The following is a 55795-nucleotide window of genomic DNA, read 5'->3' as shown; positions in this document are numbered from 1 at the left end:
CACGCACCTTCGACCCGAGTTTCAACCTCTCATCGCCCTGCCGAACGGAGTGTCTCCGCGCCATCCTTTGCTCGTCAGGGTCTCCTTGATGCTGCGGGATCGGCTCCATGACTATCTGCACGGACACCCGACCGTTCCAAGTGCTCATGCGCGAACAGCGAGACAGTTTGACAGAGTTTGGCGCGCGAATGAGTGCTTCGACCCGTCCCCAGACGCACGTGCTCAGGGCTGGCAACGCCTGTCGGCTACATGAACGGGCCGGCCAACCATGCTGTCCACCCCGTTAGCGAGCTCTGCGAGTTGCCGGCGGTCTGCACCCGTTGGCTGCGAGCGATGGGGATGTCTCCCTGCGGGTGAGTCCTCGCTTGCGTTTTTCAGGTGGCTCCGCTGTGGTGGGGCGGCCTCGGGCGGATCGGCGTGGCGGGTCGGCCGGAGAGGCCGCACGCCCGCCGCGCCGTCCGCGCGCGGCCGCCCGGCGACCCGCGAAGCGGGGCGCCCTTGAAGACGTAGAGAAAGTTCTCATCCGGCGGGATGCCGGGGCGCGCTGGGCGCCCGGACGTTGAGCAGGGCGCGGATCTTTCTTGCGGGGCGGCGCAGCAGGATGCTGTGTCGTTGTCGAGAGGGCAAGCTAGGCCGCCGACGACGTGCTGAGCAGGTCGTACAGGCGACTGAGTTCCGCACGTATTCCGCACGATCAACCGCAGGCGGTCGGTGACAGCCGGACACAGTCGGACAGGCGAGAATGGCCCCTGACCGCGTACATGCTGGTCAGGAGCCATTTCTTGGTGCTTGTAGAGGTGGGCAGGGGCGGGGTCGAACCGCCGACCTTCCGCTTTTCAGGCGGACGCTCGTACCGACTGAGCTACCTGCCCATGACGTGCTTCGCACGTCTGGCGGTCCTGACGGGATTTGAACCCGCGGCCTCCACCTTGACAGGGTGGCGAGCACTCCTAACTGCTCCACAGGACCTTGCTGATCCGAGCTTAGCGGCTCGGGGGATGTCTCCTGACCGGCTAGGGCCGTTCTTGGCGACGTCCGAGAGCATACGCGATGGCTGAGGTGGGCGCCAACTCGATATCGGTCAGGGGAGGCGGGCGGCTCGGAGGGCGGAGCGGCGGACCTTTCCGGCGTCGTCGCGGAGGGGGTCTTCGGTCCGTTCGAAGGTGCGGGGGAGCTTGTAGGGGGCTAGACGAGCCGTGAGGTGTTTTAGGAGGTCGGCGTCTGGGGTGGGGGTGCTTAGTTGGACGATCGCGTGGGGGACGTTGCCTAGGTCTTCGTGGGGGAGTCCTATTACGGCGGAGCTCGTCACGTTGGGGTGTTCTTCTAGGGCGGCCTCGATCTCGGCGGGGTACACGTTGGAGCCGCCTACGAGGATCATGTCGGTCTCGCGGTCGGTGAGGTAGAGGTAGCCGTCGGCGTCCATGTGGCCCATGTCGCCTAGGGACTCCCAGTTGGTGGTGGGGGTCTTGCCTAGGTAGGTGTACGTGGGGCCTGTCGTGGGGCGCATCCAGACTGTGCCTGTGGTGTTGGGGGGTGCGGGCTCTCCGGTGGGGGTGCGGATCTCTATTTCGCCCTTGATGGGGCGGCCTACGCTGCCTCGGTGTTCCAGCCACTCGGTGCCGCTGATGAGGGTCGCGGCTTGGGACTCGGTGCCGGCGTAGAGCTCCCAGATCTTTTCGGGGCCCAGCCAGTCGATCCAGGCCTGTTTGAGCCAGGGGGCTATGGGAGCCGCCAGGTGGAAGACGGTGCGGAGGGCTGGGAGGGGTGGTCTTTCTTCTAGGCGCCAGATGCGGTGCATCATCGTGGGCACCGCGTACATCCAGTCCACCTGGTGGTCTTGGAGGAGAGCTAGTGCTTTCGCGGCGTCGAAGCGCTCCATGAGGACCACGTGGTTGCCGAAGAGCAGGGCCGAGGCCATGGCCATGAAGGGGCCGTTGTGGGTCAGGGGTGCTGTCAGCAGGGCTGTGCGGTTCTCCTGCATCTGGCCTGCCAGACCGAAGAGGACCGCGTTTTCCAGGGTGCCGCTTTCTGTGGTGGCGATCAGCTTGGGACGGCCTGTGCTGCCTCCGGAAGTGAGGATTTTCCAGGGGCGGGGGACGGCTGGGGGTGGGGGCGTGGGGGGTTTGGCGGGGGTGAGGGGTTCTTCGATGGTCAGGGCGGGGTTTGCCAGGGCGAGGATGGCGGCTCGTTCGGCGGGCGGCATCTTCGGGGCGATGGGGATGGGTGTGCCGCCGGCCTTCCAGATGGCGAGGGTGGTGACTACGAAGTCCGGGCCGTTGGGGAGGATCAGGGCCACGCGGGAGCCGGGTTCGATGCCCTGATCTAGGAGCGCCCAGGCCAGGGAGTTGGATTTCTCGTCCAGCTGGCGCCGGGTGAGCGTTGTTGAGCCGCAGGTGAGGGCCGGGCGGTCCGGGGCTTGGGCTGCGAGGTCGGTGAGCGCCTGACCCATCGGGGTTCCTTCGGACACATCCGCTCCCTTCGCCTTATTCGCAACTTTAATCACAAGCCGTGCATCAGAGACAGCAGGTGATCCTTTATCGAGGAGCGTGATGATGCTACGGAAGCTGGCGGTCGCGGGGGTGGCCGGTGGGGTCGTGGGGCTGGTGCTGGTAGCCCCTGCTCATGCGGACACGACCGGAAGCAGCGCTAAGGCGCCCGCCGCCTGCTCGTTCGGGAAGCCCACCAAGTTCTCCAAGGTGGTCGAGCTGAAGCGGGGGAGCGTCCACGCCGGGACCAAGTGGCACCCGAACGGGTCGGTCACGGGGCGGTACGAGAAGTGGCACAAGAGTCAGGAGGGCGAGGGCTACTACGCGCCGTACGGGAAGGCCAAGACCCGCTACTTCGCGGCCAAGCCGGTCGTGTGCCTCATCGGGCACGACAAGCAGGGGCGGCTGACGCTCCACAAGGCCTCGCGGACGCAACTGCGGGCCACGGTCAACAAGCGCTACACCTGGCGTGACTTCGGCCTGGTCTACAACAAGCAGGGGCGGGTCACGAAGCTCGTGCAGATCTACCACCCGTAGAAGTCTTGGAAGGCCCCCGGTCCGTTTGGGCTGGGGGCCTTCTCGTCTCTATGGCTGGGCTTCCTTATCTATGCAAGCCAGATCTGTTCTAGACAAGGCCGGATCTGTGCCAGGCCAGGGCTCGGCGCTCTACCAAGAGGAAGATGGCGTTCAGGGCGAAGCCCAGGAGGCCCAGCAGGACTATGCCCTCCCAGACGCCCGGAACGTCGGTCGTGCCTTGGGCGAGCATCTGCAGGTAGCCGATTCCGTTCGTGCTCCCCACCAACTCGCTGATGACCATGAGGATGAGCGCGGTCGACAGGCTCAGGCGTAGGCCCGCGAAGATTTTGGGGGCGGAGGCCGGGAGGATGACCTGGAGGACGCGGGTGGTCCGCGAGAGGCGGAACGCGCGGGCGGTCTCCAGCTTGACCTGGTCGACGGAACGAGCGCCGTCCATCGCGTTCAGCAGCACGGGCCAGATGACGCCGAAGACGATCGTGGCGACCTGCATCTGGGTGCCGATCTTGAAGAGCACGATGAAGATCGGGACGAGCGTGGGCGGGGGGATGGCGCGAAAGAAGTGGATCAGCGGCGAGAGGTAGTCGGCCAGTCGTTCGGAACGGCCGGCGGCGATGCCGATGGCGATCCCGAGCAGGCAGGCCAGCGCCCAGCCCAGCAGGAGGCGGCCGAGGCTCGGGAAGATGTTGTCCATCGCCTGCTTGGTGAGGAACGCGTGCGACGCCGGGCCGGAGAACCAGTCCGTGTGCATGCGCTTGGCGATGTCGCTGGGCGGCGGGAAGAACTGGTTGCCCGCCTGCCGTGTCACCAGTTCCCAGACGACGGCGGCCACGGGGAGGATCCACAGGGCTGCCACGGCCTTGACGGGGCGCAGGAGCATGCGGCCGCTGCCCCGCGCTGATCTGGTGACGCCTGTCGAGCTGGTGCCCCCGGCTGATCTGGTGCCCCCGGCCGAGACGGTGCCGTCTGTCGATTTGGCGCCCCCGGCCGAGTCGGCGGCCCCGGCTGATCTGGCGCCTTCTGCCGAGCCGGTGGCCCCGGCTGATCGGGGGCCGTCTGCCGAGCGGGTGTCGTCTGTCGGTTTGGCGCCTGCGCCGCGTTCGGGGTGTTGGGGGGTCATGTCGCGGCCTCCTCTTTGTGCCAGCGGAAGAGGCGGCGTTCGGCGGCGGCCAGCAGGGCGTTGGCGAGGAGGCCGAGCGCGCCGGCCCAGGCGGTCGCGGCGAGCATCTGGTCGGTGCGGTCGGACGCGCCGGCGGTGGTGATGAACGTGCCGATGCCGGTGGCGCCGCCGACGATCAGTTCGGCGCTCACCGCGACGATCAGCGCGATGGCCGCGGACAGCCGGACGCCGGTGAGGATGAACGGGGCGGTGCTCGGCAGTGACACCCGGTAGAGCACTGAGAACGGGCCGAAACCGAAGGACGCGAGGGTCTCCTTGGCCACCGGGTCGACCTCGCGCAGCCCGTACAGCGTGTTGATCAGCATCGGCCAGCACGACGCGTACACGATCACCGACATCTGCATGTCGAGGGTGTCGGGGAACAGCAGCATCGCCAGCGGGATGATCGCGACGCCCGGGATCGGCCGCAGGAACTCGACCAGGGGGCGCAGCGCGGCCTCCAGGCGCGGAACGCTGCCCAGCAGCAGGCCGACCGGGATGGAGATCACCACGGCGAGGGCCAGCCCGAGCAGCCAGGCGGTGACGGTCGACTTCAGGTCGCCGAGGAACTCGCCGTCGGCGGCCAGCCGCGCCGCGTCCGCCAGGGTGGCGGACGGCGGCGGCAGCAGCGAACGGTCGACCAGGCCGGTGCGCGAGGCGAGTTCGGCCAGGGCGAGGAACCCCGCGGCGCCCAGGGCGCCGCGGAGCACTCGCCTGCGTGCGACTGCGGTGGAACGGGGGGTCACTGCTGGTTCGGGACGATCATGTCGGCCACCTGCGGCTTGCTCTTGATGTAGCCGTACTCGGACATGAGCTCGGCGACGCGTTGCAGCCGGGTCTGGCTCAAGGTCGTCGGGTAGCTGCCCAGGGTGATGATCGACGCGGTCTTCGCGGGGATCTGGGTGTAGGACGGGATCGTCTTGGTGACCTCCGAGCGGTCGCCGGCCGCGTCGTTCAGCGCCTTGTCGATGGCGCGCTGGAACGCGGCGACGGTCTTGGGGTTCTTGGCGGCGAACTTGTCGGTGCCGCCCCAGCCGGCGATCGGGAAGTCCTGCGTCGGGCCGGAGACCAGGTCGGCGAGCGGCTTGGCGCCGAGCTCGGCCTGCAGGTTGGTGACGAACGGCTCGACGGCGGCGACGGCGTCGACCGAGCCCTGCTTCAGCGCGGCGGCCATGCTGGGCAGCGGCACCGGAACGGTCTTGATGTCCTTCAGCGGGTCGAGGCCCTGGGCCTTGAGCGTCACCAGCAACAGCAGCTCGGTGATGCTCTTGGGCGCGGGCACGCCGATCGTCTTGCCCTTCAGGTCCGCGACCTTCTGGACCTTGGAGTCCTTGGCGGTGAGAAGGGAGAACGACTTGCTCGTGCCCTGGTAGCTGTCGGTGAACAGCTTGAATTTGATCGAACCGTTGTCCTGCGCGACGAACGTGGACACGTAGTTCAGCAGCGCCATGTCCATCGAGCCGTTGATGAGCTTCGGAGTGGCGTCCGGAGAGGCCTTGATGACCTGGGTCTTGATGGTCAGGCCTTCGGCTTTGAAATAGCCCTTCTTCTGCGCGATGAACAGCGGTGCGGAGTCCGGAACGGGCACCACCCCGATGTTCAGCAGGGGCTTTTCCAGGCCTTTGGGGTTGGGGGCGTTGTCGTCGCCGGAGCCGCCGCAGGCGCTGAGCGCCAGGGCGAGCGAGGCCACGAGACCGACACCGCGCCCGATGCGAGTCAACATCATTGTTGTTTTCCTTCGAGGGGAGCGATCGAAGAGTTTCTTCGAGGGGAGCGATCGAAGACGGCAGCACTGTAGTGACCGCGGGCTGAAAGATCACGCAGTGGCGGGCGACGGGTACGCCGCGGCAGGACCAAATCAGCGGCAGGATGGCCCCGGGGTCACCCAGGGTGATCACCGTTGAGCAGGAACGATGCCCTCTTTTTCGCTTTTGTGGCCGAAGTTCCTAACATGACCGAGATCACCAACGCTCGTGACACCTGAGAAAGGCTTTGACGCTCATGTCTGCACCACCCGACGGCGCCAACGACGGCACCGACGGCATCCAGGGCACCGACGACGGCATCGAGGGGAGCGAGGACACCGGCGACGGCACCGAGAGCACCGACGGCGCCGAGGGCTACCAGCGGGGGCTCGGCACCCGGCAGATCCAGATGCTGGCCATCGGCGGAACGATCGGAACCGGGCTCTTCCTCGGCGCCGGCAAGAACATCGCCAAGGCGGGACCCAGCCTGATCCTGACCTACGCGGTCGCCGGGATCATGCTGTTCTTCGTCATGCGGGCGCTCGGTGAGCTGCTCACCTACCGCCGCGCCGAGGGCGGGTTCGCCGGTTACGCGCGCGAGTTCCTCGGGCCGTTCTGGGGGTACGCGACGACCTGGACGTACTGGATCATCTGGGTGACGACCGGCATGGCCGAGCTGACGGCCGCCGGGCTCTACATCCAGAAGTGGTGGCCGGGCGTCGAGCAGTGGCAGACGGCCCTGGTCGCGCTCGTGGTGCTGTTCGTGGTCAACCTGATCTCGGTGAAGATCTTCGGCGAGCTCGAGTTCTGGTTCGCCATGATCAAGGTCGCCGCGATCGTGATGATGCTGCTGGTCGGCATCGCGGTGCTGGCGTTCGGGTTCGGCGACGCGGGCAAGGACGCCGCGGTCAGCAACCTGTGGTCGCAGGGCGGGTTCTTCCCCGAGGGCGTCAGCCCGATGCTGATGACGCTGCAGATGGTGCTGTTCGCCTACCTCGGCGTGGAGCTGGTCGGCGTCACCGCCAGCGAGGCCCGCGACCCCGAGAAGAACATCCCGCGCGCCATCAACTCGCTGCCGCTCCGCTTCGCGCTCTTCTACCTCGGCTCGCTGCTGGTGATCCTGTCGGTGGTCCCGTGGACCGGCTTCAAGGACGGCGCCAGCCCGTTCGTGCTGGCCTTCGAGAAGATCGGCATCCCCGGCGGCGCGGACATCGTCAACTTCGTCGTGCTGACCGCCGCGCTGTCGTCGTGCAACGCGGGCGGGCTCTACTCGACCTCGCGCATGCTGCGCACCGCGGGCGTGAACGGCGACGGCCCGAAGGCGCTGGCCAGGCTGAACGGGCGGGGCGTCCCCGTCCTCACCGTGATCATCTCGACCGTGGTGATGGGCATCGGCGTCGTGATCAACGCGATCGTCCCGGACAAGGCGTTCGAGTACATCACCTCGGTCTCCACGGGCGGCGCGATCCTGGTCTGGGGCGTCATCGTCGTCGCGCACCTGGCGTACCGCCGCAAGGTCGCCGTGGGCGCGCTGCCGCAGGCGCCCTACAAGATGCCCTGGGCGCCGTACACCAACTGGCTCGTGCTGGCCTTCTTCGCCTTCGTCACAGTGACGATCGCCTGGGAGTCCGACACGCGCATCGCGCTGTACGTCATGGCGGCCTGGATGGTGCTCATCGTGGCCGGCTGGGCCCTGCTGGGCGGCTTCACAGGCAAACGCCAGGCCCAGGTCGCTGCCACGCCGCACGAGGTCCAGCCCGCCGAACGCTGACCCTCGCCGGAACGCTGACCCTCGCCCGACGGCAAAGCCTTACTCGACGGCTGAGCCTTACTCGACGGCTGAGAATGCCGGGTCGCCAGTACGAGTCGTACGGCGGCCCGGCATCTTCATCCCACCCAGGCCAAACCCTTAGGCGGCCAGGTCGACCAGGCGCCCATCGCGGAGTTCGGCGCGCGAGCCGGTGAAACTGCTCTGGAAACGCCGGTCGTGCGACACCACCAAGAGCGACCCCTGGAACGAGCCCAATGCCTCCTCCAGCTCCTCGATCAGAGCCAGCGACAGGTGATTCGTGGGCTCGTCCAGGATCAGCAGGTCCGCCGGGCGGGACACCAGGCGGGCCAGCTCCAGCCGCCGCCGCTGCCCGACCGAAAGCACCGACGCCGGGCGCCGCAGGTCCGCCTCCCGGAACAGCCCCAGCGCCAGCAGCGCCTCGGCATGCTCGTCCGGCGGCCCGGGCAGACCCTCGGCGAACGTCGCGAGCACGCTCCGCCGGGACCGTTCGACCGGCAGCTCCTGCCGCAGGAATCCGATCCGCCGCGGCCGCTTGACCTTGCCGTGGTCCTGCGCCAGATCACCCGCGAGAACGCGAAGCAAGGTCGTCTTGCCAGCGCCGTTCGGCCCGTTCAGCAGCATCCGCTCGCCGGGCGCCAGCCGGAACTCCTCGACGTCCAGCCGCCCCGAGACCCGCACCCCGGCCAGCTCGGCCGTCAGCCCGTCCCCCTTGCCGCCCTCGATCCGCGCGGCGAAGCGCAACGGGTCCGGCGGGCGCGGCACCGGATCGGCGTGCAGCCGTTCCAGGCGTTCGCGAGCGTTGCGGATCAGCGCGGACACGCCGCCTTCGTGGGAACGCCGGTGACGACCGGACATGCGCTCCTCCCGCTTGTTCGGGCCGAGCGAGCCGAGCCGTTGCGCACCCGACTCGGCCAGCTCGGTCTGCCGGGCGACCTCGGCGACCCAGTCGGCGTAGTCCTGCTCCCAGCGGCGGCGGGCGGCGGCCTTGGCGGCGAGGTAGCCGTTCCAGCCGTCGCCGTACCGCGTGACGGTCCTGCGGTCCCGGTCGACCTCCAGGATCGCGGTCGCGAACCCGTCCAGGAACGCCCGGTCGTGCGTGACCGTCACGACCGTTCCGCGGTGCGCGCGCAGCTGCGTCTCCAGCCACGTCACCGCCTGGGCGTCCAGGTGGTTGGTCGGCTCGTCCAGGAGCAGCAGCTCGGGCGCGGCGGCCAGCACGCAGGCCAGCCCGAGCCGCGACTGCTCGCCGCCGGACAGGCTGCCGAGCGCCCGGTCGCGCGTGATGTGCGCCAGCCCGAGGCCGTGCATCGCGGCGTCGACGCGCACGTCGGCCTCGTAGCCGCCGCGCGCCTCGTACGCCTCGAGCAGATCGCCGTACGCCGCGAGCCGCTCGGCCGTGGCCCCGGTCCCGGCCTCGGTTCCGGCCCCGGTCCCGGCCTCGGTTCCGGCCTCGGTCCCGGCCCCCGCCTCGGTCCCGGCCTCGGTCCCCGCCTCGGTCCCGGCCTCGGCCAGTCCGGCTTCGGCCTCGCGCATCCGGCGTTCCAGCTCGCGCAGGTCGGCCAGCGCCAGGTCGACGGCATCGGCCACGGTGAGGCCGGGATCAAGGTCGAGCGTCTGCCCGAGATGGCCGACCCCTCCGGGCGCGACGACGGTGACCTCCCCGCCGTCGGGTTCCTCCTCGCCCGCGATGAGGCGGAGGAGCGTGGATTTGCCGGACCCGTTCTCGCCGATGACGCCGACCTTTTCGCCGGTACGGACGGTGAGACTTACTTGATCGAGCACGGCATGGCCTTCGTACGCCTTGGTGACGTCCTTCAGGCCGAGTTGTGAGACTTCGGTGTGATGATCGCGGTGGCGGGTCATGTGGTTCGACCTCCAGCTGACGTGCGCCCGGCCGTACGGAACGGCCGGGGAATCGGATCTAGGACTGGCTGATCCGCTCACCGGGGTCGCGCATGGTCGTACGAGGTCGCGCAAAACCGCATCCAAACGCGCAGAGCATGCGCGGAACACGTTCACACGCAGCGCGGAAGCACACGCAGCGCGGAACACGCGCACGCGCAGCGCGGAACACGTTCACACGCAGCGCGGAACACGCGCACACGCAGCGCGGAACACGCGCAGCGAACTGAGCCGCCACACGAACATGGACGGCGGCATGCGCACGGAGAACACAAAGGATGCGAGGGAGAGCAGACACCCGGCAGCGACGGGGCGGTGAGCCTTCAACCGGCGAACGCGGCGCTCAGAGGGCCGCGGCGGCGCGGGAGGCTAGAGGTAGAACACCCCGAACTGGAGAGTGCTGCACAGAGTTCCCATGCACGTCAGGATACACAAACGTTCATTCCCCAGCCTGTGACGGTCGTCATACCCTGGTGATGATCGTGGGTCTTGAGCGTCTCGCGTTCTATCGTGAGTTCGGACGAGAACTCGGCCGGACAAGGGCGGCGGCGGGGGTGACGGTGTGGGCAAGGCCTTGGCCCGAAGTCTGAGTGCCCGGCTGGAGGAACTCCCCGGGGTTCCCCGCACGATGCTCGAGGTCCGCGTGCGCTGGGTCCTCCTCGTCGTGGTCGCGGTCGCCAACACCGGCGGTCTGCTGGTCGTGCTGCTCATGGCCACGTTCGTGGTCCCCGACCCGCCGCTGGAGAACGCCGACCAGGCTCACCTCGTGAACGCGCTCGCGCTCTTCGGCTACCCGATCGCCGCCATGCCCCTCGCCCTCTACATCGGCTTCCGGCTCTGGCTTCCGGTCATCCGGCTCGTACGCGAGGGCGGCGTGCCCGACCAGCAGCAACGCCGGGCCGTGCTGCTCGGCCCCCTCCGCGTCGCGCTCGTCCTCGGCGCGGGCTGGATGATCGGCGCGATCGGCTGGTTCGTGATCGACCTGATGCTCTTCACGCCCCGCCTGGCCGTGAAGGTCGGCCTGACCGCGATCCTCGGCGCGATGACCACCTGCACGGTGGTCTACCTGCTGTCCGAACGCCTGCTGCGCCCCGCCGCGGCCCTCGTTCTGGCCACCGAACGGCCCCGCCGCATCAAGCTGCCCGGCGCGATCACCCGGGTGGTCCTGGCCTGGGCGCTCGGCACGGCCGTCCCGATCTTCGGCCTGATGTGCGTCGGGATCGCCGCGCTGGCCGTCCCCGGGATCAAGGCGACGCAGCTGTCGATCACGATCCTCGGCCTGGGCGCGGTGGCCCTGCTGGTCGGCCTCCCGATCATCTACATCGCGATCCGCGCCATCGCCGACCCGATCAAGTCCGTACGGCGCGGCATGGCCCAGGTGGAGAAGGGCGACCTGGACACCGAGGTCGAGGTGTACGACGCCAGCGAGATCGGGCAGCTCCAGGCGGGCTTCAACCACATGGTCGCGGGCCTGCGCGAGAACGCCCGCCTTCGCGACCTGTTCGGACGCCACGTCGGTGAGGACGTCGCCGACCTCGCCTTCGAACGCGACATCGAGCTCGGCGGCGAGACCCGCGAGGTCGCCGTCCTGTTCGTCGACATCGCCGGCTCCACCACGCTCGCCGAGACCCGCGCGCCCGACGAGGTCGTCGTGCTGCTCAACCTGTTCTTCGGCGTCGTCGTCGAGGCCGTCAACGGCCACGGCGGCTGGATCAACAAGTTCGAGGGCGACGCCGCGCTCGCGATCTTCGGCGCCCCGGCCGAGCTGGAGGACCCGGCGGGCGCGGCCCTCGGCGCCGCCCGCGACCTGGCCGTACGCCTGACCGATGAGGTCCCGCAGCTGATCGCCGGGATCGGCGTCTCCGCCGGCCCGGTCGTCGCCGGCTACATCGGCGCCGAGCAGCGCTTCGAGTACACCGTCATCGGCGACCCGGTGAACGAGGCCGCCCGCCTCAGCGACCTGGCCAAGGTCTCGCCCGGCCGCGTCCTCGCCTCGGGCACCGTCCTGGAGCTCGCGCACCTCGCCGAGGCCGACGAGTGGGACGTCGGCAAGCCCGTCACCCTGCGCGGCCGCAGCCGCCAGACCCGCCTCGCCACCCCGCGCCCGCGCGTCATCCCCGAGATCGCCTCCCCCGACGGCGGTGGCCGCCGTCGCCGCCTCCGCCGCCCCCGCGTACGCCGAGGTATCCGCCGCGCCATCCGTGCCCCCCTCAGCTTCCCCCGCACACCCCCCGCAGAGGTCACCCCCCTCGTAGTTCCAGAGCAACCCCCCGCCCCCACCGCCGTTCCACCTCGCCCACCCCAACCCCGCCCCGCCGACCCGCCGCACCCCGCCTGACGCCGGTTCGCGGCGCGGCTGAACGGGTGACGAACGGGGGGCGTCCGGGGGTCTATGGGCAAGGAAATGGCTGCGGAACGTCACTGCGGTTACACGATCCGCTACCATCCCTTTACTTGCGTGTCATGAAGCGGCTCAAGAGTTAGAGGCGGCCCCCTCCGACCCCCATGAGGTGATCATGCTCCGCCGGATCGGTCTGCCCCTCGCCAGCACGGTGGCCGTGTCGGCCATCGCCGTCCCGTCGGCCATCGCCGTCCCGCCCGCGATCGCCGCCGCCCCCTCCGCGACCGTCCCCCTGCCCCTCCCGAAGACCAAGGCCGCCAAGGCCAGGCCCGCGAACGTCGGGCATCGCGGCGCCGCCTCGCTGGCGCCCGAGAACACGATCGTCGGCTTCAAGATGGCACGCTCCAAGCACGCGAACCTCTTCGAGTTCGACGTGCAGGAGACCAAGGACCACAAGCTGGTCCTGATGCACGACGCGACGCTGGCCCGTACGACGAACGTCGAGTCGGTCTATCCCGGCCACTCGTACCGGGTCAAGAGCCTCACGCTCGCCCAGGTCAAGAGGCTCGACGCGGGCTCGTGGTTCGGGTCCAGGTACAAGCGCACTCGTGTGCCGACGCTGGGCGAGGCCCTGCGCGCCATGAAGGGCAGCGGCCTGGGTGCGCTGCTGGAGATCAAGAACCCGTCCCTCTACCCGGGCATCGAGCGCCGCATCGCGACCGAGCTCAAGCACAACAGCGCCTGGCTGCGCCCCGACCCGCGCGAGCGGCGGCTCATCGTCCAGTCGTTCGACTGGACCTCGGCGCGGCGGTTCCACCGGCTGCTGCCGAAGGTGCCGATCGCCCTGCTGGGTACGCCGAGGACCTCGCAGCTGCCCTCGCTCGGCAAGTGGGCCGACCAGATCAACGCGACCTACACCGACATCAGCCCTGCCTACGTCCGCGCCATCCACCGGCAGAAGATGGAGATCTTCACCTGGACGGTGGACGGCACGGGGTCGATGCGCCGCGTGCTCGGCTACGGCGTGGACGGGGTCATCTCCAACAAGCCCGACGTGCTGGCCCGCGTGCTGAACGCCCGTACCAACGCCTAGGCGAACGCCTAGGCGAACGCCTAGGCGAACGCGTCACCAGAGGCCAGGCCTGCGGCGAGCCCCGATCTCCTTCCGCTCCGGGGCTCGCCGTGGGCCGTCTCTGCCGGCCGGTCTGTCGGCCGGTCTTTCGGCCGGTCTGTCGGCCGACCCGGTGATCTTCTTTGCCGTGCCCTGTCCGGTCTTGCTCAACAGATGACCGGATCCCGGGTTGAGACCTGCCTGCCGGGTGGTTTCCTCGCCTACGGGAGGTCGGGTGACCAGACGGCACACATGGTCCATACGGGTCCGCATGACCCTCGTGACCACGACGATCGCGGCGCTGCTCGGCGCCGTCATCGTCATGCTCGTGATCGTCGGGGTGCGCGGCCGGATCGTGGACTACGAGCAGGAGAAGACGACCTCCACCGCGCTGGAGACCGTGCACGTGATCAAGCGGGGCACGCTGCCCCCGATCCTGCCGGGCTCCGACGACGCCAGCGTGCAGGTGCTGAACGCGCAGGCCCGCGTGGTCGCCTCGACCTCCGACCTGACCGGCAAGGCGCGCATCGCCGACTTCAGGCCGTCGGAGAAGAGCGTGTACGCCAGCCGGTCGCTCTGCCCGCCGCACGGGATGGACGGCTGCATGACGGTCGTGTCGTTCCGCGTCTACCAGTCCGACGGCGACTGGATCGTGTACGCCGCCAACCCGCTCACGCCCTGGTACGGCAGCGCCGGCCTGTGCGTCTTCATCATCTGCGGCGCCCTGCTCGTCGTGCTGATGGTCGGGATCATGACCTGGCGTACGGTCGACCGCACGCTCGCCCCGGTGGACGCGATCCGGGCCGAGCTCGCGGAGATCACCGCGACCGAGTCGGGCCGCCGCGTTCCCGTTCCGGCCAACCGGGACGAGCTGCGCGCGCTCGCCGAGTCGGCCAACGCCACCCTGGACCGGCTGGACGCCGCGATCGAGCAGCAGCGCCGCTTCACCTCCGACGCCTCGCACGACCTGCGCAGCCCGATCACCGGCGCGCGCACGCAGGTCGAGGAGGCGCTGATGTATCCGGAGGACGCCGACTGGCCCCGCGTGGGCGAGGCGGTCCTCGGCAGCCTCGACCGGCTGAACGCGATCGTGTCCGACCTGCTGGAGCTCGCCCGGCTGGACGCGAGCGCCGAGCCGCCGCAGGACAGGATCGACCTCGGCGAGCTGGTCTCCACCGAGCTGGCCCGTACGCCGCGCGACAAGGAGTTGCGTCCCCGGCTCGACCGCAACGTCGTCGTGCGCGGCGACCGCCTGCGCCTGGCGCGCCTGCTCACGAACCTGCTGGACAACGCCGAACGCCACGCCACCGAACGCGTTGACGTCACCGTACGGGCGGATGGCGACAGCGCGGTCCTCGAGGTGACCGACGACGGTTCCGGCATCGCTCCGGCCGACCGGGAACGCGTCTTCCAGCGCTTCGCCCGCCTCGACGAAGCCCTCAGCAGGGACGCGAACGGCACCGGTCTCGGCCTGCCGATCGCCCGCGAGGTCGCCCGCGCGCACGGCGGAACGCTCACCATCGAGGACAGCCCGCGCGGTGCCCGCTTCGTCCTCCGCCTGCCTCTAGCCCCTTAGCGGGCGAGCCGTTAGCGACGGCTCAGCTTGTAGACGTCACCGGCCTGCACCAGCAGCCAGCCACCCGCCGCCAGCGCCGGACCGCGTTCATCGGCGTACGAGCCGGTCCGCACGTCATAGACGCGCGCCCGGCCCCCATCGCCGTCCTCGTCGTCCCCGGAGTAGACGACCACGTGGGCACCGACGCTGACCTGGTTCGAGCTGCTCTCGTAAGCGGGCAGGCGTACGGAACGTTCGGCGCCGGTCGCGCGGTCGCGGATCGTGAGGTCATCGCCGACCACCCAGGCGATCGCGTTCGGCCCGGCCGCGATCTCGTCCGGTGAACGCGGCGCGCGAGGCACTGCGGACTTCGCGCCCGAACGGACGTCCACCTGCCAGGTCTTCACGCCATCGCTCACGAAGGCGAGCGGGTAGGAGAAGCCCTTCAGGAGTCCCTTCACCAGGATCGTCCGGGTAGGGCCGTCGCACCCGGAAGCCACCGCCACGCCCCGGCCGCCCACGCGCCCCCACACGACCAGCCCTCGCTCGGTATAGAACCGATCGCGCCCGCTCCAGCCGTCCCCGATCGTCCGCACGACGCCGTTCGGCCCGAGGCACTTCAGCCGCTCGCCCTCAGGCCACACCTGCACGCGATCCCCGACGGCCATCGTCCACAGATAAGGCAGCGACCCGGCGCCGGTGCTCTGCACCCGACGCGGAACGACGACTGACGGTCCGGCCGTCCACACACCCCCACGCGGCTCCGACGCGCCATCGGACCCGACCGAGACGGAAGTGCCGAGCACGGTCCCGTCCGACCCCAACGCCATCGCCTTGAACCGTTGCCCACCGGCCAGACCACGCTGGATCGTCACGGCACTCGGCGGAGCCACGGCCACCGCCGCCGGTGCGGGATCAGAGCCGTTCCGAGCGCCCGCGACCCCGACGACCACAGCCCCGCACACCACGAACGCGCCGGCCGCGGCGACAGCACGGCGACGGCGGCGCCGCGCGGCCGTACGGGTCAGGATGCGTTCGGCAAGCCCGGCAGGCGGGGGATCAGCGACGAGGAGGGTCCGCAGCTGCTCGGCGACGTCGCGTTCCAGGTCATCCACGGGAGTCCTCCTCGGCGGTCGTCGCCGCCGTCCGCAGCTTGGCCAGCGCCCGTGAGGCCTGGCTGCGCACGGTCCCCGGCGAGCAGCCGAGCATCGCGGCGATCTCGTTGTCCTCGAGCTGCTCCACGTACCGCAGCACCAGCACCACCCGCATGCGCGGCGGTAGCCCGCCGAGCGCGGCGGCCAGCCCGGCGTCGGCCGTCACCCGCTCGAATCCGGGGTCGAGCGTGCCCCGGTCAGGCGGGTCGGGTGTCAGCTCCTCGCGCCCCGAACGCCGCCACCGGTTGGACATGATCCGGACCATCGCCGTGCGGACGTAGCCCTCCGGGTCGTCCTTGCGGCGCACCCGCCACCAGCTCGCGCCGGTACGGGTCAGCGCCTCCTGCACCAGGTCCTCCGCGTCGTGCCGGTTGCCGGTCAGCACGCACGCGTAGCGGTAGAGCGCGGGGAGGCGATGCTCGACGAACTCCTCGAACGCCCCGAGCTGCGGATCGGGTGTCGGCACGGCGCACCTCCCTCAGCCAGGGACACACGGCACCGCCGTTTCGCTGCACGCCGCCGCGCACAATCTTTCCCGAGATCAGAGCGACAGCAGCGTTCCGACACCCTCCGCGCGAGCACGTTCGACGATCTGCGCCGCCGCGGCCGTGTCCTGAACGCCCAGGCCAACGCTGTTGTAGAAGACGATGTCGTCAGCGGAACGCCGCGCTTCGGCCACCCCGGCGACCACCGACCCGAGCGAGATCAGATCACCCGCCGCCAGCCCTCCGGCCACGATCGACCCCGCCTGCTCAAGCGAAGTCTCAACGTCATCGACCACGACGACCGAAGCCCGTTCAAGCAGCTCACCGTCGACCTCGGTCCGGTCCGGGGCGAACGATCCGACGCTCACCACCGTGCATCCCGGCGACAGCCACGAGCCGTGCACGACGGGCTTCTCACTGGTCGTGCAGAGCGCCACCATGTCAGCCCCCGAGACCGCCTCCCGAGCGCTCCCGGCCACCCGTCCTCCGCAATCCGCGGCCAAGGCCTCCGCGGCGGCGGCCGTACGCGAGAAAAGCCGTACCTCCGCCACCTCACGCACGGCGCGGATGGCATCGACATGCGCACGCCCCTGAACGCCACACCCGATGACCGCGAGCCGCGAAGCGTCCGGCACGGCCAAACAGTCGATCGCGACGGCACTCGCAGCAGCCGTGCGCAACGTCGTGACCGACGTTCCCTCGATGATGGCCGCGGGCCGACCGTCCTCCGGATCGAGCACGGTCACCATGGCGTGCACGCTCGGCAGCCCGCGTCCCGGATTGCCGGCGTTCACGCTGCCGAACTTGGCGACCGGACCGGTGCCCGGCAGCCGTGACAGGTAGCAGAACGCGACGTCGTCACCGGCGGGCAGCAGCGCGCGCGGCGCGAGCAGCGCCTCGTCGCGCCCGAGTGCGCCGAACGCGGCCCGCTGCGACTCGATGGCGGTGCCGACGTCGAACACCGCGTGGACGTCGGCGGCGGACAGCAGTAGCACGTCGCTCATACACGGCCATCCTGCGTGCCGCCGCCCGCGCTGCCAAGGCCGGGAGGCCAAGCGGTGCTTATCGATCTCTACACGAGTTCGCGCCCTTGCTCATCTCGACGGGTGGCACCGCCGCGTCACAGGGTTGTCCGAACCGCTACGGAACGCCCGAACCCCCGAATCGCTCGAACCGCTACCGGTCCGACAAGTGACGGAGAAGCCCGATGCCGTTCTTCCCTCCGCCGTCGTCCCTGTCCCTGTCCGGGGCCTCGTCCAGGGCCCCGTCCAGGTCCCCACGCGCAGTGGTGACGATCCTGTCCATCGGCCTCCTCACCCTCCCGTTCGCCACCGCCTGCAAGGGCGGCGGCAGCAGCGGCGGGAGCGGCGGGTCAGGCGGCGGCGACATCAAGATCGGTGTGCCCGTGCCGCTCAGCGGCGACTCCGCCTCCGCCGGGCAGGACATCCTGGCCGCCGCCAAGGTCGCCGCCGACGAGGTCAACAAGGCCGGCGGGGTGAACGGCAAGAAGATCCAGATCGTGGAGGCCGACGACGCGTGCAGCGCCCAGCAGGGTGCGCAGGCGGCGCAGAAGCTCCTCAACAGCAAGGTGGTCGCGGTGGCGGGCGGCTACTGCTCGTCGGCCGCGGTGCCCGCCGTGCCGATCTTCGGCCGCCGGAACGTCCCGTTCGTCATCGACGCCGCGACCAACCCGGTGCTGACCGAGACCGGCAAGGGCAAGGTCTTCCGTACCTGCGGCCGCGACGACAAGCAGGGCCTGTTCGCCGCCAAGTTCATGACGGGCGAGCTGAAGGCCAAGCGGATCGCGGTGCTGCACGACAACACGACCTACGCCAAGGGCCTGGCGGACGCGGCGGCCGACTCGGTCAAGCAGGAGGGCGGCGGCGCGCAGGTCGTCTACAACGACGCGCTCCAGCCTGGCCAGTCCGACTACACCCCGGTGCTCACCAAGATCGCCTCGACCAAGCCCGACGTTCTCTACTTCACCGGTTACTTCGCGGAGGCGGGCCTGCTCGCCAAGCAGCGCAAGCAGCTCGGCCTGAAGTTCGCGCTGATGGGCGGGGACGCGACGACCGACAAGACCGTCGTCAAGACCGCGGGCTCGGCCGCCGAGGGCTACATGGCGACCACGGCCCCGCTGGCCAAGGACCTGCCGACCGCGTCCGCCTTCGTCACCGCCTACAAGACCAAGACCGGCGCCGACCCGGGCCCGTTCTCGGTGTACGAGTACGACGCGGTCAAGGTCATCGCCAAGGCCATCGGCGACGCCAAGTCGACCAAGGGCGAGGACATCACCAAGGCGCTGCACGCGATCAAGGGCTACCAGGGCATCACCGGGCCGGTGTCGTTCGACGACAAGGGCGACCGCGACGGCCTGCTCTACATCACGGTCGCGGTGAAGAACGGCGACTTCGCCGGCTACAAGAAGCTCGACGACGCCGGCACCACCTGGGTCGACGTCAAGTCCGCATGAACGACTTCGTCCAGTACCTGGTCAACGGCCTGACCATCGGCTCGTTCCTGGCGCTGATCGCGCTCGGCTACTCGATGGTCTACGGCGTCGTCCGGCTGATCAACTTCGCGCACGGCGACATCTTCATGATCGGCGCGTTCGCCGGGTTCAGCGTGCTGACCACGATCGGCGTCACCGGCGGGATGGCGCTCCCGGCCGTGCTGGCGGCGGTGGTGATCGGCGCGCTGACCACCGGCGTCGTCGGCACGGGCATCGCGCGGGTCGCGTACACGCCGCTGCTCAAGGCGCCGCAGCTGTCGCTGTTCATCGCCGCGATCGGGGTCTCCCTCGCGCTGCAAGAGGGCGTCAAGGTGTGGACCGACGCGCGCTTCAAGTCGTACCCGAACGCGCTGGACGACGGGCAGATCCTCGGCGGCTCCGTGCGCGTCACCTACGGGCAGCTCGTTCTGGTGGTGCTCTCGGTGGTGCTGATGGCGGGCCTGTGGTTCTTCATCACCCGCACGGTCACCGGCACCGCGATGCGGGCGTTGGCCATGGACCGCGATGCCGCACGCCTGCAGGGCATCAACGTCGAGCGCCTCATCCTGATGACGTTCTTCATCGGCTCGGTTCTCGCCGGCGCGGCAGGGGTGATGTACGGGCTCTACTACACGCAGATCAGCTTCGGGATGGGCTTCCTCATCGGGCTGCGCGCGTTCACCGCGGCTGTCCTCGGCGGCATCGGCAACCTGCCCGGAACGATGGCGGCGGGGATCTTCATCGGCCTCGTGCAGTCGTTCTCGGCGGGCTACATCTCCTCCCGCTGGACCGACGTCATCATCTTCGCGCTGCTGATCGGCGTGCTGGCGCTGAGACCGACCGGCCTGTTCGGCGAACGGGTGGTGGAACGCGCATGACCCTTGATTCCACACTGCTGCGCTTCTCCGGCTGGCCGGTCCTGATCCTGCTCACCGCGGTCCTCGGGCAGTTCCTGGACGACTACGCGCTGACCGTCGCCGCGAGCATCATCATCTACGCGATCCTCGGCCTCGGCATCAACATCGTGGTCGGCTACGCGGGCCTGCTGGACCTCGGCTTCGCCGCGTTCTACGCGATCGGCGCCTACGTCTCGGGCCTGCTGATCCTCAAGCAGGGCTGGAACTTCTGGCTGACGCTGCCGGTCGCGATCGCCGCCGCCGCGATCGCCGGACTGATCATCGGCTATCCGACGCTGCGCCTGCGCAGCGACTACCTGGCGATCGTGACGCTCGGCTTCGGCGAGATCATCCGCATCACGGTCGTGAACCTGGAGGTGACCGGCGGCCCGAACGGCCTGACCGGCATCCCGCCGGTGACGATCGCGGGCCGCGAGTTCGTGACGCCGGTCGACTTCTTCTACCTGGTCCTGGTCTTCTTCGTGGTCGTGCTGGCGGTCACTGGCCTGCTGGCGCGGTCGCGGCTGGCGTACGCGTGGCGGGCCGTACGGTCCGACGACCGCGCGGCCGAGGCGGTCGGCGTCCCGACGCGGCGCGTGAAGCTGCTGGCGTACGTGCTGGGCGCGGCGGTCGGCGCGGTCGCGGGCCCGCTGAACGCGGCGCAGCTCGGCACCGTCGACCCGTCGAACTTCACCTTCCTGACCTCGCTGTTCGTCCTGCTCGTCCTCATCATCGGCGGGATGGGCAGCCGTCCGGGCGTGGTGGTCGGCGCGGTCGTGGTCGTGGCGCTGCCCGAGGTGCTGCGGACCGTTCAGGAGTACCGGGGCCTGATCTTCGCGCTGCTGCTGATCGTGATCATCCTCGTCCGCCCGCAGGGCGTGTGGCCCGCGCGCTTCCGGCCGCTGACCCTGCCCGACCTGGCGCCCGAGCCCGAACGCAGGACGGCCGAGGGACGGCTCCTGGAGATCACCGGGCTGTCGCGGCGGTTCGGCGGCGTCACGGCCGTCGAGGACCTCGACCTCACGCTCGACGCGGGCGAGGTCATCAGCGTGATCGGCCCGAACGGCGCGGGCAAGACGACGGCGTTCAACTGCATCACCGGCATGATCGTCCCGTCCACCGGCACGGTCGCGGTGAACGGCCATGACGTCGCGGGCCGCGCCCCGCACCGCGTCGCCGCCGCCGGCCTGGCCCGCACGTTCCAGAACATCCGGCTCTTCGACGACATGACCGTCGCCGAGAACGTCCTCATCGGCCGCTTCGCCCGCGACCGGGGGCTGCTGCGCCGCCTCGGCGCCCGCGACCTGGAGGCGGTGCGCCGCTGCCTGGACTTCGTGGGCCTGTCCGACGCCGCGACCCGTTCCGCGAGCGCCCTCTCCTACGGCGAGCGCCGCCGCCTGGAGATCGCCCGCGCGCTGGCCGCCGACCCGGCCGTGATCCTGCTGGACGAGCCCGCCGCCGGCGCCAACCCGACCGAGAAGCAGGCGCTCATGGGGCTCATCGCGCAGATCCGCGCGCTCGGCATCGCGGTGGTGCTGATCGAGCACGACGTCGCGCTGGTCATGTCGGTGTCCGACCGGGTCACCGTGCTGGAGTACGGCCGGACGATCGCCGCCGGGCCGCCCGCCGACATCCAGGAGGACCAGCGGGTGATCGCCGCCTACCTGGGCGTTCCCGACGACCCCGAGACCGATCTCGTCGCGGAGGTACTGGGATGAGCCTGCTGGAGATCTCCGGCCTGACCAGCCGTTACGGCCAGGTCGAGGCGCTCACCGACATCTCGTTCGAGGTGGGAGAGGGCGAGATCGTCGCGCTCCTCGGCAGCAACGGCGCGGGCAAGACGACCACGCTCCGCACGATCAGCGGCCTGCACCGCGCGCACGCGGGCCGCATCGTCTTCGACGGCGCCGACATCACCAGGCTCAAGGCGCACCAGGTGGTCACCAAGGGGCTCGGTCACGTACCCGAGGGCCGCCGCGTCTTCGCGGCGCTGACCGTCGCCGAGAACCTCCTCCTGGGCGCCTACCAGCGGCGCCGCGACCGCACGTACGTCGCGGCCCGCCGCGAGGAGATCTACGAGATGTTCCCGCGCCTGGGCGAACGCCGTGCTCAGCTCGCGGGCCTGATGTCGGGCGGCGAGCAGCAGATGCTCGCGATCGGCCGCGCGCTCATGCACCGGCCGCGCCTGCTCGCCCTGGACGAGCCGACGATGGGCCTGGCGCCGCAGACCGCGCAGCAGGTGCTCAAGGTCGTGCGCGACATCCGCGACCAGGGCACGACGATCCTCATCGTGGAGCAGAACGCCCACCAGACCCTGCGGCTGGCCGACCGCGCGTACGTCCTGGAGTCCGGCGGCATCGTGCTGGACGGCACGGGCGCCGAGCTGGCCGAGGACCCGCGCGTGAAGGCCGCCTACCTGGGAGGCGACCCCGTCATCGACACCCCCGCATAGCCTTCCGTCCCCGTTTCCGTTTCTGTCCCCGCCCACGTTCGCAGCAGCTGGAGTGCCGCCTCGGCGGCGGTGTCGGCGGCCGGAGTGAAGGTGACCAGGCGCTGGCGCGGGTCGCCCGGCGCGTCGAAGTTCTCGTAGTGCAGGGTCAGGACGCCCAGGGCCGGGTGGCGGAGATCCTTGCCGCCCGAGGTGCGGATGTCGACGTCGCCGGCCGCCCACAACGCCCGGAACTCGGCGCTCTCGCGCGACAGGTCCGCGATCAGCCCGGCCAGCTCCCGGTCGCGAGGATGACGGCCCGACACCAGCCTGAGCTGGGCGGCGGTCGTGGCGGCGATCTCGTCCCAATGAACGTAGAAGTCTCGTGCGGCGGGGTCGAGGTAGAGGTAGCGGGCGAGGTTCCCGTCGCCCGCCAGGGCGTCGGCGAAGAGCCGGGAGGCGAGCGTGTTCGCCGCCAGCACGTCGAAGCGGTCGGTGATCACCATCGCCGGTACGCGGTCCATCAGCGCCAGCAGCCGCTCCAGCTCGGGCCGCACGGCCGCCTCCGCACGGACGGGCGGGTCGTGATCGGGCACGGCGGCGAGAGTCTCCAGATGGGCCCGTTCGACGTCGTCGAGCGACAGGGCCCGCGCCAGCGCGTTCAGTACCTCGGGCGAGGGCCGCTGCGACCGGCCCTGCTCCAGCCGCTGGTAGTACTCCACGCTGATCCCGGCGAGCTGGGCGAGCTCCTCGCGCCGCAGCCCCGGAACGCGCCGTCGCGAGCCGCCGGGCAGCCCGGCGCTCTCGGGTGTCACGCGCGCCCGCCTCGACTTCAGGAACCCCCCGAGACCATCCTCCATACGACGAAAGTACCCGGGATTCCCCACAAAAGGGTCGCCCTGCGAGTACCCGTATAACGCGGGCCTGGCCCGTCCGCACCGCTGCCACCAGGCTTTTCGGCATGTGCCACTCAACTGACAGCCGTCCGCCCGCCTCGCCCGTCGTCACCGGCGGCGTCGCCTCGCACGGCCCGCTGAAGATCACCGCCGCCGACGGCAACCGCTTCTCCGCCTACCGCGCGACGCCCGAGGTGCCGAACGGGAGCAGCGTCGTCCTGCTGCCCGACGTGCGCGGGCTCCACCCGTTCTACCCGGACCTGGCCCAGCGCTTCGCGGAGGCCGGATTCGAGACGATCGCGATCGACTACTACGGCCGTTCGGCGGGAACGGGCCCGCGCGACGACGACTTCGACGGCCTGAAGCACCTGGACCTCCTCGACTTCGCCCACGTGGACTCCGACGTCGCCGCTGCCGCCGCGCTCCTGCCGGGCAGAGTCTTCACGGTCGGGTTCTGCCTGGGCGGCGGCCACTCCTGGCGCCAGGCCGCCACCCAGCCCGGGCTCGCCGGGGCGATCGGCTTCTACGGCTCACCTCGCTTCTTCGGCGACGCGACCCCGGACGTCAAAGCCCCGATCCTGATGCTGCTGGCCGGAGACGACGTGGCGACCCCGCAGGCCGACTTCGACGCGATGGCCGCAGGCCTCGAAGACGCGGGCAAGAGCCACGAGATGCACGTCTACGAGGGCGCCCCGCACTCCTTCTTCGACCGCGCCCACGACGACTGGTCGGCGGCCTGCGAGGACGCCTGGCACCGCATCCTGGCCTTCACCTCATGACCACCCGCTACGAACGCGGCCTCGCCCGCCAGGCCGAGCTGGGCGGCGGCCGCCGGCAGGTCTACGACGCCTTGGCCGAACTCGCCCCCGACCTGCCACGCCTGGCCGTCGAGTTCGCGTACGGCGACATCCACGCCCGCCCGGGCCTGGACGCCGCCCGCCGCGAGCTCGTCATCATCGGCGCGCTGGTCACGCTCGGCGACACCGACCGACAGCTCCGCGCCCACCTCACCTCGGCGCGGAACGCCGGCCTCACCTCCGCCGAGCTGGTGGAGGCGATCATGCAGGCGCTGCCCTACGCGGGCTTCCCGCGCGTGCTGAACGCCATGACCGCCGCCTTGGACGTCCTCACAGCTTGACGGCGGTGCGGTGGTCCTTGTTCAGCGAGTGGCGGGGGCAGGGCTGCCTGGGCTCGCGCGGGCACAGCACCGAAAGCTCGTCCACCGTGGCCCGGTAGAGCCGGTACGGGGCGTCCCCACTGACGTCGGAGACCTCGATCGTCGACGCGCCCCGTTCCGGCGCTCCGGGATAGATCCCCACACCCCGGTCCAGCTCCGTGCCTTCCAAAACCGCCGCGACGCCGCTCATGTAGACGGCCCTGCCGTGGTACGTCGGAACGGTCGAGTCGAAGACGACCATGCTGACCTCCGGCCGCACGGCGAGGTTCACCGAATGCTCCGCGTCCAGCGCCGACACCCAGATGATCTCCCGGTAGTCGGCCGTGGCGAAGTAGACCGGCGAGACCCACGGCCTGCCCTCCCCGTCCGCCGTCCCTAGCGTCACGTAGAGGTTCCTGTCCAGGATCTCCCGTGCCAGCGCCGCCAGCCCTTCGTCACTCACAGCCATCAGCCTCCGGTCCGTTCGTCGATCGTGTCCATATGGACTCGGCCCGGCCGAAAAATCCATCGCCCGGGCCACGCCACGCCGGTCACGTTTCGGGCTGCCGGGCCTGGATGGCCGTCTCCAATCGGTCGAGTTTGGCGATCTGGCGCCTGGTGGCGAAGGGCGAGACAACGGCCAGAGCGGCGAAGAAGACGGTGCCCCCGATGCTGATGAAACCGGGGTCGGCGATGGCACGCATGAGCTGAAGGGCCGCCAGCGCGGCCAGGATCCAGGGGCCGAGCCTGTTCAGCCCGCTGCTCAGAGCAGTGCGGCGGACCGAGATCAGGTGAAGCGCGGCCTCGTCGAGGGCGGGGTCTTCAGGAGGCTTTCCGAGGCGCGCGGACCGGTTGAGGGCGATCAGCTCCGCCCGTGATCTGGGGCCGATCGCTTGCTCTTGCCGGCGGCGGAAACCGGCCACGACGCCGGTCATGACGGCACCGAAGACCAGGCCCGCGACGACGGCTCCGACCACCGCGCCGAGCGGGGAGGAACCAGTGAGCCAGGCTCCGACACCGAGGAAAAGGGCGAACGATCCGCCGACGATGATGGCGTACTTCCAGAGCGGGGCGGTCGTCACCGCGTCGCGCCAGTCCGTCATGCGCGGATTATGCGCGCGCTGGTCGTGGCTGGCCAGGTATCGGCTCGGGCTCGATAGTGGACTCTGGCTCAGGGGCGGGCTTGGGGAGAGGGCGGAGGCCGGGGGCCAGGGCGAGTGTGACGGCGACGGAGACGATGGCCATGATCGTCATTGCCATGCTGGGGGAGGTGACCTGGGCGACCAGGCCTGCGAGGGTGGCGCCGACGGCTTGCATGGTGAGCATGCCTGAGGAGTGCAGGCCGAGCGCGTGGCCGTGCATGTCGGTGGGCGTGAGGGCCATGAGGCGTTCTTGCAGGAGCAGAGTGGCCGCGTAGCCGATGGAGGCCAGCAGGACCAGGGCCGCGCCGACTGCTAGGGGCGGGTGAACGACGAAGACCAGGTACGGGGCCGCCAGGAGCAGGCGCAGCGGCGGGCCCAGGCGTACGCGCCACTCGGGTGAGATGAACCGGCCGGTCATGGTGTCGCCGATGAGCATGCCGACCGCGGCCGACGCGAGGAGGACGCCCGCGTGGTGCGGCGAGTAGGAGACGAACAGTGCCTCGCACCCGACGATCAGGCCGTTCGGCACCCACATGGCCAGGTAGACGTAGCGGCGGGGCGTCGAGGAGAGGAGCTCCACGTTCGTCCGCCAGGTCTGCGACAGGGACGGGCGTCCGGCGGCGCGCGGCGGGCGGCTGGTCAGGCCGAAGAGGGCGACCAGCGCCGTGACGAGGTAGAGGACCGCGCCGGTGACGAGGGTCCCGCGCGGGGTGAACGCGGCGACCATGACGCCGCCGATGCCGAACCCGACGATCTGCATCGTGCCGACGCTCATGTTGAGCACCGAACGCCCGATGAGGTAGCCCTCCGGCGGCAGGATCTCGCTCAGCAGGCCGTAGCGGACACCGCCGAGCACCGAGGCGACCAGGCCGAGCAACAGCAGGATCGGGAACATGGCCGCGACGGGCAGCCCGGGGATCGCCAGCACGCCCGTACCGGCGGCGAAGGCCAGCGCGGAGAACGCGAGCGTGGCCCGCGGCGGCAGCCGGTCGGCGGCCGACAGCAGGGTCAGCGCGCCGATCATCTGGGCGAACGAGGCGCCGAACATGCTCAGCGCCGACAGCAGAGGGGAGTGGGTCTTGTCGTAGACCAGCGTGCCGAGGGCCAGCCCGCTGACCGTCTGCGCGGCCATCTGCACGGTGACGGTCGCGAAGAGGGGGGTGTATTCGGGTGCGCGGAAGAGGTCGCGGTAGGTGCGCATGATCCACAGCCTCGGGGCGGCGGGACCGGAGAGGTAATGTTTCGCGTGGAGGCGAAACATGGGGTTCTGGCTGATCAGTGCGGACACGCTCGCGGGCGGGCGGTTCGTGGTCTCGGCTCTGGCGGAGACGACCGCCTGCCTGAAGCTCCTGGACAAGGCGGAGGCGGCCCATCCGGGGGAACGGGCCTGGCTGGACGCGCATCTCGGCGCCTACCGGCGGCGGCTCGCCGACGACCCCATCACGGCCCAGCTCGTCGACGCGGCCCTGGGACGTACGACCAAATGGAACGCGGACTTCCTCACGCCGCCGCATCCGGGTGTGGGGTCGCCGGGGTTCCATGAGGAGGTCGCCGTCATCCGCCGGACCGAGCCCGAACGGGCGCACGCCGACCTTGAGGTGTCACTCGGCCGCCCGCTGCCCGCCGAACTGCGCCGCCCGGATGTCGCCGAGCGCGTCGCCGGCCTGCTGGAGTGGATCTGGACCGAGGCCGTCGAGCCCACGTGGGAACGGCGGCGCCGCGTCATCGAGGCCGACGCGGTCGCGCGGGTCGGCCAGCTGAGCCAGGGCGGCTGGGCCGCCGCGCTGGACGACATGCGCCCGGGGATGCGCTGGCTCGGCGACGGGCGGCTGCAGGTCAACCTGGCGGACTACCCGCCGCGCGACATCGCCGGGGCGCAACTGCTGTTCATCCCGGTCACGCCGCGTACGGGCCGCTGGGTGGCCTGGCAGGAGCCGGTGAACGACCGGTACGTGATCGTCTACCCGTGCTCGGGCCCGCTGGTCTGGGCGGACGAGACGTCCGTGCCCGAGGGCCTCGAACGGCTGCTCGGCGTGGCCCGCGCCGGTGTGCTGGTGCTGCTCGCGACCCCGCTGAGCACGACCCAGCTGGTGGCGCTCACGGGGCAGCGGCTCGGTTCGGTGGGCCGCCATCTGAAGGTCCTGCACGACGCCCGTCTGATCGACAGGCGCCGCGCAGGACGGTCCGTCCTCTACTACCGGACGGCTACGGGCAATGCCCTGGTGGATGCTCAGACGCGGCCGTGAGGGAGGCGGCCGCGGTCAGGCGTGCGGATCAGCCGCCGGTCCAGGTCCGGTGCTTGCCCTGGAAGGTGCCCATGACGGTCGCCCAAGGACGGTAGACCCGGCTGCCGTAGCTGAACTTGACCCGCGCGTCGGCCTTGACCGTGGCCCAGGTGCGGTCGTGCGTCAGCTTGTGCTTGTACCAGCCGTGGAACCGGTACACGCGCTTGTTGCGGCTGTAGACGCTGTAGTGGCCCTTGGCTGACACGACCTGGTAGCCGGTGTAGCACCAGTTGAGACGGGTCCGGACGTAGAACGCCCAGTGCTTGCTTCCCTTGTACTTGCGGCCACGGGTGACCTGGGCCCACGTGCAGTACGTGGAACGCCGGATGGCCGCGGCCTCCTTGGCGCTGTACGGGGTGCCCTCGCGCTTGGCCTGGGCGATCAGGGCGGTGCCCGAGATCCGGCCCTGGGCCGTGCTCTCGGCCGCTACTGTATTGTCGCTCTGCGTGGTGGACGCACTGGCCGGGGACACCGTCGCGGTGAGCCCCGCCACCAGGGCCCCGGACGTGATCGCCACTGCGGCGAACCTGCGCATGTACCGCTCCTCGCTGGGGGAAACGAATCGGATGCCGTTGACTTGTAGACAACGACGTCCATTTGAGATGCGGCTACCGGTGAGTCGGTTCGCGCCAATGAGGAAAAAGTTCGCAGTGTGACGAGCGTTACACCGAACGTCCCGGCGCCGGCGGGCGATCCGCCGCCAGCGCGTCCAGCCAGCGGTTCAGGCGGGAGCCCTCACGGGTCATGATCTCAGGGTCGCGCAGCGCATTGGCCATCAGCGACATGCCCTGATAGCCGCTGATGAGGGTGAGCGCGAGGTCGGCGGGCTCGGGCTCTGGCCGGCCGAGCTCGCGGAACTGCCGTTCGGCCCAGTTCAGCGCCAGCTTGATGACCTCGCCCGCCTCCAGGTCGATGCCGCCGTCGGCCCGCTTGTCGAGCTCGGCGGCCAGGGTGCCGGTCGGGCAGCCGTAGCGGGCGGCGACGTCGCGCTGGTCGATCCACGTGCCGACCATGGCCTTCAGCCGTTCGAGCGGGTCGGGGAGCTCGTCGAGCTCGGCGGTGAGCGCGGCGAAGTGCTCGGAGTGCGTGGCGAGCGCGGCCTGGACGAGCTCGTCCTTGGTCTTGAAGTAGTAGTAGACGTTCCCGACCGGCACGTCCGCGGCCTCGGCGATGTCGGCGATGGTGGTGCGTTCGACGCCTTGGCGGTGCAGAACGTCGGCGGCCGCGGTCATGAGCCTGCGCCGCTTGTCGTCCCCACGCCGCTTGACGCCTTTTGAGTCAGTCACCCAACTGACTATAGACAACCGTCCGGAGGATGCTGCTAGGGTTCGACTAAGTCAGCCAACTAACTAACTATCAGGAGATCGACATGATCGTCGTCACGGGAGCCACCGGGAACGTCGGCCGCACGCTGGTGCGGCTGCTGAACGAGGCGGGCGAGCAGGTCACCGCCGTCGCCCGCACGATCACCGAGGCGCCGGAGGGCGTGCGGCCGGTGCCCGCCGACCTGAACGAACCCGAGACCCTGCGCCCCGCCCTCGACGGCGCGGATGCGCTGTTCCTCCTCGTCGCGGGCGACGACCCCGAAGCCCTGATCGGCCAGGCCAAGGCGGCCGGGGTCCGCAAGGTCGTCCTGCTGTCCTCGCAAGGCGTCGGCACCCGTCCCGGCGGCGCCTACGAGCACGCCGAACGCTTCGAGGCCGCAGTCTCCGGCTCAGGCCTCGAATGGACCATCCTGCGTTCGGGCGGCATGGACTCCAACGCCTTCGCCTGGGCCGAGCCGATCCGCGCGCACCGCACGGCCGCCGCGCCCTTCGCCGACGTGGGCCTGCCGTTCATCGACCCCGACGACGTCGCCGCGGTCGGCGCCGCAGTGCTCCGCGAGGACGGCCACAACGCCGCGACCTATGTCCTGAACGGCCCGGCGCCGACCAGCCCGCGCCGCCGCGCCGCCGCGATCGCCGACGCCCTCGGCGAGCCGGTCCGCTTCGTCGAGCAGACCCGCGACGAAGCCCACGCGCAGATGTCGCAGTTCATGCCGCTGCCCGTCGTCGAGGGCACCCTGTCCATCCTCGGCGACCCCACCGACGAGGAACTGCGGATCAGCCCGGACGTCGAACGCGTCCTCGGCCGCGCTCCCGGCACGTTCGCCGCCTGGGCCGCGCGCAACGCCGCCGCCTTCCGCTGACCATGAGCTACGGGATGGAGACCGCCATGCAACCCGCCTCGGCGGTGGAATCGACGACCGCGCCGCCGCGATCGGCGCTGGCCACCCCGCGCGGGCGGCTGGTCCTCGTGCTGCTCTGCCTGGTGGCGTTCCTCGACTTCGTGGACGCCTCGATCGTGAACGTCGCCCTCCCGGAGATGCGCGACGACCTCGGCTTCTCCGTGCAGGGCCTGCAGTGGGTGCCGAGCGGCTACCTGCTCACCTACGGCGGGTTCATGCTGCTGGGAGGCCGGACGGCCGATCTGCTCGGCCGCCGCCCGATCCTGCTCGCCGGAACGACCCTGTTCGCGGTGGCCTCACTGATCGGAGGGCTGGCGACCACGGCGGGCGTGCTGGTCGCCGCACGACTCGGGCAGGGCGTCGGCGCGGCGTTCATGCTCCCCGCCGCACTCTCCCTCCTGACGACGACGTTCCACCACGGCACCGACCGGACCAAGGCGCTCGGCGCGTGGGGAGGCATGGCGGGCCTCGGCTCGGCGGCCGGTGTGCTGTTCGGCGGGCTGCTGACCGAGGGGCCCGGCTGGCGCTGGGTCATGCTGGTCAACCTCCCGGCCGCCGCCGTGGTCCTCGTCGGCGCCGTACGGCTGATCGACGATGACCGCCGGACCGCGCGGGCCTCGACGTTCGACCTGCCGGGCGCGCTGCTGTCGACCGGCGGCATGCTGCTGCTGGTCTTCACCCTGGTCAAGGCGCCCGACGTCGGCTGGGGCGCGGCCCGCACCATCGGCGGCGTCGCCGGGGCGCTGGGTCTGCTCGTCGCGTTCATCCTGGTCGAACGTCGCGGCGAGCACCCGCTCCTGCCGTTGTCGCTCCTCCACATCAGGGGCCTGGCCGCCGCGAACGTCACCCAGCTGATCGGCGTCGCCGGGTTCATCGCGATGTTCTTCTTCCTCACGCTCTATATGCAGAACGTCCTCGGATACTCGCCGATCCGCACCGGCCTGGCCTACCTGCCGGTGACGGTCGGCGTCGGGTTCGCGGCGGGCGTCACGCCGCGCCTCGTCGGCCGGATCGGAACCCGGCCGGTGATCGTCGCCGGCGCGCTGGTGGCGGCCGCCGGGGTCGCGTTGCTGGCGCGGGTGCCGGTGAACGGCTCCTACCTCACCGATCTGCTGCCCGGCCTGGTGGTCATGGCGCTCGGCCTGGGCGCGGTGTTCGTCGCGGTCACGACGGCCGCGAACGCGGGCGTGCCGGCGGACAAGGCGGGATCGGCCGCCGCGCTGCTGAACGCGTCGCAGCAACTCGGCGGCGCGCTCGGGCTCGCCATCTTCACCGCCGTGGCGACCTCCCGCACCGAGGACCTGCTCCAGGCCCACAGCGAGCCGCACGCCGCGATGACCGGCGGTTTCCACCGGGCGCTGCTCGCCGCCGCGGCCTTCCTGGTCGCCGCCGCGTTCATCGCCCTGCGCACCGCCAACGCAGGCGCCCATCAGGAGAGCTTGAGCGCCGCGTCCTCGATGTCGGACTCCGACAGCAGCACGTGATACGCGGCGTCGCCGAGCGGGATGACGCTGTCCTCGCTGGTCACCCGGGCCGCCCTGCCCTCGAAGCCGTGGTCGGTCAGGGCGGCCAGCACGGTCTCGGAGACGCCGCCGCTCCGCCTCGTCTCGTCGGCGATCAGCACGCGCCCGGTGGCCCGGGCCTCCCGCAGGAGGTCCTCCACCGGGAGCGGCGCCAGCCACCGCAGGTCCAGTACGCGTGCACCGATCCCCGCCTCCTCCAGGCGGCGGGCGGTGCGCAGGCTCATCGGCACGCCGTTCCCGAACGTGACGATCGTCAGGTCCTCGCCCGTGCCGTACGTACGCCCGCGACCGAGCGGCACCGGGTCACCGGGATAGGTGGCGATCCAGCCTTCGTCGCCCTCGGAGTGCAGGTCACGCGTGTGGTAGAGGGCGATCGGCTCCAGGAAGACGCAGACCCGGCCGTCCACCTTCGCGGCGGCCACGCACGTTCGCAGCATCCCGGCGGCGTCGTCCGGGCGGGACGGGGACGCCACGATGAGCCCCGGGATGTCGCGCAGCGCGGCCACGGCGTTGTCGTTGTGGAAGTGGCCGCCGAACCCCTTCTGGTAGGCGTAGCCCGCGATGCGCACGACCATCGGGTTGCGGTACTGCCCGTTGGAGAAGAACGACAGCGTCGACGCCTCGCCGCGCAGCTGGTCGGCGGCGTTGTGCAGGTAGGCCAGGTACTGGATCTCGGGAACGGGCAGCATCCCCGCGACGCCCGTGCCGAGCGCGAGCCCGAGGATCGCCTGCTCGTCCAGGATCGTGTCGAAGACCTTGGCGCCCCCGGCCGCCTTCTGCAGCCCGCGCGTGACGCCGTAGACGCCGCCCTTGCGCCCGACGTCCTCGCCGAACACCAGCAGCTCGCGATGGTGTTCGAGCAGCTCACCGAGGCACTGGTTGATCGACTGCGCGAGCGTGAGCGGTTGGTCGCCCGCGACGCCGGTCTTCATGGCCTCGCCGGCGACGGCGGTCGGCCGGGACGGTGCGAGCGGCGCCATCACCTCGCGGGCCGAACTGAGGCGCGGCGCGTGCGCGACCTCCTCCGCGATCGCCATGACCTCCGCCTGCTTGGCCTCGTAGAGCCCGTTCGCGTCGATCCCGCGTTCGGCCAGCAGCTTCGCGGTGACCGTCAGCGGATCGGCGGCCTCGGCCGCCGCGATCTCGGCGGGCGTGCGGTAGGCCGACTCGACGTCCGACCCCGCGTGCCCCATCAGCCGTACGGTCCGCAGATGCAGGAACGCGGGCCGTCGATGCTCGCGTACCCACTCCGCCGCCCGCACCGACGTCTCGTACGCGTCGACCAGATCGCACCCGTCCGCCGCGAAGTACTCCAGCCCCGGCCGCGACCCGTAGGCGGACTCGACCCACCCCTGCGGCGTACGGACGCTGATGCCGATCCCGTTGTCCTCGCACACGAACAGCAGCGGCATGGGCAGGCCCTGATAGCCGCAGTTCACCGCCGAGTTGATGGCGCCGGTCGCCGTCGAGTGGTTGGCGGACGCGTCCCCGAAACTGCACACCGCGATCGCGTCGCGCGGCCAAGGGGAGTGGGTGCCGAGCCGTGCGGCCCGTTCGATCGCGAAGGCCACCCCGACCGCGCGCGGCAGATGCGAGGCGATCGTCGAGGTCTGCGGCAGAACGTTCATCGCCCGGCTGCCGAACACCTTGTGGCGCCCGCCCGCGATCGGCTCACTCGCCGCCGCGACCACGCCGAGCAGCACGTCGTGCAGCGGGCGCTGGCCGGGCACCTGCCGGGCCCGTTCCAGGAAGAACGCCCCGGACCGGTAGTGCAGCAGCGCCGGATCGTCGGGCCGCAGCGCCGCCGCCACCGCCGCGTTCCCCTCATGGCCCGCCGAGCCGATCGTGTAGAAGCCGCGGCCCTTGGACTGGAGCCACCGGGCCGCCAGGTCGAGATGGCGGCTGCCGAGCTGCGAGTCGTAGAGCTCCAGGAGCCGTTCGGTGGTGAGGGACGCGTCAGCCATGTTCCCGAGCATCGAATGAGCCGCCCCCAACGGCCAAGACTCGCAAGACCACGATCTCCTTACCCTCTAATTAAGAAGGTCTCGATCTCCCGCCCGGCGGGCGCGGAGGGCGCGGAGCTTGTGGCGGTTGCCGCAGCGTTCCATCGCACACCAGCGCCGGGCGCCGGGGCGGGACGAGTCGACGAACACCAGCGGGCAGTTGTCGCCCGCGCACTGCCGGATGCGCCCGGCCAGCGGGCCCGACAGCAGCTCGATCATCTCCCGCGCGATGCTCGACAGCGCCTGCGCCGCCTGTACGGGCTGCGCCCACGCGGCCGTCGTTCCGTCCGCGTTCAGCTCGGGAGCCAGCGCGGGAGCGGCCGCCGCCCGGTTGATGATCGCCACCGACTCGGGTGTGAGCGGCCGGTCGTCGGCCCGGTCGTGCGCCACGACCCAGATCGCCTGCCGCAGCGCCTTGCCCGCTTTCAGCTCGCTGCCGGTCACCGGAACGGTCGGGGCGGCCGACAGTGGCGGCTCGGCCAGCCATTCGCCCAGGTCGCCGGGGTCGTGGAGGGTCTCGAACACCGCGTACCTGCCCTCGCCTCCGGTGTGGGCGAAGTCCAGGCAGACGGCCCCGGCGTCGAACCGGAACGACCCGCCCTTGGGGTCGTGCAGGACCCTCCCCGTTGTGCTCGCTCGCATGAAACCAGTATAACTAGTGTCGAGAAACCACTTTTACTGGTGTCTGCATCAGAGCCAGAGCCAAGGGGGCGACCATGAGCACACGGCACATCAATCCCGAGGGGCTTCTTCGCAGCCCGGCCTTCAGCCAGGCCGTCGTCGTCGAGCAGCCGGCCAAGACGATCTACATCGGCGGGCAGAACGGGGTGGGCCAGGACGGCAAGCCCGTCGGCCCCTCGGTGGGGGAGCAGTCCGCCCAGATCTTCCGCAATCTCGTGACCATCCTCGAGAGCGAGGGAGCGACGCTGGCGAACATCGTGCACTGGCGGATCGCCGTCGTGGAGGGTCACTCGTTCGACGAAGGCGTGGCCGCCTTCCAGCAGTTCTGGAACCGTGCGGACCCGCCGCCCGCCATCACGGTCCACGTCGTCGCGGGCCTGAACCCCGGCTGCCTCGTCGAGATCGACGCGGTCGCGGTGGTCTGACCCGCCCGAGCCCTTACTGGGTCTCCACGATGGAGGTCGCGACCTGGCCGGAGAACTTCACGTTGACGTCGTGCATCCCGTTCTGCGCCCACTCGTCGAGGCCGTCGATGCCGCACTTGAACGAGTCGGCCGGGGGCGGGGTGCCGTCGGGGCAGTCGCCGCCGGCGATGGTCAGGCGGGTGTCGGTCGAGGTGAAGAAGATGACGTGGCCGACGGCGTACTTGCCCGGCGCGATGTAGTGCAGCGGCCCCCACTTGGCCGGGATCTGCTGGTTGCCGCCACCCTGGCTGGACGGGGTGCTCTGGGTGGGCGAGGGGTTCGTGTCCCCGGAGCCGGACCCGTTCCCCGGCGTCGAGCTCTGCGTCGGCGTGGAGGCGGCGGACTGGCTCGGCGCGGGCGCGGGCGCGGAGCTCGCGGGCGACGAGGGCGCCGCCGCGGTCGGGTTGTCGTTGGCGTTGATGTTGCAGCCGGTCAGGCCCATCGCCAGCGCCGCCACCGCTCCGCCGATCACGATCTTCCGCATGGTCTTCTCGCTTCCCGTCTCGGTGCGCGACCTTCTTGATCACGCTGTACGGGGTGAGATGCGGGTGTGGTGGGGCGGGTTGGCGCGGCGGAACGTGATCAATACGACCCGCTCCGCGCCGAACTCGCGGGCCGGAGCGGGCGTCTGGATGTCATGAGGGCAGAGGGAAGTTCGCGCTGTTCTGGATCTTTCTCAAGCCCGCTTCATCAGCGCGGCGACGCGGGCGCGCGCGTCCAGGTCGTACGCCTGCTCATGGGCCCGGCGCTCCTCGAACTGATGGAAGTAACGTCCGGTCGTCCTCGCTAGTTCCGGGTCGGTGAGCAGCCGCAGCGTCGGCCGCACGCCCTCGTCGGTGCCCGTGACAGGAGTGAGTCCGAACTCCCGCACGCCGGGCGTGTCCATCAGGTGCGCCGGATGAACGGCGTTGACCGTGACCTTCCGGTCGGCCAATTCCTCGGCGAGGTCGAACGTCATCATGATCATGGCGACCTTGCTGCGGCAGTACGCCGGCAGCCCGTCGTACTCGCGTTCCATCATCGGGTCGTCGAGGTCGATCGCCTCCTGGCCCATCGACGCCACGTTCACCACCCGCGCCGCCTCGGACAGCAACGGCGCCAGCTCGCGGATCAGCACGTACGGGGCGAGGGCGTTCACGGCGAAGCGCAACTCGTACCCCTGCGCGCTCACCTCGCGCCGTGTCGGATCCGAGCCGCCGCCGACCGCCGCGTTGTTGACCAGCGCGTCCAGCCGCACTTCTGCGGAACGGATGTCCGCCGCCATCGCCCGCACCTGATCCAGGTCGGCCAGGTCCGCGAGATACGTCCGTACGGGCACACCCGCCGCCCGCACGTCCGCCGCGACCTTGTCCAGCCGCTTCTTGTCGCGTCCGTGCAGCAGCAGCGTCGCTCCCTGGGCGGCGAGTTCGAGCGCGAGGTGCCGTCCCATGCCCTGGGTGGCGCCGGTGACGAGAACGGTTGTGTCAGCAAGCATGTGCCTCACTCAACCCGCAGGTCAGCTGCCGTGGCCAACAGCTTTTGGTCCACCTCGACAACGCGCGGTTGTCACGCCAGGCGGAACCGGTACGATTCGGACGATCTTGTCTGTTTGGGGGAGGGGTCGCGTGCCTGGCTGGGTGGAACTGCAACCCGAGGATCCGCGCGCGATCGGCCCGTTCACGATCGTCGGCAGGATCGGCATCGGCGGCCAGGGCACGGTCTACGCCGCGACCGGCACCGAAGCCGACGACACGACGGTCGCCGTCAAGCTGCTGCACGCGCACCTGTCGTTCGAAGAGAAGGCGCGCACCCGCTTCCTGCGGGAGGTCGAGGCCGCCAAGGCGGTCGAGGGCTCCTGCACGGTCCAGGTCGTCGGCAGCGGCGTGCAGAGCCAGCGCCCCTACATCGTCACCCAGTACGTGGACGGCCCGTCGCTCCAGGAGTCGGTCGCCGCCGACGGCGCGCACACCGGTGAGGCGCTCGAACGCCTGGCGCTCAGCACCGCGACCGCACTCGCCGCGATCCACCGTGCCGACATCGTTCATCGTGACTTCAAGCCCGCCAACGTCCTGCTCGGCCCCGACGGCCCGGTCGTCATCGACTTCGGCATCGCCCGCGCGCTGACCTCCAGCTTTTCGACCACGAGCCAGGTGGTCGGCAGCCCGTCGTACATGGCCCCGGAACAGATCTCCAACGACCCGATCGGGCCGCCCGCCGACCTGTTCGCGTGGGGCCTGACGATGGCCTACGCCGCGAACGGTGCCAAGGCGTTCACCGCCGAGACGATCCCCGGCATCATGCAGGCGATCCTGACCGGTGCCCCAGACCTCGGCGACCTGACCGGCCGCCTGCGCACGATCGTCGAACGCTGCCTGGCCAAGGACCCGGCCGACCGCCCGACCGCCGAGCAGGTCGTCGCCGAGCTCCAGGCCAAGCCGAACGACCTCGGCTCCCTGACGATGCCGAGCGCCCGCAAGGTCCGGCACGTGCGCCGCCCGGTGGTCATCACAGCGGTCGCGGCAGGCGTCGTCCTGGCCCTCTGCGGCGTGCTCGCCACCGACCTCATCACCTCGTCCGGCCACGACGACAAGAACAAGGCCGACGGACCACACCCCGAGAGCGTCACCACGTCCTCGGCCGCAGCCGCCGGGATCGCCCCGGCCTCGCCCTCCGCCAGCCCTAGCAGAAAGACCACCGAGCAGAGCACCCCGTCCACGAGCGGCGGCCCGACGCCCGGCTCGTCCTCATCACCCAAGAGCAGCGACAAGCCATCGCCGGGGAAGTCCAGCTCGCGGCCCAAGTCCTCGCACAAGCCGTCGACTCCCAAGGGCACCACGATCGGCACGATGCCTTACACGGTCGTGGACCCGTACTGCCGCTCGCGTGGCTACGCGAGCGGAACGACGCTCGCCAATGGCCCGTTCTGCGTCACCAAGAGCAACCAGTTCGTGCCGGTCAACATGGACTCGGTCTGCAGGTGGAAGTTCCCGGCCTACCCCAACGCGCGCATCCTGTCCTACAACAGCGTCGGCGGCTGGACCTGCCTCTCCTCCTGAGGTTTCCAAGAAACTGAGGCCGACCCTGGTGCTGGCTACAGGGTCGGGTCGGGTCTCCACGTCATGGTTCCAGTAGGGCTCTGACCTTTAGCTTCAAGGCCATGGACAACGAAGCTATGGTCACGGTCAGCCGGGTCGGCAAGACCTACGGCCGCCGCGACAACAAGGTGGCGGCATTGGACGACGTCTCGGTGAGGTTCCCGGGCGGGCGGTTCACCGCCGTCATGGGGCCCTCGGGATCGGGAAAGTCCACTCTTCTCCAATGCGCGGCCGGAATCGACCGCGTCGACTCGGGAGAAGTGGAGCTGGCCGGAACCTTCCTCAACAAGCTGAGCGAGAGTGCGCTGACCAAACTGCGCCGCGACCGCATCGGCTTCGTTTTCCAGGCGTTCAACCTCGTGCCGTCGCTGACGGCCCGGCAGAACGTCGCGCTGCCGCTCATGCTCGCGGGCAGGCGTCCGAAGCGCCGGGACGTGGACGCCGCGCTCGACCGGCTGGGTTTGGCGGACCGGCGGCGGCACCGGCCCGGTGAGATGTCGGGCGGTCAGCAGCAGCGGGTGGCGATCGCCCGGGCGCTGGTGACGCGGCCTCAGGTGCTGTTCGCCGACGAGCCCACCGGCGCGCTGGACTCTCGTTCCTCCCGGCAGGTCATGGATCTGCTCCGGGAACTGGTGGACCAGCAGCGCCAGACGATCGTGATGGTCACCCACGATCCCGTCGCGGCGTCGTTCGCCGACGAGGTGCTGTTCCTCGCCGACGGCCGGATCGCCGGGAGCCTGGAGGCTCCGACCCCTGAGCTGGTCGCGGCGCGCATCACCAAGCTTGAGGAGCAGCAGTGATCCGGATCGCGCTGGCCACCCTGCGCAGCCGCGCGGCGAGTTACGCCGGGGCGTTCCTGGCGCTGGCCCTGGGCACCTCCATCATCGCGATGATGGCCCTCACCCTGGGCGCGGTGAGCTCCACCGAGTTCCACGGCCCGCAGCGGTACGCGCAGGCCCCGGCGGTGGTGACCGCGCCGGTGACGCTGAAGCTCAAGGACGACGACGGCGACCCGCGCGAGTTTCCGATGGTCGCGCCGAAGCCGCTGCCCGCACGGGTCGTCCAGGCCCTGTCCGGCACCGGCCGGACGGTGCAGGACAGGACGTTCTCCGCACAGCTTCCCGGGGGCCCGGACGAGCAGGTGGGCCACCCTTGGGGCACCGCAGCGTTCACCCCGTATCGGCTGGTGAACGGGCATGCGCCCGCGTCGGCCCGCGAGATCGTCGTCGGTGGCGGCGACCCTTCGCTGGTCGGCCGGACCGTCCGGGTCGCCACCGCCACCGGCTTCGGTGACTACCGGGTCGTGGGGGTCACCGCTCCGGTGTGGTTCGAGAACGCCGTGTTCTTCGCCGACCAGGAGGCGGCGCGGCTGTCGCCCGAGGTCGGCGCCGTCGTCGCCTACGGCACGGTCGAGTCGGTGCGCGCGGCGGTTCAGGGGACCGGCGCGCGGGTGCTCACGGGTGCGGACCGGCTGAAGGCCGAGCACGACCAGAACGGCGGCCGCGACCAGCTCCGCGACGCCGAGGGCATGGCCGGAACGTCGATGATGCTCGTCGTCTTCGTCGTCGTCTTCGTGGTCATCGCGACCTTCGCCTTCGTGGTCGACCAGCGGCGCCGGGAGGTGGCCCTGCTGCGGACGGTGGGCGCGACGCCGGGGCAGGTCCGCCGCATGGTGCTCGCCGAGGCCTTCCTGCTGGCCGTGCTGGCCTCGGCGGTCGGGTGCGCCGCCGGCATCCCGCTGACCGGGGTGCTGCGCGCCTGGATGGTGGACCACGGTGTCGCGCCGTCCTGGCTCGCCGTCGACGCCCGCCCCGCCCCGCTGGTGATCTCGTTCTGCCTGGGGCTGCTGTCGGCGATGATCGGCACGGCCGTGGTGTCCTGGAGGGCCGGCCGCGTCCGCCCGGCGGAAGCGCTGCGCGAGGCCACCGGCAGGCGCCGGGCGGCCACGCCGGTACGGCTGGTGCTCGGTGGGGTGCTGCTCGTGCTGGGTGTTCAGAAGAGCGCCGGCGCCATCAATTCCGACCAGGTCATCGCGCTGAGCATGCAGAACTACCTGTTCGTTCCGGTCCTGCTGGTGGGCGGCTGCGCGCTGCTGACACCGCTGCTGGTCCGTCCCGTCGTGACCGCGCTGACCTGGCCGCTGGGCAGGCTGGGCGCGGGCGCCATGGTGGTCCGCGAGGGCGCGCTGTTCGCCGGACGCCGCACCGCCGCGGTCGCCACTCCGGTGGTGCTGGCCGTCGGCCTCGGCGCGGCGCTGTTCACGGCCCAGGACGCGGCGAACGCGGCGAACGTGGCCGGGCTGCGCGCCGAGAGCAGGGCCGACTACATCCTGTCGGCCCAGGGCGACGGCGAGATCGGCCCGGCCGTCATCGACAGGGTGCGAGCCATCCCAGGCGCCACGGTCGCGGTCTACACCCCCGCCGAGGTCCGGCTGAGCGGGGACGGCGACCGCTATCTGGGCACGCTGTCGGCGTTCGCCGTCGATCCGCGGGCGCTGACCGCGACGCGGCAGCCCTCTGTTGTGGACGGGTCCTTGGAACGGCTCGGCGACGACTTCCTGGTGCTGGACCACGACACCGCCGGCGAGTTCGGAATCCGTACAGGCGACCGGGTAAAGGCCTGGCTACCGGACGGCACGTCCGCGCCGCTGCGCGTGGCCGCCGAGTCCCGCACCACGGTCACCGGCGAGATCGGCTACGTTCCCGCCGCCCGCGCCGGTGGGGCCCGCCCGACCCAGATCGAGGTCAAGGTCGCACCGGGCGGCGACACCTCCGCCGTGGCCGCGGCGCTGCGTTCGGCCGTGCACGACCGGCCTGTGAAGCTGTCCACCAGGTCGTCCCTCCTGGACGCCGAGCAGGCCGACCAGCAGCGCAAGACCAGGCTGGCCACCGGGAACGTGTTCGGGATCGCGCTGGCGTTCGCCCTGATCGCGATCGCCAACACCCTGGTGATGGCGGCTCCGGACCGCCGCCGTGAGCTGTCGGCCCTCACCCTGGCCGGTGCCACCCGGCGTAAGACGCTCGCCTTCGTGGCCGCCGAGACCGTGGTGGCGACGGTCGCCGGTGCCGTCCTCGCGGGCGTGGCGGCGATCAGCGTCGTGGCCGGTCAGCGGGCGGCGTTGACCAAGCTGGTGGGCGGCTTCCAGATGACCGTCCCGTGGACGTCGATCCTCGCGGTCACGGCCGTGTGCGCGGTGACCGCCCTCTGCACCTCGGTGATCGCGACCCGCCTTCTCGTCGGCGGGCCCGCCCCGCGCGGCGAGTGATCCCTCGACTCGGTCAGCCGGCCCGCAGCCGCACGTCACCGCTGTTGCTGCGGGCCTGGAGGGCGGGTGAGGAGGCGGCGCTCCCCGGGACGGTGACCTCTCGCCGGCCGGAGATGGTGTCGGCGCTGGTCCGGTACCGGCCCGGGGGAACGGTCAGCTCGATGTCGCCGGTGTTGGTGGTCACGGCCGCCAGCTCCGGCGGCGCGGCGAACGCCACCATGACGTCGCCGGTGTTGGTCTGCGCCTCCAGGTTGGACGAGCGCAGGGCGGCGGCCGTCACCCCGCCCGAGTTGGTCGTCAGCCGAACGGGCCCGCCGACGTTCCGCAGTTCGAGGTCGCCGCTGCCGGACGTCATGGACACCGCGCCGGTGAGCCCGGCCACGGTGAGGTCGCCCGAGTCGGTGCGCGCCTCGATCTCGGTGGCCGCCGGGACCTGGAGGACGTACCCGGCCTGGCAGCGCGTGACGCGCTTGCCGTTCCCGTCGCGGCAGGCGCCGGTGAGCCGGAGGCGGTCGCCCTCCCAGACCTCCTTCAGGTCGAGGATCTGCCCGTCGCGGGGCCGCCGCTCGAAGTCGACCCGCCCGGTGCCGCCCACCCTGACCTGCACGTAGCCGCTGTTGATCTCCACGATGACCTTGGTCACGGCGTGGATGCGCGAGTAGCGGACGGCCGGCTGGGAGGGCGCGTCCGCGCGGCCCGACCAGATCCGCCCGCCGACGATCCCCGCGCCCAGCAGCGCGACGGTGGCGGCCGCCCCCACCGTGATCCAGAGCAGCCGCAGCACCTTCACCCGCTCAGGCACCGCTGAGGAACTTCAGCACGGCGAGCACCCGGCGATGCTCCTGCGCCGTGCCGGGCAGGTCGAACTTGGCGAAGATCCCCGCGACGTGCTTGGCGACCGCGCTCTCGCTCACCACCAGCTTCTCGGCGATCCCGCCGTTGGACCGTCCCTCCGCCATCAGTTCCAGCACCTCGTACTCGCGCGGTGTCAGCCGGTCGAGCGGGCCGTCGCTGCGGCTCAGCAACTGCGAGACGACCTCCGGGTCGATCGCGGTCCTGCCCTCGGCGACCCGGCGCACGGTGGCCAGGAAGTCCTCCATGTCCGCGACCCGGTCCTTCAGCAGGTATCCGAAGCCCTTGGTGTCGCCTCGCAGCAGCTCGGTGGCGTGCCGTTCCTCGACGTACTGCGACAGCACCAGCACGCTCGGCCGTGGCCCGCCTTTTCGCAGTTTCAGGGCTGCGCGTAGTCCCTCGTCGGTGTGCGTGGGTGGCATCCGCACGTCCACGACCACCAGGTCGGGATCGTGTCGTTCGACCGCCTCCAGCAGCGCGTCGGCGTCGCCCACCGCCGCGTCGACGGTCATGCCGCCGAGCTCCAGCAGCCGGACCAGGCCTTCGCGCAGCAGGAACGAGTCTTCGGCGATCACAATGCGCATGGCAGCTTCACAGTCAGGCGGGTCGGGCCGCCGGTCGGGCTGGACAGGGACAGGGTGCCGTCGACCGAGGCGACCCGGCGGGACAGCCCGGCCAGGCCGCTGCCGCCCGCCGTGCTCGCGCCGCCGCGGCCGTCGTCGACGACCGTCAGCACGATCTGGCCGTTCAGGCGCGTGAGGACCACCTCTGCGTGGGACGCGTCGGCGTGCTTGACCACGTTGGTGAGCGCCTCGGAGACGACGAAGTAGGCCACCGACTCCAGCGCGGCACTGGGCCGTTCCGGTAGGTCGACCCGGACGTCCACGGGAATCGGGGTGCGTGCCGCGAGCCCGGACAGCGCCGCGTCGAGCCCGAGCTCGTCCAGCACGGCGGGGTGCAGGCCGCGCACGAAGTCGCGCAGCTCGGTCATCGCCAGCTTGGCGTCCTCGTGGGAACGGGCGATGACCTCAAGGGCGGGCTCGGGCAGATCCTTCAGCATCGCGCGGGCGATGCCCAGATTCATCGCCAGCGACACCAGCCGCTGCTGGGCGCCGTCGTGCAGGTCGCGTTCGATCCGGCGGCGTTCGGCGTCGGCCGCCTCGACGGTCGCGGCCCGGCTCTCGGCCAGCCTGGACATCCGCCGGGTCAGCCTGGCGCGCTCCTCGCGCCGGGTCGGCCCCAGGAACGTGCGCGCGATCGCCAGGTCCGCGCGCGCCAGGGCGGTGGCCAGCGCGGGGCTGAGCAGGAGGAGCAGCAACCCCGCGACGGTCATCGCGACGATGGCGAGGGGCGCGTGCGGACTCCAGGCGAGCGACCCGAGCCGCCCGTGCGACGGCAGCGTCCACGCGTGGGCGGGCGCGGTGGCGAGCAGCAGCCCGCCGCTCCAGGCCGCGCCGACCAGCGCCGCCATGGCGAGCCCGACCGGCCCGGCCACGAAATGGTAGGCGACCTGACGCCAGGCCCCGGCGGTGAGGGGGTAGCGCCACCAGGCCGGTCCGGGACGGTCCCCGGCGGGATCGACGTCGGTGAGGGCGGTGATCCGGGAGCGCTGCAACGCGGTGCAGACGCGTACCACCGCGAGGATGACGACCAACGCCAGCACCGGGGCGACGACCGACCGCGCGAGCTCGATACCGACCGCGATCGGCATCGCGACGGCGGCCAGGCCGGCGAGCGCCACCGCACCGCCCGCCGCGACCTGCGCGGTGGCCAGCCACGTCGTGGCCCTGACCGGCGCGCTCCACCACGCCCCGATTCCCTCGCGTGCCGGGAACCCGCGCAGCCTCAAGATCACGGCGGTCAGGGTATCCGACGCCTGACGATCGTCAGCAGACGGTCAGCAGTACAGGTTGCCGCCCGGGTCCACACCCAGGATCTGCGTGAACCGCTGGTAGGCGTCCACTCTGCTCTGCACCTGACCGGGGTTGCCGCCGTTGCACTCCAGCGAGCCGTTGATGCTGCGGATGGTCTCGCCGAAGCCGCGGCCGTTGACCATCGCGTTGTGGGCGGTCATGGTGCCGGGACCGTTCTGCGTCATCCAGTACCAGAGGCCGGTCTTCCAGGCGACGGCCGAGTCCCGCTCCACCTGCCACGGGTCGTTCAGCAGGTTGATGCCCAGGGCGTCGCCCGCGGCCTTGTAATTGAAGTTCCAGCTGAGCTGGATGGGACCGCGCCCGTAGTAGGCCGCCTGCCCGGCAGGGCACCCGTAGGGCTGGCTGTAGTCGCAGTAGTGCGGGTAGTTCGAGGTGTTCTGCTCGACGATGTAGACCAGCCCGCCGGTCTCGTGGTTGACGTTGGCGAGGAAGGCGGCCGCCTCCTGCTTCTGGACGGTGTCACTCCCGGTCTTGGCGAACGCGGGGAACGCGCTCATCGCCGAGGTCAGCCCGCTGTAGCTGTAGAACGAATTCCTGCTCGGGAACATCTGGTTGAACTGCGCCTCGCTCACAACGAAGCCGCCGGAGTTAGGAGGCGGGTCCGTCGGCCCACCGCCGCCGCAGGTCCCTTGGTCGGCCCACACGTCGGCGTTGCCGGGCGTCTCGTTCTGCGTCCACCACTTCGCCGACCAGTTGTGCCCGTTGTACGAGGCGACCATGCCGCCGGTGTAGACCGACGAGGAGTTCCAGGCGGCCGCGCACGCCGCCGCGTTCGCCGAGGCAATGTTCAGGACGCCGAGGCCGGCGGCGACGAGGGGGAGCGCCGCCAGCAGGACCACGATCCGTCGCATCGGATCACACCTTCCCTGGATGGGAGCTCTTAGGAAAGCTTCCTAAGAATCTGCGTGATCGTGACACGCCCGAATGGAGGCGACAAGGCCGCGCCGGACCGTAAAGCACCAGCCCTAAAGGCCATTTAAGGTGGTCGATACGCCCGCCAGGAGCGGTTGGTCAGCGTGTCGCGAAGACCTTAAGGTCCGAGCCGGATCCGAGAGCAATCCTCCTGAATTCGTGCCTCCCGCAAGGGGGATGATCGCGTTCAGATCCGCACCTGTCCTAGAGAGCCGGCGTGGGGCCGGTATCAGAGGAGGACGGCAGTGGATCTGTTGGAAAGGGCAAACCGGCCATGGCCGAAGGCGCCGAGGGCGGCGGGTGCGGAAGGTAGCGAGGCCGTAACCGATCGTCCAGTGTCCCCGCGTATGCGTGTCGTGCCACAGTGCGAGCACGGGCGGGCCGGGGGGTGGGCGGGGGCATGAGCGAGAAGCGGTCGCGTGATGAGCAGTGGCGGCTGGACCGGGAACTGATCCTACGGTTTCAGGCGGCCGCGCCTGGACGGGAAAGAGAGCGGGCGTTCGAGCCGCTCGTCGCACGGTATGGGCCGATGGTGCTGCGCCGGTGCGCGATCGGGCTGGCACCCGATGGCGGCGCCGCGGAGGAGGCGGCCGCGGACACGTGGGTGGAGGCCTACACCGCGCTTTACAGGCTCAGGGATCCTCGGGCGGCCGTGAACTACCTGCGGGAGATCGCCCACCGTCAGGTGATCCGGCGCTACAGAGCCGCACCGCGCCGGATGGAACTCCCGTCAGCGGACGCCGTGGAAGATCGTGAGAGGACCCGCGCACGCAGCGACCGTGCCGAATCCGACCACGGATTCGCGATCCGTGAGCAAGAGTTGCTGCGACTGCTCGAGGCGCTGGTGCCGACCCTGCCCGAGGGGGAACAGCGCCTCTACGATCTCGTCGTCCGGCAGGGTATGGAGGTCAGTGAGCTGGCGCAGGCGCTGGGCGTGTCCAGGCAGATCGCATCCCGGCGGCTCTACGACCACCGGCAGTACCTGAAGGAGGCGTTCGGCGCCACCGTCTTGGTCCTGAGCGGGAACGGCTGCGCCGACATCCGCGGCGTCAAAGCTGTCGCGAGCTTCCGCAAGGCCGCTTCCCGTATGAGCGTCATGCCGGCGACGTTGCGGTGGAAAGTGGTCCAACACATCAGCGATTGCGCCAAATGCGGTCATTGGTGCAAGGAGAACGGGTTCTGGTGGATCCTCGCCTTGGTGCCGCCGCTGTTCTTGGCCGGACTCCATCGGAATGTGATGGGTCGGGTCAGGCTGGTGTCCAACACGGAGGCGGTAACGGGCCCGGCGGTGACCGCCCGGTCGCCGGCTCCTCCCACACGGCGGCGCTCCAGCAGGCGCGCGCCCGCGGCTCGGCCGCCGTCCACGCGGCGTTCGCCTTCCGGTCCAGGCCGGAACGGCTGGGAGTGGGGCCCGGTGGCGGCCGTCGTGCTCGTGGGCGGGTTGCTGACGGCCGTACTGGCGGTTGGAGGGGCGTTCCGGCAGACGGGCCTCGGCGTGCTGGCCGCGGAGCCGGCATCGCCCAAGCCGTCCACCGTGAGCAAGGCCCCCGGCCGGGTCAAACCCACCCGCCCAGGAACCGGGGGCAGGCGCCCCGGTCACGCCGACGCGGGCTCAGGGCGCGGCGCCACGGGCGGAGCCGATTCGAGTGAGGGCGACGGCAGCGATCGAAGCGGACCAGCCGGTCGGGGCGACGGCGGAGGCAGGTTGCCCGACGGCACGAACCGCAGCGGCTCTGGCGGCAGGGCCGGGAGTGGGCCGGACGGGTCAGGTGGCGGCGGGTCCGGGAACGGCTCGGACGGGTCTGATGGCGGCGGGTCCGGGAGTGACTCGGACGGGTCTGGCGGTGGCGGGTCCGGGAGTGACTCGGACGGTTCTCCCGGTGGTGGGCCGTACGTGCCGGCCGAGCGGCCCGCTGACCACACCGTCGAGGTCCGCATTGACGGTGCGTCCGACCCGACGGTCGCTTCGTACGGCATCGACGTCACTGTGGCCGGTACGGCCAGGCCGCGGTGTCAAGGTCTGAACGCCCAGTGCCTCTACACCGTCCCTCACGGCGGGACCATCGAGGTGAGGCTGCCGGGCAACAGCAGGGTTCCTTCCTGGGGCGGCCAGGCACCGTGCAAGTCGGGGCAGACCACCTGTGCCTTCACCGTCACGGCCAACATGAGCATGCCCTTGAGGCTGGCGTATGAGCCCGGCTGACCCGCCCCGTAACTTCTCAAAATTCTTCGGGCGAGATGGGGGATATCCCGGCCGCGGACGCCACTTGTTCATTGACCGGTTCATCCAGCCGGTCGTCGTGCATCGAGCAAGACGACAGGAAGGAACGACAGGAACATGAGCAGCAGCCTCGACCGCCACCTCGACTGGGTGCGAAAGACCAACGACGACTACAGCAGCGAACTGCACAAGCGGCAGCGCAGTGCGGACCTGCGGCGCAACTGGGAGGAGGACGGCTACCCCGGCTTCGGCGAGATCGTCGTCGGCCTGATCATCTTCTTCACGCTGGTGGCGATCATGTCCGCGCACCACTGAGGTGCCTCTCCACCACCCGGGCGCGACGGTGTATCGGTTACTGCGTAGTGAAGACCTTCAGGTCCGAGCCGGAACCGAGCCCCCAGAACGCCCGGGTGGTCGGCACCATCGTCAGGCTGCCCACGCTGTAGACGCCCGGCGCCGTCATGGTGTTGCCGGTCGGCTGCCAGCTCGTGCCGTCGTACTTGTGGATGGACACCACGTTCGGAGTGCCGGTCGTGTGCTGCGTTCCCCAGAAGGTGCCCTGCGCGTCCCGATGGAATCCGTCCGGGCCGGGGTTGGTCCTGCTCCAGGCGCTCCCGTTCCAATGCCACAGGAACGGCGTCCCACCACCCGCAGGCTCACTCGTTCCCGCGATCCACGCGTCGTTGGCCGACGGCGCAACGATGTCGGAGACGTAGGCGTTGGCGCTGTCCAACGCTGGAAGCGGAACGCTCTGCCAAGCAGTCCCGTTCCACCGCCGAGCCAACGGCACCCCAGAGGTGTCGCCCTCACCGATCAGCCACACGTCATCGGCCGTACGCGCGTAGTAGACGTCGATGGCCTGCAGCCCGGTCGTCGGGTAGGCCGCCCACGAGTCACCGTTCCGCCGGAACAGGCGCCCGGCGTCCACCCACGCTTCTAGGAAGAGCCCACCCGGCATCGCCTTCACGCGCGGCAGCTGCCGGAACGAGACGACCACACCCTGCGGCGCGGCCACAGCCTCGAAGGCCGTGCCGCTGAAGCGCGCGATGAACGGCTGTGACTCGGTGTCCGACACCCGCCGATACCCGGTGACCCACACCTCGGACGATGAGAGGGCCGCCACTGACAGCATCGGGCCGTTGTTGCTCCAGCCGTTGATCGGGTATTCCTTCCACGCCGAGCCCGTCCAGCGCCGGACCACCGGGTTGCCGCCGACCGTCTTGCCCGTGCCGGGGATCGGTCCCGGAACGGTCAGCTCACCTTGAACGCCCGCGATCCAAACGCTGTCAGCAGCCGTGGCCGCGAGCCCATAGAGGCCCTTGTCCGGCCACAGGAACGGCAGTCCGACCTGCCGCATCGTCGTATCCGCAGCCGAGGCCCGCCCCGCCAGACCGGCCCCGGCCACCAGTGCCCCGGCCCCGCCGACCGCCATCCGCAGAGCGTCCCGCCGCGTGAAGATCGTCGTCATGCGTACCAGTATTCACTGGCGCGATCGCGCCCGCTAGTTGTAGGAGGGTCGAATGGTGCGTCATCGGGTGATCGGGGCGGTGCCGGTCGCGGCGATGGACAGGTCCCACAGCCGCGCGGCCGCGTCGGGGTCGATGGCGTAGGCGCGGACGCCGCCGTCGTCCATGGGCGCTTCGGGGCCGGAGATGGCGGCGACGTCGCAGTCCTCCAGGTAGAGGCCGCCGAGGTCGTTCAGGAGAGGGGAGGTGGCGGCCCACAGGCCGGTGGCGGCGCCCTGGGAGGGGGTCTTGAAGTCGGTGGCGATCACGTTGCCGTGCTCGTCCACCCACCCGCGGTCGATCTGTTCTTCAAGCGCCATTTCCCGCTGCAGCCCGGTGATGATCTTGCCCGGATGAAGTGAGAAGGCGCGGACGCCGTCGCCGTGCCCGAGCGAGTCGAGGTGTACGGCGAAGAGGGCGTTGGCGGTTTTGGCCTGGCCGTAGGCGAGCCACTTGTCGTAGCCGGTACGGAAGTGCGGGTCGTGCCAGCGGATGTCGGTCAGGGTGTGGCCGGCGGAGCTGTTGACCACGACGCGTGCACCGTCGGCGGCGGCCAGGAGCGGGTAGAGCTCGCAGGCGAGGGCGAAGTGCCCGAAGTGGTTGGCGGCGAGCTGGCCCTCCCAGCCGGGTCCCACGCGCCGTTCGGGAGTGGCCATGACTCCGGCGACGGCCATGAGCAGATCGAGCCTGGTCAGGGAGTCGCGGATGTGCGCGGCGGCGGCCCGCACGCTGGCGAGGTCGGTCAGGTCCATGGGGATGACCTCGCAGCCCTTCACGTTCGCGAGTGCGGACCGCGCCATGTCAGGCCGGCGCGCCGGAACGATGACACGGGCTCCGGCGGCCGCGAGGGCACAGGTGGTTTCCAGGCCGAGCCCCGAGTAGCCCCCGGTCACCACGGCGCTCGTGGCGGACAGGTCCAGGCCCGCGGTGACGTCCTGGGCAGTGCTGGTGGCGGAGAAGGGCGAGCCGAGCGGCCGCTGATCAATGCTGGTCACGCCGCCGAAGCTACGATCTAGAGCGCGGTCCAGGTCAAGCTACGGAAATCCGGGGATGCAACAGCTAGTGCGCCTTGATGGCCGCCAGCAACCCTGACCACCCCTGTGGCGAGATCCGAAGAATCGGCCCGTCCGGATCCTTCGAATCTCGCACAGCCACACCTGGGAGGCCCTCAGTAACCTCGACACAGGTACCGCCTTGCTCAGCGCTGCGACTGCTCTTCCGCCACGGTCGCGCGACCTCTACACAAGCCCCGCCGTGCTCGCCGCTATGGCTGCTCGTGCGCCACGCCGGAGCGACTTCGATGCACGCCCCTCCGTGGTCCCCGCTGTAGCTGCTCTTTCGCCAGGAGGCCTTGGAGACATTCCATCTGGTCATGTCTGCGACAGTAACCCTTCGATGAACGTCCGAGTATCGGCCTCACTGTGAGCCTTGGCGTGCATTCCTTTGAAGGCGTTGCTGTACGTCCGCAGTACATCTTCACCTTCGAGATAGGACATCTGTGTCAGCGAGTCCACCGTCACCACGCGCAAGCTGCCAGGTCCACCGATCTCAATGATGATGAACGCCCCGGTCACGCACTGATGGGCGCCACAAGCAAACGGCAGCACCTGCAGCATCACGTTCGGCAGCGACGAGAGATCCAACAGGTGCTGAAGCTGGGCGCGCATGACCCGGCGACCACCTACTAGGCGGTGGAGTGCGGCTTCATCGATGATCGCCCGAAGACGGGGCGGGTTTGGCCGGGTGATGATCTCTTTCCGCTGCATGCGCACGGCGATCAGCCTCTCCACGCTTTCCTCGTCCCCCGAGTAAGGGCCTTGCGCGATCAGTGCGCGTGCGTAGTCCTCGTTCTGAAACAGGCCGGGCACGACCACAAGCTCACAGAAGTCGATCGAGTCGGAGTCGTACTCCAGGCCGATGAGGTCCATGGTCTCGGGGGAGAGGTCCTTGCGGAACTCTTGCCACCAGCCCTTCTTGCGGCCGTTGCGGCTCCAGTCGTAGAGGCGCTCGTGGATGGCGGCGTCGGTCACGCCGTACTTGTTCAGCATGTATTCCACGTCGCGGACGCGGGCGTGGTGCAGGCCCTTCTCGATGCGGGCGATCGAGGTGGGGTGGCGTTTCAGCAGGTCGGCCGCCTCGTACAGGGTGAGACCGGCCGACTCGCGCGCGTTCTTCAGCGCCAGTCCAAGCCTGCGTAGCCGGATCGTCGGTGCGATGTTGCCCACGCGACTCATTGTGATCGGAGCGTATGCGTTCTGCTACGGAAAGCAAAAAGGGGCAGATCTGCGCGGCGCTCACCACCCCCTTTCGCGAACTGTCTTGTAGCGGTCACAGTGCGCGACCAAGCTTGCGGCGTCATCGAGCGAAGGGAGATCAGGATGGGAGCTCTGACGGTGCTCGCCACGCTGACGCTGCCGGGCACGGCCCGGTCGCTGGAGTACGCGCGCAGATTCGTGGAGGACATGCTCGGCTCCGAGCATCCGGCGCTGGACTCGGCGCTGATCTGCACGAACGAGATCGCGACCAACGCCGTACGGCACACCCGTTCGGGCGAGGGCGGCCACTTCACGGTCATCGTCGCTGAGGACGGGAGCACCGTTCAGATCACCGTCGTCGACGACGGCACGCAGGGACTCCCGATCGTGAAGCTGGCCGATCCGCTGGACGAGACCGGCCGCGGCATGTTCCTGGTCGAGATGCTCAGCGACGAGTGGAACGTCGAGTCCGAAGGCAACGCCACCCGAGTCTGGTTCCGGGTCTCATGAGCGTCGCGTTCAGGCGGGCTGGAAGAACTCGAGCAGCTTCTCGGCGGCGTCCGGCGACTCCAGCATTTCCTGCATCTCTGCGGACAGCCGCCCGATCTTGCCGGTCCGCTCGAACATCTCGCGTTCGTACTCCTTGACGGCGGCCGGAAAGTCGTCCGGCTGCGCGGCCAGCGCGAGGCCGAGCAGGGCGCCGTCGAGCAGCGCCATGTTGGCGCCGTGCCCCACCGGCGGCATCAGGTGCGCGGCGTCGCCGAGCAGCGTGACGCCCGGCGTCGACGGCCAGGTCACCCCGACCGGCAGCGTGGTCAGCGAGCGTGGCACGACCGTGTCGTCGCAGGCCGCGATCAGTGCGGTGATCCGTGGGTCCCAGCCTGCGTACAGCTCGATCAGCCGCGCCTTGGCCCGGGCCGGGTCGTCGAACGGGATCTCGCTCTTCTCGAACCAGTCCTCGCCGGTCTTGTAGAAGCTCAGATACACACGAACGCGACCGTCGCCGTTCCGCTGCGCCGACAGGGCCTGCCGGTCGCCGGGCACCCAGTAGTTGCCGCGCCCGACCATCGCCGCGAGCTCGGGATAGGTCCGATCGATGTCGGGAATCCCGAGTTCCACGACGTTCTGGCCGATGTGCCTCGGCCGGGCGTCGGTGAGCAGCGGGCGGACCTTCGACTCCGCGCCGTCGGCGCCGACGAGCAGCTCACATCGCTCACTCCTCCCATCGGCGAAGTGCAGCACGCCGCCCTCGGCGGACTTGAACGCGTATCCCCAGCGCACCGTCCGCTCAGGAATCGAGTCCAGCAACATGTCGCGCAGATCGCCACGGTCGACCTCGGGCCGCAGCATCGGCGCGTCGTCGGGCGTGTCCTCTTGGAGTAGCAGCGTGCCGTCCGGCTTGAGCAGGCGCATGTCCTGCCCCTGACCACGGGCGATCGCGTAGAACTCCTCGATCAGGCCGGCCTCCCTCAACGCCCGCTGCCCGGTCCTGGAGTCCAGGTCGAGCATGCCGCCCTGCCCCCGCGCGTCCCGCGACGACTCACGCTCGAACACCACGGAGTCGATCCCGTTCACATGCAGCACCCGAGCCAGGGCCAGCCCGCCGAGCCCGGCTCCCACGATGGCGATGGTCATCGCACCCTCAATTCACCGTATCGACTCAATACACTGTATCGATCAAAAACACCGTATCACCGCGAGCCGATGTATCGTCAACGCCATGTTGGTGTGGGAAAGGCCAGAGCCACCGGATCGCCCGGTGCCGACCCCTCTGAGCAGGGAACGCATCGTCCAGGCGGCGATCAATCTGGCCGACGAGGACGGCCTGTCAGCCGTATCCCTGCGCAAGGTCGCCGCCGAACTGAACGTCGGACCCATGCGCCTGTACGGCTACATCGACACCAAAGAAGAGCTGCTCGAGCTCATGCTCGACGCCGTCTACGCCGAGATCCGCCCCTCAGGCGAGACCTGGCGAGAGACGCTCCGTTCCCTGGCCGAAGGCATCCGCCAGGCCGCCCACCAGCACGAATGGTTCGCCGACCTCATCGGAGGCCGCCCCCAGCTGGGCCCGAACACCCTCACCTCCGGCGAGGCCGTCGTCGCAGGCCTCAGCGGCATGAGCGTGGACATCATCGTCCCCGTGATGGCCGCCGTCAACGCGTACGTCATCGGCGCCGTCCGCCGCGAGATCACTGAACGCCGCGCCGAGCGTTCCACCGGAACCGACATGAAGCAGTTCCAGGCCGCCTACGGCCCCTACCTCAGGCGCATGCTCGCCACCGGCCGCTTCCCCTCCCTGTCCACCCTCATCCACGACGGCCCCCACCTGACCCCCGACGAGACCTTCCACACCGGCCTCGACTACCTCCTCGACGGCATAGAGGCGCGGCTCTCCAGCTAAAGCTCGAAGTCCTCCGCGAGGTCGTCCCAGGCGAGATCGGCCAGGGCGACCGTCACGAAGTCGGCGACCGGCCCGCCCAGGTCTTTTTGAAACCAGACCACCGTCAGCTCGGACCGGTAGAGGACCGCGTCCAGCGCATCGTCGACGGGTCTCGCCCGAAAGGCGCCGCGACAATGGACCGCGGGCAACACCTCGACCGGGCCGAACGGCAAGCGCCCAGACCCGGCCTCGGGATAGGTGCGCTCGGGCTCGATCAGGTGCACGGGCGGGAAACCGTCCGCACGTCTGACCAGAGCGGCCAGCTTCCGATCGTTGATCGCCGCACACGGGTACCCCTCCAGCAGCCCGCCATAGGTCGAGGAGATCTCCAAGTGAGTCAGCTCGACATCCCTGCCCGAGCCGAGCGTGATCCGAGCCAGCGTCATGATCCAGAGTGTGGCAAGACCCGTTCCCCCAAAGCACGCGCATATTCGAGCGACAGCCGCACACCGCGCGTGGCACGCTCGGCCCCGTGCAGTACAGCTACGTCGGGCCTGTGGAGATTCTTGAGCAGGTGGTGACCGGCCAGCGCGGGCAGGCGATCGCCTCGCGCGATGACCTCGCCGACTGGCTGGCGGGGCAGGCTGAGGAGGAACGGACCGAGCCCTTCACGTTCGTCATTGACTTGAGCGGCATGCTGCGTCTGGCTCCGCAGCGGAGCGAGCATGTGGCCTGTGCCGGTGGCGAGCCCGTTTTGAGCGCGGGCGAGATCACTTTCGAGGACGGACTGACGGTCAGCGAGGTCAGCGAGGTCAGCAACCAGTCGACCGGGTACTGCCCCGACGTGACCTCGTGGCCTGCGGTCGCGGCGGCGCTCGATCGGGCGGGGATAGAAGGCCCGGGTGCGTTCACTCAGCCCATCGTCTTCCGTCATTGCTCGCAGTGCGGGCAACGCAACATCGTGAAGGACGACTACTACGTGTGCGCTGCCTGCGAGGGGCCACTACCTGTGTAGGCGGGGGCGAAGAAGACCAGCACGGTCATGTCCTCGGTCACGTCGTGGAAGCGGTGCTCTTCGTGGGCCGGGACGAACAGCGTGATGCCGGGGCCGACGTCGACCGTACGGCCGCCGGAGGTGAACGAGCCGCGGCCGCTCACGACGACGTAGATCTCGTCTTCGGAGTGCGGTGACTGGTCGTCAATCGTGCCTGCGGGGATGGAGTACGTCCCCACGCTGAGTGCGGGCACGCGGAGTTGCTCCAGGTATTGCGGTGCTCCGTCCGGGGCGGGCTCGAAGCGGCCCGCGTCGACGATCTCCATGGCGGGATCTTGCCACATGGCTGGGACGCCGCTGCGCCCGTACGGGGCGACCGTACGGGCGCGGGGGCTTGAGCGGCTAGGGGGCTACTGCGTCGGCCGGGTGGCGGCGCAGGAGGGCGAGGGTCGGGAGGAGCGTCGCGGCGAGAGTCAGGGCCAGGGCCCCGGTGACCACGGTGGCGAGGATCCAGGGCGAGCCGTACGGGACGGGCGTGCCCAGGACGCTCAGGCTGAGCGGGATCAGCGTCGCTGCGGCGACCAGGAACGCCGCCGCGATGCCGGCCGCGGTGACCAGGAGGGCCTCGACCGCCATCATCTGCACGATCTGGCGGCGTGCGGCCCCGGCCAGGCGCAGGAGGCCGAACTCGCGGCGGCGTTCGCCCGTCGCGACGATCTGGGTGTTGACCAGGGCGATCGCGGCGTAGCCGACGACCACGCCCAGCACCAACCAGGACATCCACGCCTGGGTGTCGTCCTGCCCGGTGCGCAGCGTCGCGCGGTCGACCACCTGGAGGCCGGGGGCGGCGAGTGCGTGGGCCAGTTGGGTGGGGTTGGTGCCGGGAGCGGCGTTCACCATGATCTGCGGGACCAGGGCGCTGTCGGTGTGGGGGAGCAGGGTCTGCGCGGGGAGGAGCGCGGTCTCGTAGCCGGGGCGGGTGTGGACCGTGGCGACCAGCGTGAGGGCCGCGCGGCTGCCGTCGCCGAGCCTCATGGGGACGGTGTCACCGATCTTGTAGGGGGCGGCGTAGCGTTCCGGCAGCGCGACGGTGGCTCCATTGAGGGCGGCGAGGCTGCCGCTGGTGGCGCGGAACGAGGTGGTGTTCGTGACCGCGGACGCGGTGACGCCCAGGAGCGACATCGTGGGCGGGCGCGGGTCGTTCTCCCCGCCGGAACCCTTGTGGACGAGCGGCCCGGCCAGCGCGGCGGGCTCGATGAAGCCGGTGCTGGTGACCTGCGCCGAGGCGGACGCGACGCCGGGCCGGTGGGCGATCTGGTCGACCATTTCCAGAGGCAGGCCGCCGGTCTGGGAGGTGACGGCCAGGTCGGCGCGCAGGCCGTCCTCGAACACGTCCTGGGAGCCCTTGCTCTGCGTGGTCTGCATGTAGGTCAGGGCGAGCGCGAGCCCGGCGGCGAGCATGACGGGCAGCACCGCACCGGTCAGCCGGGCGGTACGGGCCCGGGCGTTCTCGGTGGCGAGGTGGCCGGCGTAACCGGTGATTGCGCGGAGCGGCCGGTGCAGCGCCGCCGTGACGGCCCTGGACAGGAACGGGCCGAGCAGCGCGAACCCGGCCGTCCACACCATCGCGGCGGGGGTCGCTACCCCGGCCGCGTCGGGGCCGTCCGACCCGGCCGTACCGACGGCCAGCGCGACGCCGCCTGCGACGAAGCCGAGCCCGAGGACCAGGCGGATCTTGCTGAACCGGCGCGTGTCCACCGACGCCTGGGCCAGCGCCTCGACGGGCCGGGTGCGCGCCGCGCCGTGGGCCGCGACGAACGCGGCGCCGAGCGTGGTGAGCAGCGCGGTGCAGACCCCGGCGATGATCGGGACGTTCCCGGCCCGGTAGGCCAGCGTGTCCGGCACCACCCCGGCCTCGGCGAACGCGGCCAGCAGCCACCGGCCGAC

At 70.3% G+C, this 55795-nt stretch carries 53 protein-coding genes and 2 tRNA genes (1 of these 55 running past the window's edge); 23 read left to right on the top strand and 32 right to left on the bottom strand.

Translation table 11 applies throughout. From position 1 onward, the window contains the following. Positions 1–798: 798 nt before the first annotated feature. From J4573_RS45965 to J4573_RS45955, 3 genes are all read right to left on the bottom strand, one after another. Positions 799–872, bottom strand: a tRNA-Phe gene (locus tag J4573_RS45965). 19 nt (positions 873–891) lie between these two features. After that, a tRNA-Asp gene (locus J4573_RS45960) sits at positions 892–969 on the bottom strand. A gap of 112 nt (positions 970–1081) precedes the next feature. Beyond that, the gene (locus J4573_RS45955; protein ID WP_208262705.1) at positions 1082–2467 is read right to left on the bottom strand and encodes an AMP-binding protein; all 1386 of its coding nucleotides are present in this window, start codon (positions 2465–2467) and stop codon (positions 1082–1084) included. Between the two features lie 82 nt (positions 2468–2549). On the opposite strand from J4573_RS45955, the gene J4573_RS45950 reads away from it, so the two are divergent. Continuing rightward, a complete protein-coding gene (locus tag J4573_RS45950) occupies positions 2550–3023 on the top strand; it encodes a hypothetical protein (protein WP_208262704.1) in 474 nt (157 codons plus the stop codon). 88 nt (positions 3024–3111) lie between these two features. Here the strand turns inward: J4573_RS45950 and J4573_RS45945 are convergent, their stop codons facing one another. The 3 genes from J4573_RS45945 to J4573_RS45935 form a co-directional block, all read right to left on the bottom strand. Further along, a complete protein-coding gene (locus J4573_RS45945; RefSeq protein ID WP_208262703.1) occupies positions 3112–3900 on the bottom strand; it encodes an ABC transporter permease in 789 nt (262 codons plus the stop codon). Positions 3901–4136: 236 nt separating this feature from the next. Further along, on the bottom strand, positions 4137–4925 hold the full coding sequence (locus tag J4573_RS45940; protein ID WP_208262702.1) for an ABC transporter permease: 789 nt from the start codon (positions 4923–4925) through the stop codon (positions 4137–4139). Further along, positions 4922–5905 (bottom strand): ABC transporter substrate-binding protein, encoded by a 984-nt coding sequence (locus J4573_RS45935; RefSeq protein ID WP_208262701.1) that lies wholly within the window; start codon positions 5903–5905, stop codon positions 4922–4924. The genes J4573_RS45940 and J4573_RS45935 overlap by 4 nt, the downstream gene beginning before the upstream one ends. Positions 5906–6180: 275 nt before the next feature. Here J4573_RS45935 and J4573_RS45930 point away from each other — a divergent pair, with 275 nt between their 5' ends. Next, positions 6181–7695, top strand: a complete 1515-nt coding sequence (locus tag J4573_RS45930) for an amino acid permease (protein ID WP_208262700.1) — start codon at positions 6181–6183, stop codon at positions 7693–7695. 138 nt (positions 7696–7833) lie between these two features. On the opposite strand, the gene abc-f is transcribed toward J4573_RS45930, so the two are convergent. Continuing rightward, positions 7834–9579 carry a ribosomal protection-like ABC-F family protein gene (gene abc-f, locus J4573_RS45925; RefSeq protein WP_208262699.1) on the bottom strand — a complete coding sequence of 582 codons (1746 nt, stop codon included), beginning with the start codon at positions 9577–9579 and terminating at the stop codon, positions 7834–7836. Positions 9580–10180: 601 nt separating this feature from the next. On the opposite strand from abc-f, the gene J4573_RS45920 reads away from it, so the two are divergent. The 3 genes from J4573_RS45920 (at position 10181) to J4573_RS45910 (ending at position 14646) form a co-directional block, all read left to right on the top strand. Continuing rightward, positions 10181–11956, top strand: a complete 1776-nt coding sequence (locus J4573_RS45920) for an adenylate/guanylate cyclase domain-containing protein (protein ID WP_307797456.1) — start codon at positions 10181–10183, stop codon at positions 11954–11956. 178 nt (positions 11957–12134) lie between these two features. Further along, entirely contained in the window at positions 12135–13052 is a 918-nt protein-coding gene (locus J4573_RS45915) for a glycerophosphodiester phosphodiesterase (RefSeq protein WP_208262698.1), read from the top strand. Between the two features lie 289 nt (positions 13053–13341). Beyond that, positions 13342–14646 (top strand): sensor histidine kinase, encoded by a 1305-nt coding sequence (locus tag J4573_RS45910; RefSeq protein ID WP_208262697.1) that lies wholly within the window; start codon positions 13342–13344, stop codon positions 14644–14646. A gap of 11 nt (positions 14647–14657) precedes the next feature. Here J4573_RS45910 and J4573_RS45905 read toward each other — a convergent pair whose 3' ends face one another. The 3 genes from J4573_RS45905 to J4573_RS45895 all read right to left on the bottom strand — a co-directional run bounded on the left by J4573_RS45905 (position 14658) and on the right by J4573_RS45895 (position 17268). Then, positions 14658–15740 carry a hypothetical protein gene (locus J4573_RS45905; protein WP_208262696.1) on the bottom strand — a complete coding sequence of 361 codons (1083 nt, stop codon included), beginning with the start codon at positions 15738–15740 and terminating at the stop codon, positions 14658–14660. Further along, the gene (locus tag J4573_RS45900; RefSeq protein ID WP_208262695.1) at positions 15733–16245 is read right to left on the bottom strand and encodes a SigE family RNA polymerase sigma factor; all 513 of its coding nucleotides are present in this window, start codon (positions 16243–16245) and stop codon (positions 15733–15735) included. The genes J4573_RS45905 and J4573_RS45900 overlap by 8 nt, the downstream gene beginning before the upstream one ends. Before the next feature lie 75 nt (positions 16246–16320). Further along, the gene (locus tag J4573_RS45895; protein WP_208262694.1) at positions 16321–17268 is read right to left on the bottom strand and encodes an ornithine cyclodeaminase family protein; all 948 of its coding nucleotides are present in this window, start codon (positions 17266–17268) and stop codon (positions 16321–16323) included. 203 nt (positions 17269–17471) lie between these two features. Here J4573_RS45895 and J4573_RS45890 point away from each other — a divergent pair, with 203 nt between their 5' ends. The 4 genes from J4573_RS45890 to J4573_RS45875 are packed head-to-tail and all read left to right on the top strand — an operon-like array spanning position 17472 to position 22103. Then, the gene (locus J4573_RS45890; protein ID WP_208262693.1) at positions 17472–18737 is read left to right on the top strand and encodes a branched-chain amino acid ABC transporter substrate-binding protein; all 1266 of its coding nucleotides are present in this window, start codon (positions 17472–17474) and stop codon (positions 18735–18737) included. Continuing rightward, positions 18734–19633 (top strand): branched-chain amino acid ABC transporter permease, encoded by a 900-nt coding sequence (locus J4573_RS45885; protein WP_208262692.1) that lies wholly within the window; start codon positions 18734–18736, stop codon positions 19631–19633. Before J4573_RS45890 ends, J4573_RS45885 begins: the two co-directional genes overlap by 4 nt. Beyond that, positions 19630–21369, top strand: coding sequence for a branched-chain amino acid ABC transporter ATP-binding protein/permease (locus J4573_RS56475; protein WP_307797455.1), 1740 nt, complete (start codon positions 19630–19632; stop codon positions 21367–21369). Before J4573_RS45885 ends, J4573_RS56475 begins: the two co-directional genes overlap by 4 nt. Continuing rightward, positions 21366–22103 (top strand): ABC transporter ATP-binding protein, encoded by a 738-nt coding sequence (locus J4573_RS45875; RefSeq protein ID WP_208262691.1) that lies wholly within the window; start codon positions 21366–21368, stop codon positions 22101–22103. The genes J4573_RS56475 and J4573_RS45875 overlap by 4 nt, the downstream gene beginning before the upstream one ends. Here J4573_RS45875 and J4573_RS45870 read toward each other — a convergent pair. Beyond that, on the bottom strand, positions 22064–22939 hold the full coding sequence (locus J4573_RS45870) for a helix-turn-helix domain-containing protein (protein ID WP_208262690.1): 876 nt from the start codon (positions 22937–22939) through the stop codon (positions 22064–22066). The genes J4573_RS45875 and J4573_RS45870 overlap by 40 nt on opposite strands. A 101-nt stretch (positions 22940–23040) precedes the next feature. Here J4573_RS45870 and J4573_RS45865 point away from each other — a divergent pair, with 101 nt between their 5' ends. Beyond that, complete coding sequence (locus J4573_RS45865) at positions 23041–23754, top strand: dienelactone hydrolase family protein (RefSeq protein ID WP_208262689.1); 714 nt, start codon at positions 23041–23043, stop codon at positions 23752–23754. Continuing rightward, a complete protein-coding gene (locus tag J4573_RS45860) occupies positions 23751–24113 on the top strand; it encodes a carboxymuconolactone decarboxylase family protein (protein ID WP_208262688.1) in 363 nt (120 codons plus the stop codon). Before J4573_RS45865 ends, J4573_RS45860 begins: the two co-directional genes overlap by 4 nt. Here J4573_RS45860 and J4573_RS45855 read toward each other — a convergent pair. The 3 genes from J4573_RS45855 to J4573_RS45845 form a co-directional block, all read right to left on the bottom strand. Beyond that, entirely contained in the window at positions 24103–24594 is a 492-nt protein-coding gene (locus tag J4573_RS45855) for a pyridoxamine 5'-phosphate oxidase family protein (RefSeq protein ID WP_208262687.1), read from the bottom strand. The genes J4573_RS45860 and J4573_RS45855 overlap by 11 nt on opposite strands. 88 nt (positions 24595–24682) lie before the next feature. Beyond that, positions 24683–25234, bottom strand: coding sequence for a hypothetical protein (locus J4573_RS45850; RefSeq protein WP_208262686.1), 552 nt, complete (start codon positions 25232–25234; stop codon positions 24683–24685). A gap of 7 nt (positions 25235–25241) precedes the next feature. After that, a complete protein-coding gene (locus J4573_RS45845) occupies positions 25242–26474 on the bottom strand; it encodes an MFS transporter (RefSeq protein ID WP_208262685.1) in 1233 nt (410 codons plus the stop codon). Between the two features lie 58 nt (positions 26475–26532). On the opposite strand from J4573_RS45845, the gene J4573_RS45840 reads away from it, so the two are divergent. Next, the gene (locus J4573_RS45840) at positions 26533–27519 is read left to right on the top strand and encodes an ArsR/SmtB family transcription factor (protein WP_208262684.1); all 987 of its coding nucleotides are present in this window, start codon (positions 26533–26535) and stop codon (positions 27517–27519) included. Between the two features lie 28 nt (positions 27520–27547). Here the strand turns inward: J4573_RS45840 and J4573_RS45835 are convergent, their stop codons facing one another. Next, positions 27548–28093 carry a hypothetical protein gene (locus J4573_RS45835; protein ID WP_208262683.1) on the bottom strand — a complete coding sequence of 182 codons (546 nt, stop codon included), beginning with the start codon at positions 28091–28093 and terminating at the stop codon, positions 27548–27550. Between the two features lie 127 nt (positions 28094–28220). After that, positions 28221–28844 carry a TetR/AcrR family transcriptional regulator gene (locus J4573_RS45830; protein WP_307797453.1) on the bottom strand — a complete coding sequence of 208 codons (624 nt, stop codon included), beginning with the start codon at positions 28842–28844 and terminating at the stop codon, positions 28221–28223. An 83-nt stretch (positions 28845–28927) separates the two neighbouring features. On the opposite strand from J4573_RS45830, the gene J4573_RS45825 reads away from it, so the two are divergent. Further along, positions 28928–29746, top strand: a complete 819-nt coding sequence (locus J4573_RS45825; RefSeq protein ID WP_208262682.1) for an SDR family oxidoreductase — start codon at positions 28928–28930, stop codon at positions 29744–29746. A gap of 26 nt (positions 29747–29772) precedes the next feature. Continuing rightward, on the top strand, positions 29773–31269 hold the full coding sequence (locus J4573_RS45820) for an MFS transporter (RefSeq protein ID WP_208262681.1): 1497 nt from the start codon (positions 29773–29775) through the stop codon (positions 31267–31269). Here J4573_RS45820 and J4573_RS45815 read toward each other — a convergent pair. Both J4573_RS45815 and J4573_RS45810 read right to left on the bottom strand, forming a co-directional pair. After that, positions 31215–33272, bottom strand: coding sequence for a thiamine pyrophosphate-dependent enzyme (locus J4573_RS45815; protein WP_243774655.1), 2058 nt, complete (start codon positions 33270–33272; stop codon positions 31215–31217). The genes J4573_RS45820 and J4573_RS45815 overlap by 55 nt on opposite strands. Positions 33273–33338: 66 nt before the next feature. Next, positions 33339–33953, bottom strand: a complete 615-nt coding sequence (locus J4573_RS45810; protein WP_208262679.1) for a CGNR zinc finger domain-containing protein — start codon at positions 33951–33953, stop codon at positions 33339–33341. Positions 33954–34027: 74 nt separating this feature from the next. Here J4573_RS45810 and J4573_RS45805 point away from each other — a divergent pair, with 74 nt between their 5' ends. Beyond that, the gene (locus J4573_RS45805) at positions 34028–34417 is read left to right on the top strand and encodes a RidA family protein (RefSeq protein WP_208262678.1); all 390 of its coding nucleotides are present in this window, start codon (positions 34028–34030) and stop codon (positions 34415–34417) included. 13 nt (positions 34418–34430) lie between these two features. On the opposite strand, the gene J4573_RS45800 is transcribed toward J4573_RS45805, so the two are convergent. Then, the gene (locus J4573_RS45800) at positions 34431–34940 is read right to left on the bottom strand and encodes a hypothetical protein (protein WP_208262677.1); all 510 of its coding nucleotides are present in this window, start codon (positions 34938–34940) and stop codon (positions 34431–34433) included. 192 nt (positions 34941–35132) lie between these two features. After that, positions 35133–35930, bottom strand: a complete 798-nt coding sequence (locus J4573_RS45795; RefSeq protein WP_208262676.1) for an SDR family NAD(P)-dependent oxidoreductase — start codon at positions 35928–35930, stop codon at positions 35133–35135. Between the two features lie 130 nt (positions 35931–36060). Here J4573_RS45795 and J4573_RS45790 point away from each other — a divergent pair, with 130 nt between their 5' ends. From J4573_RS45790 to J4573_RS54885, 3 genes are all read left to right on the top strand, one after another. Beyond that, positions 36061–37491 (top strand): serine/threonine protein kinase, encoded by a 1431-nt coding sequence (locus J4573_RS45790; protein ID WP_208262675.1) that lies wholly within the window; start codon positions 36061–36063, stop codon positions 37489–37491. Between the two features lie 101 nt (positions 37492–37592). After that, the gene (locus J4573_RS45785; protein WP_208262674.1) at positions 37593–38330 is read left to right on the top strand and encodes an ABC transporter ATP-binding protein; all 738 of its coding nucleotides are present in this window, start codon (positions 37593–37595) and stop codon (positions 38328–38330) included. Then, on the top strand, positions 38327–40795 hold the full coding sequence (locus tag J4573_RS54885) for an ABC transporter permease (protein ID WP_208262673.1): 2469 nt from the start codon (positions 38327–38329) through the stop codon (positions 40793–40795). Before J4573_RS45785 ends, J4573_RS54885 begins: the two co-directional genes overlap by 4 nt. Before the next feature lie 13 nt (positions 40796–40808). Here J4573_RS54885 and J4573_RS45775 read toward each other — a convergent pair whose 3' ends face one another. From J4573_RS45775 to J4573_RS45760, 4 genes are read right to left on the bottom strand one after another with little or no spacing between them, the layout of a single operon-like run. After that, the gene (locus tag J4573_RS45775; protein ID WP_208262672.1) at positions 40809–41597 is read right to left on the bottom strand and encodes a DUF4097 family beta strand repeat-containing protein; all 789 of its coding nucleotides are present in this window, start codon (positions 41595–41597) and stop codon (positions 40809–40811) included. Beyond that, positions 41590–42231, bottom strand: coding sequence for a response regulator (locus J4573_RS45770; protein WP_208262671.1), 642 nt, complete (start codon positions 42229–42231; stop codon positions 41590–41592). The genes J4573_RS45775 and J4573_RS45770 overlap by 8 nt, the downstream gene beginning before the upstream one ends. Beyond that, entirely contained in the window at positions 42219–43502 is a 1284-nt protein-coding gene (locus J4573_RS45765) for a sensor histidine kinase (RefSeq protein ID WP_307797450.1), read from the bottom strand. Before J4573_RS45765 ends, J4573_RS45770 begins: the two co-directional genes overlap by 13 nt. Before the next feature lie 42 nt (positions 43503–43544). After that, positions 43545–44432: a glycoside hydrolase family 19 protein gene (locus tag J4573_RS45760; protein WP_208262670.1), complete on the bottom strand. Its 888-nt coding sequence runs from the start codon at positions 44430–44432 to the stop codon at positions 43545–43547. Positions 44433–44893: 461 nt separating this feature from the next. Between J4573_RS45760 and J4573_RS45755 the strand changes: the two genes are divergently transcribed. Next, complete coding sequence (locus J4573_RS45755; RefSeq protein WP_208262669.1) at positions 44894–46696, top strand: sigma-70 family RNA polymerase sigma factor; 1803 nt, start codon at positions 44894–44896, stop codon at positions 46694–46696. Between the two features lie 135 nt (positions 46697–46831). Then, the gene (locus J4573_RS45750; protein WP_208262668.1) at positions 46832–47029 is read left to right on the top strand and encodes a hypothetical protein; all 198 of its coding nucleotides are present in this window, start codon (positions 46832–46834) and stop codon (positions 47027–47029) included. Between the two features lie 37 nt (positions 47030–47066). Here the strand turns inward: J4573_RS45750 and J4573_RS45745 are convergent, their stop codons facing one another. From J4573_RS45745 to J4573_RS45730, 4 genes are all read right to left on the bottom strand, one after another. Continuing rightward, the gene (locus tag J4573_RS45745; protein ID WP_208262667.1) at positions 47067–48182 is read right to left on the bottom strand and encodes a hypothetical protein; all 1116 of its coding nucleotides are present in this window, start codon (positions 48180–48182) and stop codon (positions 47067–47069) included. 60 nt (positions 48183–48242) lie between these two features. Beyond that, positions 48243–49214 (bottom strand): SDR family NAD(P)-dependent oxidoreductase, encoded by a 972-nt coding sequence (locus tag J4573_RS45740; protein WP_208262666.1) that lies wholly within the window; start codon positions 49212–49214, stop codon positions 48243–48245. A 64-nt stretch (positions 49215–49278) separates the two neighbouring features. After that, complete coding sequence (locus tag J4573_RS45735) at positions 49279–49593, bottom strand: DUF397 domain-containing protein (protein ID WP_208262665.1); 315 nt, start codon at positions 49591–49593, stop codon at positions 49279–49281. Then, entirely contained in the window at positions 49590–50444 is an 855-nt protein-coding gene (locus tag J4573_RS45730) for a helix-turn-helix domain-containing protein (RefSeq protein WP_208262664.1), read from the bottom strand. Before J4573_RS45730 ends, J4573_RS45735 begins: the two co-directional genes overlap by 4 nt. A 153-nt stretch (positions 50445–50597) precedes the next feature. On the opposite strand from J4573_RS45730, the gene J4573_RS45725 reads away from it, so the two are divergent. Then, positions 50598–50984, top strand: coding sequence for an ATP-binding protein (locus tag J4573_RS45725; protein WP_208262663.1), 387 nt, complete (start codon positions 50598–50600; stop codon positions 50982–50984). 9 nt (positions 50985–50993) lie between these two features. Here the strand turns inward: J4573_RS45725 and J4573_RS45720 are convergent, their stop codons facing one another. Beyond that, positions 50994–52109 carry an FAD-dependent oxidoreductase gene (locus J4573_RS45720; RefSeq protein WP_208262662.1) on the bottom strand — a complete coding sequence of 372 codons (1116 nt, stop codon included), beginning with the start codon at positions 52107–52109 and terminating at the stop codon, positions 50994–50996. A gap of 124 nt (positions 52110–52233) precedes the next feature. Between J4573_RS45720 and J4573_RS45715 the strand changes: the two genes are divergently transcribed. After that, entirely contained in the window at positions 52234–52875 is a 642-nt protein-coding gene (locus tag J4573_RS45715; protein ID WP_307797449.1) for a TetR/AcrR family transcriptional regulator, read from the top strand. Here the strand turns inward: J4573_RS45715 and J4573_RS45710 are convergent. Next, positions 52872–53300, bottom strand: a complete 429-nt coding sequence (locus tag J4573_RS45710; protein ID WP_208262660.1) for a hypothetical protein — start codon at positions 53298–53300, stop codon at positions 52872–52874. The two genes, J4573_RS45715 and J4573_RS45710, sit on opposite strands and share 4 nt — an antisense overlap. A gap of 86 nt (positions 53301–53386) precedes the next feature. On the opposite strand from J4573_RS45710, the gene J4573_RS45705 reads away from it, so the two are divergent. Next, entirely contained in the window at positions 53387–53869 is a 483-nt protein-coding gene (locus tag J4573_RS45705; RefSeq protein ID WP_307797447.1) for a hypothetical protein, read from the top strand. Here the strand turns inward: J4573_RS45705 and J4573_RS45700 are convergent. Beyond that, positions 53830–54174 (bottom strand): cupin domain-containing protein, encoded by a 345-nt coding sequence (locus tag J4573_RS45700; protein ID WP_208262659.1) that lies wholly within the window; start codon positions 54172–54174, stop codon positions 53830–53832. The two genes, J4573_RS45705 and J4573_RS45700, sit on opposite strands and share 40 nt — an antisense overlap. Before the next feature lie 76 nt (positions 54175–54250). Further along, positions 54251–55795: the 3' portion of an ABC transporter permease gene (locus J4573_RS56470; protein ID WP_208262658.1), read on the bottom strand. It continues 954 nt past the right edge of the window; only the last 1545 of its 2499 coding nucleotides appear in the window; the start codon falls outside the window, past its right edge — the gene reads right to left on this strand; the stop codon is at positions 54251–54253.

It is taken from the genome of Actinomadura barringtoniae (assembly GCF_017573505.1).
GTDB lineage: Bacteria > Actinomycetota > Actinomycetes > Streptosporangiales > Streptosporangiaceae > Spirillospora > Spirillospora barringtoniae.
Note: the sequence above shows the minus strand (reverse complement) of the source record. Positions and strands in the feature narration are given on the sequence as shown.

What these genes read in the sequence shown, in the direction of transcription:
- J4573_RS45950 (WP_208262704.1), top strand. Translation starts at nt 2,550, where the DNA reads ATGATGCTACGGAAGCTGGCGGTCGCGGGGGTGGCCGGTGGGGTCGTG.
- J4573_RS45945 (WP_208262703.1), bottom strand. Translation starts at nt 3,900, where the DNA reads ATGCTCCTGCGCCCCGTCAAGGCCGTGGCAGCCCTGTGGATCCTCCCC.
- J4573_RS45935 (WP_208262701.1), bottom strand. Translation starts at nt 5,905, where the DNA reads ATGATGTTGACTCGCATCGGGCGCGGTGTCGGTCTCGTGGCCTCGCTC.
- J4573_RS45930 (WP_208262700.1), top strand. Translation starts at nt 6,181, where the DNA reads ATGTCTGCACCACCCGACGGCGCCAACGACGGCACCGACGGCATCCAG.
- abc-f (WP_208262699.1), bottom strand. Translation starts at nt 9,579, where the DNA reads ATGACCCGCCACCGCGATCATCACACCGAAGTCTCACAACTCGGCCTG.
- J4573_RS45915 (WP_208262698.1), top strand. Translation starts at nt 12,135, where the DNA reads ATGCTCCGCCGGATCGGTCTGCCCCTCGCCAGCACGGTGGCCGTGTCG.
- J4573_RS45910 (WP_208262697.1), top strand. Translation starts at nt 13,342, where the DNA reads ATGACCCTCGTGACCACGACGATCGCGGCGCTGCTCGGCGCCGTCATC.
- J4573_RS45895 (WP_208262694.1), bottom strand. Translation starts at nt 17,268, where the DNA reads ATGAGCGACGTGCTACTGCTGTCCGCCGCCGACGTCCACGCGGTGTTC.
- J4573_RS45890 (WP_208262693.1), top strand. Translation starts at nt 17,472, where the DNA reads ATGCCGTTCTTCCCTCCGCCGTCGTCCCTGTCCCTGTCCGGGGCCTCG.
- J4573_RS45885 (WP_208262692.1), top strand. Translation starts at nt 18,734, where the DNA reads ATGAACGACTTCGTCCAGTACCTGGTCAACGGCCTGACCATCGGCTCG.
- J4573_RS56475 (WP_307797455.1), top strand. Translation starts at nt 19,630, where the DNA reads ATGACCCTTGATTCCACACTGCTGCGCTTCTCCGGCTGGCCGGTCCTG.
- J4573_RS45875 (WP_208262691.1), top strand. Translation starts at nt 21,366, where the DNA reads ATGAGCCTGCTGGAGATCTCCGGCCTGACCAGCCGTTACGGCCAGGTC.
- J4573_RS45870 (WP_208262690.1), bottom strand. Translation starts at nt 22,939, where the DNA reads ATGGAGGATGGTCTCGGGGGGTTCCTGAAGTCGAGGCGGGCGCGCGTG.
- J4573_RS45865 (WP_208262689.1), top strand. Translation starts at nt 23,041, where the DNA reads ATGTGCCACTCAACTGACAGCCGTCCGCCCGCCTCGCCCGTCGTCACC.
- J4573_RS45860 (WP_208262688.1), top strand. Translation starts at nt 23,751, where the DNA reads ATGACCACCCGCTACGAACGCGGCCTCGCCCGCCAGGCCGAGCTGGGC.
- J4573_RS45850 (WP_208262686.1), bottom strand. Translation starts at nt 25,234, where the DNA reads ATGACGGACTGGCGCGACGCGGTGACGACCGCCCCGCTCTGGAAGTAC.
- J4573_RS45845 (WP_208262685.1), bottom strand. Translation starts at nt 26,474, where the DNA reads ATGCGCACCTACCGCGACCTCTTCCGCGCACCCGAATACACCCCCCTC.
- J4573_RS45840 (WP_208262684.1), top strand. Translation starts at nt 26,533, where the DNA reads ATGGGGTTCTGGCTGATCAGTGCGGACACGCTCGCGGGCGGGCGGTTC.
- J4573_RS45835 (WP_208262683.1), bottom strand. Translation starts at nt 28,093, where the DNA reads ATGCGCAGGTTCGCCGCAGTGGCGATCACGTCCGGGGCCCTGGTGGCG.
- J4573_RS45825 (WP_208262682.1), top strand. Translation starts at nt 28,928, where the DNA reads ATGATCGTCGTCACGGGAGCCACCGGGAACGTCGGCCGCACGCTGGTG.
- J4573_RS45820 (WP_208262681.1), top strand. Translation starts at nt 29,773, where the DNA reads ATGCAACCCGCCTCGGCGGTGGAATCGACGACCGCGCCGCCGCGATCG.
- J4573_RS45815 (WP_243774655.1), bottom strand. Translation starts at nt 33,272, where the DNA reads ATGGCTGACGCGTCCCTCACCACCGAACGGCTCCTGGAGCTCTACGAC.
- J4573_RS45810 (WP_208262679.1), bottom strand. Translation starts at nt 33,953, where the DNA reads ATGCGAGCGAGCACAACGGGGAGGGTCCTGCACGACCCCAAGGGCGGG.
- J4573_RS45805 (WP_208262678.1), top strand. Translation starts at nt 34,028, where the DNA reads ATGAGCACACGGCACATCAATCCCGAGGGGCTTCTTCGCAGCCCGGCC.
- J4573_RS45800 (WP_208262677.1), bottom strand. Translation starts at nt 34,940, where the DNA reads ATGCGGAAGATCGTGATCGGCGGAGCGGTGGCGGCGCTGGCGATGGGC.
- J4573_RS45795 (WP_208262676.1), bottom strand. Translation starts at nt 35,930, where the DNA reads ATGCTTGCTGACACAACCGTTCTCGTCACCGGCGCCACCCAGGGCATG.
- J4573_RS45785 (WP_208262674.1), top strand. Translation starts at nt 37,593, where the DNA reads ATGGACAACGAAGCTATGGTCACGGTCAGCCGGGTCGGCAAGACCTAC.
- J4573_RS45770 (WP_208262671.1), bottom strand. Translation starts at nt 42,231, where the DNA reads ATGCGCATTGTGATCGCCGAAGACTCGTTCCTGCTGCGCGAAGGCCTG.
- J4573_RS45760 (WP_208262670.1), bottom strand. Translation starts at nt 44,432, where the DNA reads ATGCGACGGATCGTGGTCCTGCTGGCGGCGCTCCCCCTCGTCGCCGCC.
- J4573_RS45755 (WP_208262669.1), top strand. Translation starts at nt 44,894, where the DNA reads ATGAGCGAGAAGCGGTCGCGTGATGAGCAGTGGCGGCTGGACCGGGAA.
- J4573_RS45750 (WP_208262668.1), top strand. Translation starts at nt 46,832, where the DNA reads ATGAGCAGCAGCCTCGACCGCCACCTCGACTGGGTGCGAAAGACCAAC.
- J4573_RS45745 (WP_208262667.1), bottom strand. Translation starts at nt 48,182, where the DNA reads ATGACGACGATCTTCACGCGGCGGGACGCTCTGCGGATGGCGGTCGGC.
- J4573_RS45735 (WP_208262665.1), bottom strand. Translation starts at nt 49,593, where the DNA reads ATGACCAGATGGAATGTCTCCAAGGCCTCCTGGCGAAAGAGCAGCTAC.
- J4573_RS45725 (WP_208262663.1), top strand. Translation starts at nt 50,598, where the DNA reads ATGGGAGCTCTGACGGTGCTCGCCACGCTGACGCTGCCGGGCACGGCC.
- J4573_RS45720 (WP_208262662.1), bottom strand. Translation starts at nt 52,109, where the DNA reads ATGACCATCGCCATCGTGGGAGCCGGGCTCGGCGGGCTGGCCCTGGCT.
- J4573_RS45710 (WP_208262660.1), bottom strand. Translation starts at nt 53,300, where the DNA reads ATGACGCTGGCTCGGATCACGCTCGGCTCGGGCAGGGATGTCGAGCTG.
- J4573_RS45700 (WP_208262659.1), bottom strand. Translation starts at nt 54,174, where the DNA reads ATGGAGATCGTCGACGCGGGCCGCTTCGAGCCCGCCCCGGACGGAGCA.